This is a genomic window from Lacinutrix iliipiscaria (genome assembly GCF_042686125.1).
GTDB lineage: Bacteria > Bacteroidota > Bacteroidia > Flavobacteriales > Flavobacteriaceae > Oceanihabitans > Oceanihabitans iliipiscarium.
Window position 1 is genome coordinate 1 of the sequence record NZ_JBHUOV010000015.1, and the last position, 57671, is coordinate 57671.

Annotated in this window: 53 protein-coding genes, 1 tRNA gene and 1 other RNA gene (1 of these 55 running past the window's edge); 23 read left to right on the top strand and 32 right to left on the bottom strand. The window is 32.7% G+C overall.

Annotated elements, in window-relative coordinates; translation table 11 throughout:
• Both ACFS5M_RS12745 and ACFS5M_RS12750 read right to left on the bottom strand, forming a co-directional pair.
• A partial coding sequence (locus ACFS5M_RS12745) for a choice-of-anchor D domain-containing protein (RefSeq protein ID WP_379899028.1) occupies positions 1-2957 on the bottom strand: 2957 nt, incomplete at its 3' end.
• 303 nt (positions 2958-3260) lie between these two features.
• Positions 3261-3334, bottom strand: a tRNA-Met gene (locus ACFS5M_RS12750).
• 128 nt (positions 3335-3462) lie between these two features.
• Here ACFS5M_RS12750 and ACFS5M_RS12755 point away from each other — a divergent pair.
• The gene (locus ACFS5M_RS12755) at positions 3463-3849 is read left to right on the top strand and encodes an START-like domain-containing protein (protein WP_183488937.1); all 387 of its coding nucleotides are present in this window, start codon (positions 3463-3465) and stop codon (positions 3847-3849) included.
• Between the two features lie 56 nt (positions 3850-3905).
• Positions 3906-4751 carry an aminotransferase class IV gene (locus ACFS5M_RS12760; RefSeq protein ID WP_183488940.1) on the top strand — a complete coding sequence of 282 codons (846 nt, stop codon included), beginning with the start codon at positions 3906-3908 and terminating at the stop codon, positions 4749-4751.
• Here the strand turns inward: ACFS5M_RS12760 and ACFS5M_RS12765 are convergent.
• The 5 genes from ACFS5M_RS12765 to ACFS5M_RS12785 all read right to left on the bottom strand — a co-directional run bounded on the left by ACFS5M_RS12765 (position 4744) and on the right by ACFS5M_RS12785 (position 9281).
• Positions 4744-5304, bottom strand: a complete 561-nt coding sequence (locus ACFS5M_RS12765) for a YqgE/AlgH family protein (RefSeq protein ID WP_183488943.1) — start codon at positions 5302-5304, stop codon at positions 4744-4746. The genes ACFS5M_RS12760 and ACFS5M_RS12765 overlap by 8 nt on opposite strands.
• 122 nt (positions 5305-5426) lie before the next feature.
• A complete protein-coding gene (locus ACFS5M_RS12770) occupies positions 5427-5699 on the bottom strand; it encodes an HU family DNA-binding protein (RefSeq protein ID WP_183488947.1) in 273 nt (90 codons plus the stop codon).
• 191 nt (positions 5700-5890) lie between these two features.
• Positions 5891-6838, bottom strand: coding sequence for a methionyl-tRNA formyltransferase (fmt, locus tag ACFS5M_RS12775; RefSeq protein WP_183488950.1), 948 nt, complete (start codon positions 6836-6838; stop codon positions 5891-5893).
• A complete protein-coding gene (locus tag ACFS5M_RS12780) occupies positions 6835-8739 on the bottom strand; it encodes a RecQ family ATP-dependent DNA helicase (protein WP_183488953.1) in 1905 nt (634 codons plus the stop codon). The genes fmt and ACFS5M_RS12780 overlap by 4 nt, the downstream gene beginning before the upstream one ends.
• Entirely contained in the window at positions 8739-9281 is a 543-nt protein-coding gene (locus ACFS5M_RS12785) for an AAA family ATPase (protein ID WP_183488956.1), read from the bottom strand. The genes ACFS5M_RS12780 and ACFS5M_RS12785 overlap by 1 nt, the downstream gene beginning before the upstream one ends.
• Positions 9282-9372: 91 nt before the next feature.
• Here ACFS5M_RS12785 and ACFS5M_RS12790 point away from each other — a divergent pair, with 91 nt between their 5' ends.
• From ACFS5M_RS12790 to murA, 3 genes are all read left to right on the top strand, one after another.
• Positions 9373-9666 carry a DUF493 family protein gene (locus tag ACFS5M_RS12790; RefSeq protein WP_183488959.1) on the top strand — a complete coding sequence of 98 codons (294 nt, stop codon included), beginning with the start codon at positions 9373-9375 and terminating at the stop codon, positions 9664-9666.
• 68 nt (positions 9667-9734) lie between these two features.
• Positions 9735-10385: a DUF4290 domain-containing protein gene (locus ACFS5M_RS12795; protein ID WP_183488962.1), complete on the top strand. Its 651-nt coding sequence runs from the start codon at positions 9735-9737 to the stop codon at positions 10383-10385.
• 6 nt (positions 10386-10391) lie between these two features.
• Positions 10392-11708, top strand: a complete 1317-nt coding sequence (gene murA / locus ACFS5M_RS12800; RefSeq protein ID WP_183488965.1) for a UDP-N-acetylglucosamine 1-carboxyvinyltransferase — start codon at positions 10392-10394, stop codon at positions 11706-11708.
• On the opposite strand, the gene ACFS5M_RS12805 is transcribed toward murA, so the two are convergent.
• The 5 genes from ACFS5M_RS12805 to ACFS5M_RS12825 all read right to left on the bottom strand — a co-directional run bounded on the left by ACFS5M_RS12805 (position 11705) and on the right by ACFS5M_RS12825 (position 16314).
• On the bottom strand, positions 11705-12103 hold the full coding sequence (locus ACFS5M_RS12805) for a hypothetical protein (RefSeq protein WP_379899035.1): 399 nt from the start codon (positions 12101-12103) through the stop codon (positions 11705-11707). The two genes, murA and ACFS5M_RS12805, sit on opposite strands and share 4 nt — an antisense overlap.
• Positions 12104-12165: 62 nt before the next feature.
• Complete coding sequence (locus ACFS5M_RS12810) at positions 12166-12528, bottom strand: SnoaL-like domain-containing protein (RefSeq protein ID WP_183488968.1); 363 nt, start codon at positions 12526-12528, stop codon at positions 12166-12168.
• A gap of 148 nt (positions 12529-12676) precedes the next feature.
• The gene (locus ACFS5M_RS12815) at positions 12677-14425 is read right to left on the bottom strand and encodes an FG-GAP-like repeat-containing protein (protein WP_183488971.1); all 1749 of its coding nucleotides are present in this window, start codon (positions 14423-14425) and stop codon (positions 12677-12679) included.
• Between the two features lie 120 nt (positions 14426-14545).
• Entirely contained in the window at positions 14546-15850 is a 1305-nt protein-coding gene (locus ACFS5M_RS12820) for a cryptochrome/photolyase family protein (RefSeq protein WP_183488974.1), read from the bottom strand.
• Entirely contained in the window at positions 15847-16314 is a 468-nt protein-coding gene (locus ACFS5M_RS12825; protein WP_183488977.1) for an SRPBCC family protein, read from the bottom strand. The genes ACFS5M_RS12820 and ACFS5M_RS12825 overlap by 4 nt, the downstream gene beginning before the upstream one ends.
• A 523-nt stretch (positions 16315-16837) precedes the next feature.
• Here ACFS5M_RS12825 and ACFS5M_RS12830 point away from each other — a divergent pair.
• Positions 16838-17686, top strand: coding sequence for a DUF2911 domain-containing protein (locus ACFS5M_RS12830; RefSeq protein ID WP_183488980.1), 849 nt, complete (start codon positions 16838-16840; stop codon positions 17684-17686).
• A 68-nt stretch (positions 17687-17754) separates the two neighbouring features.
• On the opposite strand, the gene fahA is transcribed toward ACFS5M_RS12830, so the two are convergent.
• A complete protein-coding gene (fahA, locus tag ACFS5M_RS12835) occupies positions 17755-19047 on the bottom strand; it encodes a fumarylacetoacetase (RefSeq protein WP_183488983.1) in 1293 nt (430 codons plus the stop codon).
• Positions 19048-19158: 111 nt separating this feature from the next.
• Between fahA and ACFS5M_RS12840 the strand changes: the two genes are divergently transcribed.
• Positions 19159-20430 (top strand): serine hydroxymethyltransferase, encoded by a 1272-nt coding sequence (locus ACFS5M_RS12840; protein ID WP_183488986.1) that lies wholly within the window; start codon positions 19159-19161, stop codon positions 20428-20430.
• Position 20431: 1 nt separating this feature from the next.
• The gene (locus tag ACFS5M_RS12845; RefSeq protein WP_183488989.1) at positions 20432-20968 is read left to right on the top strand and encodes a DUF4833 domain-containing protein; all 537 of its coding nucleotides are present in this window, start codon (positions 20432-20434) and stop codon (positions 20966-20968) included.
• 9 nt (positions 20969-20977) lie between these two features.
• On the opposite strand, the gene ACFS5M_RS12850 is transcribed toward ACFS5M_RS12845, so the two are convergent.
• The 4 genes from ACFS5M_RS12850 to ACFS5M_RS12865 form a co-directional block, all read right to left on the bottom strand.
• Positions 20978-21418, bottom strand: a complete 441-nt coding sequence (locus ACFS5M_RS12850) for a nuclear transport factor 2 family protein (protein ID WP_183488992.1) — start codon at positions 21416-21418, stop codon at positions 20978-20980.
• Positions 21419-21498: 80 nt separating this feature from the next.
• Complete coding sequence (locus ACFS5M_RS12855) at positions 21499-23055, bottom strand: hypothetical protein (protein ID WP_183488995.1); 1557 nt, start codon at positions 23053-23055, stop codon at positions 21499-21501.
• Positions 23056-23130: 75 nt separating this feature from the next.
• Positions 23131-23529 carry an acyl-CoA thioesterase gene (locus ACFS5M_RS12860; RefSeq protein WP_183488998.1) on the bottom strand — a complete coding sequence of 133 codons (399 nt, stop codon included), beginning with the start codon at positions 23527-23529 and terminating at the stop codon, positions 23131-23133.
• Between the two features lie 156 nt (positions 23530-23685).
• The gene (locus tag ACFS5M_RS12865; protein ID WP_183489000.1) at positions 23686-24720 is read right to left on the bottom strand and encodes a glutaminyl-peptide cyclotransferase; all 1035 of its coding nucleotides are present in this window, start codon (positions 24718-24720) and stop codon (positions 23686-23688) included.
• Between the two features lie 88 nt (positions 24721-24808).
• Between ACFS5M_RS12865 and ffs the strand changes: the two genes are divergently transcribed.
• The 3 genes from ffs to fsa all read left to right on the top strand — a co-directional run bounded on the left by ffs (position 24809) and on the right by fsa (position 26531).
• Positions 24809-24907: signal recognition particle sRNA small type (ffs, locus tag ACFS5M_RS12870), an RNA gene on the top strand.
• Between the two features lie 56 nt (positions 24908-24963).
• Positions 24964-25767, top strand: coding sequence for an SDR family oxidoreductase (locus ACFS5M_RS12875; RefSeq protein ID WP_183489003.1), 804 nt, complete (start codon positions 24964-24966; stop codon positions 25765-25767).
• A 110-nt stretch (positions 25768-25877) separates the two neighbouring features.
• Positions 25878-26531 (top strand): fructose-6-phosphate aldolase, encoded by a 654-nt coding sequence (gene fsa / locus ACFS5M_RS12880; RefSeq protein ID WP_183489007.1) that lies wholly within the window; start codon positions 25878-25880, stop codon positions 26529-26531.
• 43 nt (positions 26532-26574) lie between these two features.
• Here the strand turns inward: fsa and ACFS5M_RS12885 are convergent, their stop codons facing one another.
• Complete coding sequence (locus tag ACFS5M_RS12885; protein ID WP_183489009.1) at positions 26575-28008, bottom strand: TlpA family protein disulfide reductase; 1434 nt, start codon at positions 28006-28008, stop codon at positions 26575-26577.
• 279 nt (positions 28009-28287) lie between these two features.
• On the opposite strand from ACFS5M_RS12885, the gene ACFS5M_RS12890 reads away from it, so the two are divergent.
• Positions 28288-29913, top strand: coding sequence for an ABC-F family ATP-binding cassette domain-containing protein (locus ACFS5M_RS12890; protein ID WP_183489011.1), 1626 nt, complete (start codon positions 28288-28290; stop codon positions 29911-29913).
• A 63-nt stretch (positions 29914-29976) separates the two neighbouring features.
• Here the strand turns inward: ACFS5M_RS12890 and ACFS5M_RS12895 are convergent, their stop codons facing one another.
• Complete coding sequence (locus tag ACFS5M_RS12895; RefSeq protein ID WP_183489013.1) at positions 29977-30213, bottom strand: putative signal transducing protein; 237 nt, start codon at positions 30211-30213, stop codon at positions 29977-29979.
• A gap of 212 nt (positions 30214-30425) precedes the next feature.
• On the opposite strand from ACFS5M_RS12895, the gene ACFS5M_RS12900 reads away from it, so the two are divergent.
• Positions 30426-30617: a cold-shock protein gene (locus ACFS5M_RS12900; RefSeq protein WP_183489015.1), complete on the top strand. Its 192-nt coding sequence runs from the start codon at positions 30426-30428 to the stop codon at positions 30615-30617.
• Positions 30618-30692: 75 nt separating this feature from the next.
• On the opposite strand, the gene pheT is transcribed toward ACFS5M_RS12900, so the two are convergent.
• On the bottom strand, positions 30693-33119 hold the full coding sequence (gene pheT, locus ACFS5M_RS12905) for a phenylalanine--tRNA ligase subunit beta (RefSeq protein WP_183489017.1): 2427 nt from the start codon (positions 33117-33119) through the stop codon (positions 30693-30695).
• A 131-nt stretch (positions 33120-33250) separates the two neighbouring features.
• Between pheT and ACFS5M_RS12910 the strand changes: the two genes are divergently transcribed.
• Positions 33251-33427 (top strand): hypothetical protein, encoded by a 177-nt coding sequence (locus ACFS5M_RS12910; RefSeq protein ID WP_183489019.1) that lies wholly within the window; start codon positions 33251-33253, stop codon positions 33425-33427.
• A gap of 4 nt (positions 33428-33431) precedes the next feature.
• On the top strand, positions 33432-34046 hold the full coding sequence (locus ACFS5M_RS12915; protein ID WP_183489021.1) for a hypothetical protein: 615 nt from the start codon (positions 33432-33434) through the stop codon (positions 34044-34046).
• 74 nt (positions 34047-34120) lie between these two features.
• Here ACFS5M_RS12915 and recG read toward each other — a convergent pair whose 3' ends face one another.
• Entirely contained in the window at positions 34121-36223 is a 2103-nt protein-coding gene (gene recG / locus ACFS5M_RS12920; RefSeq protein WP_183489024.1) for an ATP-dependent DNA helicase RecG, read from the bottom strand.
• A 119-nt stretch (positions 36224-36342) separates the two neighbouring features.
• On the opposite strand from recG, the gene ACFS5M_RS12925 reads away from it, so the two are divergent.
• From ACFS5M_RS12925 to ACFS5M_RS12935, 3 genes are all read left to right on the top strand, one after another.
• Positions 36343-38043 carry a peptide-N-glycosidase F-related protein gene (locus ACFS5M_RS12925; RefSeq protein ID WP_379899045.1) on the top strand — a complete coding sequence of 567 codons (1701 nt, stop codon included), beginning with the start codon at positions 36343-36345 and terminating at the stop codon, positions 38041-38043.
• 81 nt (positions 38044-38124) lie between these two features.
• Positions 38125-40110: a M1 family metallopeptidase gene (locus ACFS5M_RS12930; RefSeq protein ID WP_183489026.1), complete on the top strand. Its 1986-nt coding sequence runs from the start codon at positions 38125-38127 to the stop codon at positions 40108-40110.
• Positions 40110-41027, top strand: a complete 918-nt coding sequence (locus ACFS5M_RS12935) for a patatin-like phospholipase family protein (RefSeq protein WP_183489029.1) — start codon at positions 40110-40112, stop codon at positions 41025-41027. Before ACFS5M_RS12930 ends, ACFS5M_RS12935 begins: the two co-directional genes overlap by 1 nt.
• A gap of 1 nt (position 41028) precedes the next feature.
• Here the strand turns inward: ACFS5M_RS12935 and ACFS5M_RS12940 are convergent, their stop codons facing one another.
• Both ACFS5M_RS12940 and ACFS5M_RS12945 read right to left on the bottom strand, forming a co-directional pair.
• The gene (locus ACFS5M_RS12940) at positions 41029-41547 is read right to left on the bottom strand and encodes a DUF7935 family protein (RefSeq protein WP_183489031.1); all 519 of its coding nucleotides are present in this window, start codon (positions 41545-41547) and stop codon (positions 41029-41031) included.
• Between the two features lie 5 nt (positions 41548-41552).
• On the bottom strand, positions 41553-43115 hold the full coding sequence (locus ACFS5M_RS12945; RefSeq protein ID WP_183489528.1) for an FMN-binding glutamate synthase family protein: 1563 nt from the start codon (positions 43113-43115) through the stop codon (positions 41553-41555).
• A 147-nt stretch (positions 43116-43262) separates the two neighbouring features.
• Here ACFS5M_RS12945 and ACFS5M_RS12950 point away from each other — a divergent pair, with 147 nt between their 5' ends.
• The gene (locus ACFS5M_RS12950; protein WP_183489033.1) at positions 43263-45596 is read left to right on the top strand and encodes an ATP-dependent helicase; all 2334 of its coding nucleotides are present in this window, start codon (positions 43263-43265) and stop codon (positions 45594-45596) included.
• Between the two features lie 5 nt (positions 45597-45601).
• On the opposite strand, the gene ACFS5M_RS12955 is transcribed toward ACFS5M_RS12950, so the two are convergent.
• On the bottom strand, positions 45602-46519 hold the full coding sequence (locus tag ACFS5M_RS12955) for an alpha/beta hydrolase fold domain-containing protein (RefSeq protein ID WP_379899049.1): 918 nt from the start codon (positions 46517-46519) through the stop codon (positions 45602-45604).
• On the opposite strand from ACFS5M_RS12955, the gene ACFS5M_RS12960 reads away from it, so the two are divergent.
• A complete protein-coding gene (locus ACFS5M_RS12960) occupies positions 46513-47133 on the top strand; it encodes an L-threonylcarbamoyladenylate synthase (RefSeq protein ID WP_183489035.1) in 621 nt (206 codons plus the stop codon). The genes ACFS5M_RS12955 and ACFS5M_RS12960 overlap by 7 nt on opposite strands.
• Before the next feature lie 3 nt (positions 47134-47136).
• The gene (locus ACFS5M_RS12965; protein ID WP_379899052.1) at positions 47137-47487 is read left to right on the top strand and encodes a VOC family protein; all 351 of its coding nucleotides are present in this window, start codon (positions 47137-47139) and stop codon (positions 47485-47487) included.
• Positions 47488-47663: 176 nt separating this feature from the next.
• Here ACFS5M_RS12965 and ACFS5M_RS12970 read toward each other — a convergent pair whose 3' ends face one another.
• The 3 genes from ACFS5M_RS12970 to ACFS5M_RS12980 form a co-directional block, all read right to left on the bottom strand.
• Entirely contained in the window at positions 47664-48518 is an 855-nt protein-coding gene (locus tag ACFS5M_RS12970) for an OmpA/MotB family protein (RefSeq protein WP_183489038.1), read from the bottom strand.
• 105 nt (positions 48519-48623) lie between these two features.
• Positions 48624-49604: a glycosyltransferase family 2 protein gene (locus ACFS5M_RS12975; RefSeq protein WP_183489041.1), complete on the bottom strand. Its 981-nt coding sequence runs from the start codon at positions 49602-49604 to the stop codon at positions 48624-48626.
• Positions 49601-50047: a type I restriction enzyme HsdR N-terminal domain-containing protein gene (locus ACFS5M_RS12980; protein WP_183489043.1), complete on the bottom strand. Its 447-nt coding sequence runs from the start codon at positions 50045-50047 to the stop codon at positions 49601-49603. Before ACFS5M_RS12980 ends, ACFS5M_RS12975 begins: the two co-directional genes overlap by 4 nt.
• Before the next feature lie 26 nt (positions 50048-50073).
• Here ACFS5M_RS12980 and holA point away from each other — a divergent pair, with 26 nt between their 5' ends.
• Together holA and ACFS5M_RS12990 are read left to right on the top strand one after the other, a co-directional pair.
• Positions 50074-51078 (top strand): DNA polymerase III subunit delta, encoded by a 1005-nt coding sequence (holA, locus tag ACFS5M_RS12985; protein WP_183489046.1) that lies wholly within the window; start codon positions 50074-50076, stop codon positions 51076-51078.
• Complete coding sequence (locus ACFS5M_RS12990) at positions 51078-51440, top strand: cupin domain-containing protein (RefSeq protein ID WP_183489049.1); 363 nt, start codon at positions 51078-51080, stop codon at positions 51438-51440. Before holA ends, ACFS5M_RS12990 begins: the two co-directional genes overlap by 1 nt.
• Positions 51441-51442: 2 nt before the next feature.
• Here the strand turns inward: ACFS5M_RS12990 and ACFS5M_RS12995 are convergent, their stop codons facing one another.
• The 5 genes from ACFS5M_RS12995 to ACFS5M_RS13015 form a co-directional block, all read right to left on the bottom strand.
• Positions 51443-51916: a hypothetical protein gene (locus ACFS5M_RS12995; protein WP_183489052.1), complete on the bottom strand. Its 474-nt coding sequence runs from the start codon at positions 51914-51916 to the stop codon at positions 51443-51445.
• A 33-nt stretch (positions 51917-51949) separates the two neighbouring features.
• Complete coding sequence (locus ACFS5M_RS13000; RefSeq protein ID WP_183489056.1) at positions 51950-52216, bottom strand: DUF202 domain-containing protein; 267 nt, start codon at positions 52214-52216, stop codon at positions 51950-51952.
• Positions 52217-53812 (bottom strand): class I SAM-dependent methyltransferase, encoded by a 1596-nt coding sequence (locus ACFS5M_RS13005; RefSeq protein WP_183489059.1) that lies wholly within the window; start codon positions 53810-53812, stop codon positions 52217-52219.
• A gap of 85 nt (positions 53813-53897) precedes the next feature.
• Positions 53898-56309: an alpha-ketoacid dehydrogenase subunit alpha/beta gene (locus tag ACFS5M_RS13010; RefSeq protein ID WP_183489062.1), complete on the bottom strand. Its 2412-nt coding sequence runs from the start codon at positions 56307-56309 to the stop codon at positions 53898-53900.
• 300 nt (positions 56310-56609) lie between these two features.
• Positions 56610-57671, bottom strand: the 3' end of a protein-coding gene (locus ACFS5M_RS13015; protein ID WP_379899057.1) for a metalloprotease. The gene runs 1731 nt beyond the window's last position; the window shows 1062 of its 2793 coding nt (coding positions 1732-2793); its start codon lies off the right edge, out of view; its stop codon occupies positions 56610-56612.

A 57671-nucleotide genomic window follows, 5' to 3' on the forward strand; every position in this document is an offset into this window, starting at 1 on the left:
GTTCCATTAACACCAAGAGTAATACCATATTTAATGGCTAAATAAGACATAATTCTATTACGTTCAACAGTTAAATCGGTATCTGTTTTTCTAGACGAATAAGTGATTACTTCAGCAATTCTAGCATCGGTAGAGGCTTCCCAACCTTCAGAACGACCAATCCAATATCTTGCATCGTTAACATTTGCAAAATCCGGTACATCATTTTGTGTATTTTCTTTGTTTATAGCATTATAGTATAATTCTTGTTGTGTAGCGGCTAAATTATTTCTTACGTTAATAATTCCTACATTATCATAAGTTGCAGATGTGCTTGTTTGAGCCACACCATAACCATCACCTGAAGAGGTTGGACCATGGCAATATGATAAAACTTCATTAGTGAATCTAACGGTATATTTTCCTAAGCCAATACCCGTCGCATCAGTATTATCAGTTGCGATATCTTCATCACCACAAAAAATATCCATACTTCCAAAGGTATTATCAGCAGAAACATCAGGGATTACAACTGTAAAAATATCTTGAGAATAATAACCACTTGTTCCTTCTAAGAATTGAGTAGATGTGTTATCATAAGAAAAATCACCATCAAGAGGTATAGTTACATAGTCATTATCAAAATCTACAACAGGATTAAAGTTGACATTGTCATTAACATTATCTTTATAGGTTGGTTCTTGTCCAGGAGTATTTACTGTAGCATCAGCACCATTAGCTTGGTCAGCCCAAAGGCTTACCGATTGACCATCAGTATATCCTAAACCATCTGTTCCTTTTAACCACAACGCTAAGTCGGCAGTAACACCACCTGGAGCAGTAGCCCCATCGCCTTGAATGTTGAAGTTATAAGGGTTTTCATCGCCATCATTATTAGCAATAGAAACTGTGGCAGATCTAGTACCAAGGGCACTAGGGTCAAAAGTAATATTAAAAGTAGTGCTTCCACTTGCAGCAATTGTTGCGGCAGGTGTTGCAGTAACAGTAAAATCAGCTGCGTTAGGTCCACCTATAACAACATATGGTGAGGAGCCAGTTAAACTTAAATCTAGTGATCCACTATTTTGAATGGTAAAAGTATTTACTTGTGTTCCTCCGGTAACATTTACACTTCCAAAATCAGTATCATCAATAGGAGAAGGTGTTGTATCTCCATCAACAATAGTTGTTCCATTACCTACAAGGTTTATTTCAGGTAATAAAGAAAATCCATTTCCTTGAATATCAAAAGTATAAGGATTTTCATCGCTATCATCATTAGCAATTGTAATTGTAGCAGATCTTAAACCAGCAGAGCTAGGGTTAAAAGTAATGTCAAATGTAGTGCTTCCACTAGCCGAAATTGGAGTTGTAGGATTAGCAGTGACAGTAAAATCTCCTGCATGTAGTCCAGAAACAGTAACATAAGGTGACGTTCCTGTTAAGTTTAAATTGATTGATCCTGTGTTTTGGATAGTAAAAGTATTGACTTGTGTAGCTAACGTCACATTAACAGTTCCAAAATCGGTATCATCTGTAGCAGAAGGAGTAGTATCTCCATCAACAATAGTTGTTCCATTACCTACAACATTCATTTCTGGTTGTGGTATTGAAACATCAACATTAATAGTATAATCTTCTACCTCTCCATCAAATCCTGTTTCGCAATTAGTTGGTGCTCCACCGTATCTTGTAGAAACCCTCATTCTCGTGTTTCCTAAAGTAGCAGTTCCAGGAACAGTAATAGATAAAGGAGATAAACTTGTAGCTCCGTTAGCACTATTGTTGGTTGTTCCTAAGTTATAAGCTTCGCCTGCATCATCAAAATCAAAATCTTGGTTCCAATCAATCCAAACGTAAGTATAAGTTGTATAATTACCATCTGTATTTGCGTTAACAGTAAGGTTGTATGAATTACCTCGATTTACAGTTGTAGAAATTCCTGTAAAATCAGAATAATCGTTATCTTCTGCTGGAGTTGCATTATTTATGGTATTGAATTGAACTAATCTTGTTCCTGTATCATAACCATCTGAGTTATCTCCATCAGAATTACAGTAGCTTGGAGTTGTACCAGTTCCACGTATATTAAAATTATATGGATTTTCATTGCTATCACTATTCGCAATAGTTAATGTTGCTGTTCTAGTTCCTAAGGCACTTGGATCAAATGTTATAGTAAAAGTTGTAGAACTGCTTGATGCTATAGTGTTTGAAGGTGTTGACGTTACACTAAAATCTGCAGCATTTGTTCCAGAAATCACAACATATGGAGAACTACCAGTTAAGCTTAATGGTGTTGAACCAATATTTTGAATCGTAAAAGTATTTGCATTTGTTGCACCAGAAATATCAACTGAACCAAAATCTGTATCATCAGAAGCGGAAGGAGTAGTATCACCATCTGCAATATTGTTACCAAGACCAGTAATATTAATTTCTGGACCTACTGGTAGGTAACCTAAAATTTCAACATCATCTATATAGATAAAATCATAGTTATCAGAAGCATCATTTTGAAATCGAAATCTAGAATTTGTTGCAAAGGTATAAGATCCAGAATTTAAAGTTACAGTTATTGATGATTCAGTAGTTCCATTAGAAAAATCTGTACCACTTACATATGTAGCTATAGTCGTCCAGCTTGAACCATTATAATATCGTAACCAGAAATCTTCTCCAGTTTCCATACCTTCACCTTCATAATCAAAAGTAATACTAACAGATGTGTATGATGTAAAGTCTAAATCGTCCGTAGTGGCTATAGAACTAGCACTGTTGTCTCTTAATCTTAAAGCGGTTCCACCATTCATTGGGTTAGTGTTGTCTAACCAACAATCACTACCACCATCGTTCCATATACCCATTCCAGATTCAAAATCTTCGGAGTCTATAGTTACTTGAGCAAATCCACTCATTGATATTAATAAACCAAAAACGAGGGTACTAAATCTTAGTAATAAAGTAATTTTTTTCATAAGTAGGTAATTTAGTTTGGGACTAATTTGAGACAAACGTATATGTATTATCCATTAAATACAAATAAATTCGATGAAATGCATTTTAATGTAGCTTTTTTCTTTCAAAATAATAATAAAATATTAATAGAAAAACCTTGTTAGCTATAATGAATATTGGTAATAAGCTTTATTTCTTAGTAGAAATTGCTAATACATCTTTTAAACCAAAAAAATTAAAGGATTATGCTTTTTTGGTTTAAAAGATTGATAATAGGGAAGTTAAAATAAAAAAAACCCTTGAAGGAACAAGGGTTTTAATTGTAGCGAGAACGAGATTTGAACTCGTGACCTCTGGGTTATGAATCCAACGCTCTAACCAACTGAGCTACCTCGCCATAATTTAAGGCTGCAAATATAAAAACAAAATTGTTGGAAGCAAACATAGTAAACTAAAATTTTTTTAAAAATAAATTTTAAATCTTAATGATTAAATGTATATATTGAGCAAAATATTTTTATTTCTATGTCAGACAAAATTAAATACGAATTAGAGTTTCCTATACACGCGTCTCCTCAATTATTATATCAATATATATCAACGCCATCTGGCTTATCTGAATGGTATGCAGAAAATGTAAATTCTAGAGGTGAACTTTTCAAATTTATTTGGGATGGAAGTGAAGAGCAAGCTAAATTGGTTAGTAAGAAAAGCGGAGAACGCATTAAATTTAAATGGCTTGAAGATGAAGATAGTACAAGCTATTTTGAAATAAGGATACAAGTTGATGAGATTACCAAAGATGTTTCAATAATGATTACTGATTTTGCTGAAGAAGACGAAGTTGAAGAATCAAAAATGCTTTGGGAGAATCAAATTTCCGATTTAAAACAAGTATTAGGTTCTGCTTAATAAAGAACTAATTATAAAACTTATATTTGTCCCGAATTAATTTTCGGGATTTTTTTATGATAAATTTTAATGGAAATATAAGCAAAGAAGACCAGATCATTTCTTTTAAAAACAGAGGATTTAATTATGGAGATGCTCTTTTTGAAACGATAAAAGCTTCTTTTGGAAAACTCTTGTTTTGGGAAGATCATTATTTTAGGTTAATGGCTTCAATGCGGATTATGCGTATGGAAATTCCAATGTCATTTACGATGGAGTTCCTCGAAGAACAAATAAAGAACACTTTACAAGCTAATAGTTTATTAAATGCATCAGCTAGAGTAAAATTAATTGTCAATAGAGTAGAAGGAGGTTTGTATAATCCAACAGATAACGCTGTAGATTATTTAATTCAGGTCGAAGCTATCGCTACAGATTTCTATCTTATCCATAAAACGGATTATGAAGTAGATTTGTTTAAAGATTATTTTGTATCACCTAGTTTGCTTTCTACATTAAAAACTAATAATAGAGCCTTAAATGTTGTAGGAAGTGTATATGCTTCTGAAAATAACTTGCACAACTGTTTTATCTTAAATACAAATAAGCATGTTGTTGAAGCTTTAAATGGAAATCTTTTTTTGGTTAAAGGTAAATTGATTAAAACACCTCCACTTAGTGATGGTTGTTTAAAAGGTATTATGCGAAAGCAAATTATTGAGATTCTTAATCAGATGCCAGATTATGAAATAGAGGAAGCATCAATATCTCCTTTTGAATTGCAAAAAGCAGATGCTTTATTTATAACTAATGTGATTACAGGAATTCAGCCTATTACTAAATACAGAAAAAAAGAATACTCGAATACTTTAGCTGAAGATTTAATTAAAAAGCTAAATGTAAAGATTAGATTATCTAATTAAGACTTGGATTTTCAGGAGAATTAGACCAGATACTATATTCGCCACCAAATTCTAGCATTTTTTCTTTCCAAAAGGCTTCACAATCTTTTTCAATGATGGATTTCTTATAAATGTTTTCTGTAACAACCCATGAATTAGATTTTAATTCTTCTTCAAGTTGATTTGCATCCCAACCAGAATAGCCTAAAAAGAACCTGATATTTTTTTCACTTAATTGGTCGCTAGCAATGAGTTCAGCTACTTTATTAAAATCACCTCCCCAGAAAATACCTAAAGATATTTCTATACTATTTGGTATTAATTCGGGAACCTTATGTATAAAATACAAGTTATCCTGTTCTACAGGACCTCCATTGTAAACCTTAAAACTAGCTTCAATTTCAGGAATTAAATCATTAATAGAATATTCTAAGGGCTTGTTCAATATAAAACCAATAGAACCATCTTTAGTGTGATCTGCTAATAAAACGATAGAACGATTAAATGCCATATCGCCAATTATGGATGGCTCAGCAATTAATAAATTTCCTTTTTTTGGTTTGATTGAAATCATAAAGTTTATGTTTCTTTAATTAAATCTAATAATTTTTTATTTAATAAGCAATACTTATTAAATATAAGCTATAAAAAAAGCCTTCTTAATAGAAGGCTTTTTTAATAAATTCTAAAAAAGAATTAGTTTACAGCGTTAGATAAATCTGAACCTGCTTTAAACTTAACAACGTTTTTAGCTTTGATTTTTATTGTAGCTCCTGTTTGAGGATTTCTTCCATCTCTTGCAGCTCTTTTAGAAACTGACCAAGATCCAAATCCTACTAGAGAAACTCTATTACCTTTTTGTAAAGCTCCTTCAATTTCAATTAACGCACACTCTAAAGCTTTTTTTGAAGCTGCTTTAGTAATTCCTGCGTGTTCTGCCATAGCATCGATTAAATCTGTTTTGTTCATAATTTTAAATTTAATTATTAATAAATTGTTGGTTAAACATTATTGTTATATCCTCTACAAAATTATACGGAAATTCAAACCACGCAAGTAATAGCAAGGGAAAAACCCTAATTTGTTGATAACTTACAGCATTTGTTAATAAAGGTGATGCATTTTATCTATTTTTTAACAAATGCAACAAGGATAAGGGTTTAGAGCATTTTAGCTCTGTTATCAAAATTATAACCATTTAAAAGTGATTTTGCATCCATTTTTCGTTTACCTGGAAGCTTAATTTCGGTTATATTAATGTACCCTTTTTTAACTGCAACTTTTATTTCCTTCTTGGTTGTTATAATTGTACCAGTTTCTAGGTTATGAGCTTCTATTTCTTTTTCAGCAGCATAAATCTTAATATCTAAAGCGTCCTCATCATTTTGTAGAATAGACCATGCAGCTGGATAAGGACTCAAGCCTCTTATCTTATTGTATATAGAATCAATTTTGTCATTCCAATCTATTTTACAGTTGTCTTTATTTAACTTATAAGCAGTTTTTATTTCAACATTAGTAGGCTGTGGTGTCGTTTTTACATTGCCTTTAGCAATACGTGATACAGTGTTTATTACAAGTTCACTTCCTAAGCACATAAGTTTATCATGAAGACTGCCAGCATTTTCATTAGTGTCTATTTCTACTTCTTCTTGTAAAATCATTTCACCAGTGTCTATTTTTTCATCAATAAAAAAAGTAGAAACACCAGTTTTGGTTTCACCATTTATAATAGCCCAATTTATTGGTGCTGCTCCTCTATAATTTGGTAAAAGCGAAGCATGTAAATTAAATGTGCCATATTCTGGCATTTGCCAAACCACTTTAGGCAACATTCTAAATGCCACTACAATTTGAAGGTTTGCCTTTAAAGTAGTAAGCTCATCTATAAAAGATTGCGCTTTTAAATTTGTAGGTTGCATAATATATAACCCTTGTGCCTTTGCATATTGTTTTACAGCAGACTCATTTAGCTTTCTTCCGCGACCAGCAGGTTTATCTGGAGCTGTAATAACTCCAACTATATTATAGTTATTCTCTACTAGAGATTGTAAGGTGGTAACTGCAAAATCTGGAGTTCCCATAAAAACGATTCTTAATTCCTTCATTTTATATGTGCTAATTTGTAGGTGTTTGTTTTTGTAATGCAAATAATATGATGCTCTAATAATAATTGTATCATATGGTTTATTTCTTTTTCTGAATACTCTAATTGCTCGGAAAGTGCTCTAGATGATAAATCACCTTGTTCTAGTAAGTTTATTATAGCTGTTTTTAGTTGTTTTGTGTCTTTTTTTTCTGAATGATTCCTTTGGATACAAACCGAACATATACCACATGCTCCTATTTCTTTTTCTCCAAAATAGGAGAGGAGCTGTACACTTTTACAGAGCGCATCATTCTTTACATAATTTAAAACCGAAGCAACTTGATTTTGCTTGAGAGTGTTTTGTTGTTCTAAAATGGTTGCAATAACATTAATCGTCTTATCATCTTCTCTTGGCTGTATAAAGGTGACTTGTGCATCTGTCTTTGAAGCATTCAAGGTTATAATTTCATCTTTTTTTAATTGTTCTAATATGTTAAAAACTTGTTCTTCTTCTACAGAGGCTTTACTAGCGATTAAGGTTGTATTTATTTTTATTTCTTGATCAAATACACCTCCATAAGTTCTTAAAATAGATTTTACTACTAGGCTAAAGTTCTGATGCTTTTCTAAATATGCAAATAAACTATTATTCGTTACAATACATTGAACTAAGGTTTGTCTGTTAAATTGTTTTGACAAACTGATAACACTTGTTCGATCCAGAAATTGAAGCGCATTATATAATAGTATGGTGTTGAATTTATAAGTTTTACTAAAATGATTAAAATTAAATTGATGTGTCGTGTATTCTCCTTCACCATAAGATATCTGAAAATAATTACAGAGTTTTCTATACACTAGCTTAACGAACTCTACTGAAGGCAGACTATCTAAAAACTGATTTTTCACCAATTCTTCATCACTATTATTTTTTAAAATAACAGCAAATGCCTTTTCTCCATTTCGTCCAGCTCGTCCAGCTTCTTGAAAGTAACTTTCTAAGCTTTCGGGTAAATTTAAATGAATAACTGTTTTTACATCTGGTTTATCAATTCCCATACCAAAAGCACTAGTTGCAACCATAACTTGTGTCCTATTGTGTAGCCAATCATTAAAATTATTATCTTTTTCGGTATTTGAAAGTCCGCCATGATAGTAAGTTGCACGAATGCCTTTTTTCTCTAAATGATTGTGAATCTCAACAGTTGATTTTCTATTTCGGACATATATTATTGAAGACGCATTTTGTTTTTTAATAATAGTCTCCATCTTATAGTACTTATCATCTTCATGAAAGACCATATAAGCTAAATTGGGTCTAGCAAATGATTGTTGAAAGACTTTAGGTTGAATAAAATCAAGTTCAGTAATAATATCATCAACTACATTTGGTGTAGCTGAAGCTGTTAGCGCAATACAATTTACACTTGGTTTTAGTTGCCTTAATAATTGAATATTTTTATAAGAAGGTCTAAAGTCATTTCCCCATTGTGAAATACAATGCACTTCATCTACAGCAATAAGATTCACATTCATGAGTCTTATTCTATCTTGAACCAGTTCTTGTTGTAAGCGTTCTGGAGATAGATATAAAAATTTATAATTTCCATAAATACAATTATCTAAAAGGGCATCTAAGTGTTGGTAGCTTATTCCGCTTGTAAGTGCGATGGCTTTTATCCCTTTGTCTGATAAAGCTTGTACCTGATTTTTCATCAAAGCAATTAGCGGAGAAATAACGATACAAACCCCTTCTTTAGCTAACGCAGGAATTTGGAAGCATAACGATTTTCCTCCACCAGTTGGCATTAGTGCCATGACATCTTCACCAGAAATCACAGCATTTATAATGTCTTCTTGTAAAGGTCTAAAGCTGGTAAAACTCCAATAACGTTCAAGTATTTGTATAGGATGCTGCATCACATCGCTTTTATAATATCTAAAATAAAATCTGTTCTACTTTCAATAGAACCAAAAGGGACATCTAGCAAATTGTAGTTATAATGTTTATAGGTGTTTAATAAATGCTTGTGTATTTCTATGGCTTGTTCAAAATTTTCGTAGCGTTCATTATCACTACTAAAAATCTCTTGCCATGGCGCTAAAATAAAAACTTGGTCATAAATATTATCCTTACACGCATCAATAAAATGTTGCGGATAGTCATCATTAATAAAATCCATATAGGCTACGACGTCAGGGATTCCTCTATCTAGAAAAACAAATTTATCTTTTAATGTTCCAGCTTCTATAAACTGTTCTAGCCTTCCTTTTAAAAGCATTTCACTAAATAATAAAGGCTCAGTTAAAAATAACTGCTCAATACCATCTTCTCGTGCTTTTAAAATAATTTCACGTGAAATTTCTTCAAAACAATAAAAACCACGTTTAATAAGTTCATTTATAATAGATGATTTCCCAGTTCCTGGTCCTCCAGTAATAACAATTTTTTTTGTATTCAAATTTGGCAAGGTTTTAGGTGTAAAAATCGGAATTTAAATTTTAAATAAAAAATGTAAAGTAAACTGTATCTTTGCGACCTATTTTTTAATCATGAGCGAAAAACAAAACCCAAAAGAATTTTACGAAAAGTTAAGAACCCAATTGTATGAAACTGCAATTTGGCCATCAGAGTATTTATATAAATTTATAGTGAAATCTGACAATAAAAAAATTGCAGAAATTGAAGCTTTATTTAATAATATTGGTGCAGTAATTAATACTATAGAATCAAAGAACGGTAAATACACTAGTGTTTCTGTACATGTGCTAATGAAAGATCCTGACGCAGTTATTTCTAAATATAAAGAAGTCGCAGAAAATGTTGAAGGTGTTATTAGTCTTTAGTTTTTTTTTGTACTTTGCACGAGCATAATTACTACGTGCGTTATATTTAACTCTACACCATTTATATTTTGATAGATAACTTAGAATACAACACAGAACGTGAACATTTAATTATTCCTGAATATGGACGTCATATGCAGAAAATGATTAACCATGCAAAATCACGTGAAACCAAAGAAGAACGAAATAAATTAGCTAAAGCAATAATTTCAGTTATGGGAAATATGCAACCTCATTTACGTGATGTTCCAGATTTTCAACATAAGCTTTGGGACCAATTTTTTATAATGGCAGATTTTGATATTGATGTCGATTCTCCTTATGACAAACCTTCTCGTGAAGAATTGTATGCTCGACCAGATATTTTAGAATACCCTCAGAATTTCCCAAAATATCGTTTTTATGGAAATAATATAAAGACAATGATTGATGTCGCCAATACATGGGAAGATGGTGAATTAAAGGAAGCCCTGACATATACCATTGCGAATCACATGAAAAAGTGTTTCTTGAATTGGAATAAAGATACAGTTGAAGATGATGTAATCTATAATCATTTGTTTGAATTGTCCAATGGGAAAATTGATTTAAGAGCATCTGAAGAAGACTTGTCTGATGCTTCGAGTTTGATGAGAAGCAAGAAAAAGTACAGTTCGAATAATAAAAAATCGAATCACAAAAAAGGAAGCAACCAAAACCGAAATAGAAAACGCTACTAGTATTTCATGGGAACATTTAAAATTGATGGAGGTCACCAACTTAAAGGAAAAATTCAACCTCAAGGTGCAAAAAACGAAGCTTTACAAATTTTATGTGCAGTATTACTAACTCCCGAGTTGGTAACAATTAATAACATTCCAGATATTGTTGACGTTAATAAGCTTATTGAATTACTTAAAAAGCTTGGTGTTAAAGTTAATAAAATTGCAAAAGGATCTTATACGTTCAAAGCCGATGAGGTTAATTTAAAATATTTAGAGTCTGAAGCATTTAAAGAGGATGGACGAGGATTAAGAGGCTCTATAATGATAGTTGGCCCTTTATTAGCGCGTTTTGGTAAAGGCTATATTCCTAAGCCTGGAGGAGACAAAATAGGAAGACGCCGTTTAGATACTCATTTTGAAGGATTTATAAATCTAGGCGCTAAGTTTAGATATAATAAAGAAGAGTATTTTTATGGTGTAGAAGCCGATCAATTAAAAGGCGCATATATGTTGCTTGATGAGGCTTCTGTAACTGGAACAGCAAATATTGTTATGGCTGCTGTTTTAGCTAAAGGCACAACAACAATATATAATGCTGCATGTGAACCTTATTTACAACAACTTTGTAAGATGCTTAATCGTATGGGAGCAAAGATTAAAGGAATTGGTTCTAATATGCTTACCATTGATGGTGTTGATTCTTTAGGAGGTACAGAGCATAAGATGCTTCCTGATATGATAGAAATTGGAAGTTGGATTGGTCTTGCAGCAATGACTAAAAGTGAATTAACCATTACTAACGTAAGTTGGGATGATTTAGGGCAAATTCCTAATGTGTTTAGAAAATTAGGGATTACTGTAGAAAAGCAAGGTGACGACATTCATATTCCAGCACATGTAGATGGTTACGAAATTCAAAGCTATATTGATGGTTCAATTTTAACTATATCTGATGCACCTTGGCCAGGTTTTACTCCTGATTTGTTAAGTATAGTTTTGGTCACATTAACACAGGCAAGAGGAAGTGCTTTAGTTCATCAAAAAATGTTTGAAAGCCGTTTGTTCTTTGTCGATAAGTTAATAGATATGGGCGCAAAAATCATTTTATGTGATCCACATCGTGCAACTGTAATTGGTCATGATTTTAAATCACAATTAAAAGCAACGACAATGACTTCACCAGATATTAGAGCTGGAGTTTCATTATTAATTGCTGCTTTATCTGCTAAAGGCACTTCAACAATTCATAATATTGAACAAATAGATCGAGGCTATGAAAATATAGACGAGCGTCTTCGTGCTATTGGAGCTAAGATTGAACGTGTTGAAGGGAATTAATTTAAATGCTTAGCATCTGTACCAAACAGTACCTTTCTAAAGTCTGAAGGTTTTAAATCATTTAATAAATTTAACTCGCCAAGATTGTCAATTAGTTTTTGAAAATGGTCTTCTCTTTTTTCAAATTGTGATGCGTTTTTATAGGTAGTAATTAATATAAGATGAAAAGGTGCTTCTTCGCTATAATTAGATTTTAGAAGTTGATACGATTCTATATAGTTATTTTCTAAAGCTTTAATTCTAAGGGTTTCCCAGTTGTTTTGATAATAATGCATGGCTTCATCAAAATTTTCACCTTGAATTTGAACAAAATCAATACTAGAAATTTTAGCATTTTCTTGTGCAAAGAAAGGCGATGATATCAAAAAGATTAAAACAAGTAACTTGATTTTCATAATATATTGTTTAAAAAAATGCCTCGATGTTACTCGAAGCATTAAGTTATCTATAAAGATTTTTATTCCATACTGTAAAAAAACTGCTCATGAACAATTTTTCCATCCTTTACCTCAAAAACGGCAAGTTCTTCCATTTGTACTCTGCCTCTTTCTTTAAAAGTAACGTCAAAATTCATTTTAGTAGAAAAGTGATTGCCAGCTACTATCGGCTCACTAATTTCACCTCCATGATACTCTTCAACACTATCTAGCCATGCTTTGTTTTTATCCCATACATTTTGTTTGCCACTTGTTAGTTCTTGTGGCCAACCAGGAATTTCTCTACTAGTTACGTTTTCTGCATAAAGCTCATTCACACATTCTAGATTCTGTCCTTCTCGACACATTTTTGCCCATTTATTGGCTACTTCTTTTGTATCCATATTTTTTGGTGTTTAATTATTCTTTATAAAGTTAGATAAAATTCAATAAAAACTATCATAAAGAAATGTTAGGGTTGTATAGTCGTGTATAAAAAAAAGCCTCAGAATAAACTGAAGCTTTTTTATAATATAATATAATATAATGTGATTATTCTTTAATAAGTTTATGAACATATTTTTTACTTCCAGAACTTAAGTGCATAAAATATACGCCACTATTTAATGCTGAAATATCTAAATCTGTTTGGTTATTAAACGTGTTATTACTCGTTAGGATTAATTTACCAGTAATATCATACATTGCCAATGACATATCTTCAGAAAGGTCTGTTGTAATTGTAACCTTATTATGAGCTGGATTTGGGTACACATTAAAGTTAGAAGCAGTAAAAGAATCTGTAGTTAAAGGATTACTGCCTTCAATTATTAAATGTGACTGATTGATTGCTGGACCAGATAATTGGTCTACTAAACCAGAAGGCCATCTTACTACAATCTTAGTAATAGTAGTTTCAGAAGCAATACCAAAATGAGCAACTAATGAATTCATTGTTCCATAACTTTCACCAGAGCGTACTTCGCGAATTTGTTTTCCTAAGGCTGTGTATAATTCAACTCTAGCTCCAATTCCGTTAAGGTTACTGGTAACTCCTTGTAATCTAATTTTACTCCAGTTATTGGCGTTTCCATTATTTAAATATAATCGGTCTGCATTACCACTTGGACTATTATATCCTGTAGCAAAACCTGCTAAAACATCAATAAATCCATCGTTGTTTAAATCACCAACAGCAGCACTTTGAACGCTTAAACTTCCAGCAGAAATAGCACCAGAAACTTCAGAGAAAGTTTTATTCCCATTGTTTTTAAACATAATATGTTTATCACTAGTCCATCTTGAAGTAATAAATAAATCGATGTAAGAGTCATTGTCAAAATCTTCCATCATTACTTGAATTCCACCAGTACCTAAGTCATCAAGTTGTGTGGCAATTCCACTAGTAGATGTGATATCTGTAAAAGTACCATTGCCATTATTTTCATAAATTTGGTTCGTATTAGTGTGGTTAATAAGTACACAATCTAAATCACCATCATTGTCAATATCCTCAAATGCTGCAGACCATGATTGCTCTAAAGGTCTTAAGCCTGCACTTTCAGCAACATCTGTAAAGTTTCCATTTCCATCGTTTTGAAATAATAAATTAACACGTCTTCCATCTGTAGAATTACCAACACCTAATCTACATTTAGAAATGTATAAATCTTGATCACCATCGTTATCATAATCTATCCATATAGTACCATAGTTTCCAGAGTTATCTGAAGGAATTGTAGAAGCAGCTACAATTAAATTTGCATCATGTGTTAGTGTACCACTTCCATTATTCTTATATGGAGAAGAAATACCTTCATCGTGGCAAGCAAAAACATCTATGCTTCCATCATTGTCTATATCTGCAAAATTAACATTTTGAAGAAAAATATTTGGACCACCTTGAGTTGTTGATGAATAACTTGATCCATCTGAACTAGCAGTAATTAGTTTTAAACCATTGTAGGCTCCTCCAGTAAATATATCGTTATAACCGTTTTCATCTACATCTGCTATACATAAGCCCCATTGAGAGCCACCAACAGCACCAAAATCATACCTTGTGTAAAGATTTCCACTTCCATCTGTGCTTGCGTTTTGGTATTCAATTTCCAAATCTCTTGCATCATCAAGTCTAATAATGTCATCTCTGCCATCATTATTCATGTCTGCAACGCCAATGGCACAGCCACTAGTAACGTTCTCGTTTACCAGTAAAGAGCTTGAGTTTGTAAATGCAATTTGAGAACTCACCATTATAGGCGTTCCAATACATACTAGAAAAAGTAATTTTTTAATCATGATTTGAGTTTTTTGTATAATTAAGTTTTAAATATACTGCTTTTTGATAATTTTCATAAAATTATTAGATGTAATGCACTATTAATTAACAATTTGATAATTTATGAATGGCTTCTATTATTAAACTAGCGCTTTTTTGTAAGTTTCAAGACAACGTTTTCTTGCCACTTTATGATCTACAATAGGTTTTGGGTAGGTAAGTTCTTCAAAATCAGGAACCCACTTTTTTATATATTTTAGGTTTTTATCAAATTTTTCTATTTGTGTTGTTGGATTAAATATGCGAAAATATGGAGCAGCATCAACTCCACAGCCAGCAACCCATTGCCAATTGCCAATATTACTTGCCATTTCATAATCGTGTAATTTTTCTGCAAAATAAGCTTCTCCCCAACGCCAATCAATTAATAAGTGTTTACATAAAAAACTCCCGACAACCATACGTACACGATTGTGCATAAATCCAGTCTGATTTAATTGATTCATTCCAGCATCTACGAGAGGATAACCCGTTTTGCCTTGGCACCAGAGTTCAAACTCTTTTTCATTATTTCGCCATTGAATACGATCGTATTTTGGTTTAAAACTATGAGTAATAGTTTTAGGAAAATGCCATAAATTTTGAATAAAAAATTCTCTCCAAATAAGTTCTTGCCAAAATATTTCATTTGATTCAGCAATTGCTTTTTGAACAATTTTTCTAATGCTTACAGTTCCAAACCTTAAATGTGGACCTAACCTTGAAGTGCTTTCTTTTGCTGGAAAATCTCGAGTGCTTTCATAGTTTTGAACTAAGAAACGATCTAAGTGATAGTCTTCAATATTTTGCTTAGAAAACTGAAAACCAATGTCCTCTAGCCTTAAAATTGGAAAGACTATATTTTTTATTGAATTATTAAGATATTCATAACTCTTATAAAAGGTTAGAGGCTTTTTCTTAAATAGAGTCTTCCATGATTTCATATAAGGTGTATAAACCAAATAAGGTGTGCCATCACTTTTAACAACTTCATTTTTTTCAAAAATAACATGGTCTTTATACGTTTTAAAAGAAATATTATTGTCCGCTAAAAATTTTTCAATTTCTGTATCTCGCTGTTCTGCATAGGGCTCATAATCATGGTTTGTAAAAACAGTGTCTATGTGGTAATTGGTGATTAGTTCCTTATAAATATCTAGAGGGTAGCCATATTGTATTAAAAGGTCACTATTAAAATTAACTTGTAAGTTGAGTTTTATCGAACTTAGAGTTTTGTAAATAAAGCTAACTCGAGCATCATTTTTAGGAAGTTTTTCTAAAATGTCTTTATCAAAAATAAAGATAAGTAATACAGGTTTTCCCGACTTAAGAGCGTGAAATAACCCTGTATTATCTTCAAGTCTTAAATCACGTCTAAACCAAAAAATATTTATAGCATCTTTCATGGTTTATAACTTCCGAATAACGTTTCTAGTTTATGTTTTCTATATTCAAAAATCTCATTCAGTTTAGGTTTGACTAATAGAGGTTGCACGAGTTGTCCAATAACTCCGAATGGTAACTTATAATCGATAATGTCTTCCATTTCAATACCACCATCAATTTCTTTTAAGAAATGTTTATGGTGCCATAAAGCATAAGGTCCAAAGCGTTGTTCATCTACAAAGTAGTGTTGTTCTACTAAATGGGTGATTTCTGTAACCCATTTGGTCTTAATGCCTAAAACAGGTGTGACTATATACTGAATGATTTGCCCAGCATACATTGGTTTATCTGCTCCAGAAATAATATTGAAACTCATATAGTCAGGCGTGATTACTTTCAGGTTTTTTGGATCTGACAAAAAAAGCCATGCAGTTTCTTTAGAGATAGGTAGTTTTTGTTTTTTATGAAGCCTATATAGTTTCATCAGCTATTTTTTTCTTATGCAAATATACAAAATGTCTAAGATATTAATAAAAAAATTAGACAAAATAAAATAAGCTAAGCTGCTTTATTTATTTAAAATGAAAAAAAACTTATGAATTGGCGTAAAAAAATTAGTATTTAACAGCAGTTATCACCTTTAATAAGTTTACAACTTATTACGGCTAAGATTACACCAATAAAAGGAGCGCTAAGATACAGCTATAAATGCTGAAGATTTCCAGAAATTATAAAGGTGCTAATGAACGTACAGGATTCATTGAGGTTTTTGTTATTGGACCAGCAAGCAGCTTCCAACATGTGTTATGCTGCCATTGGTAATTTCATTTATAGTTATTGTTCCAGAGCCACAAAAAACCATAGCAAGAGGGCCAATTATTTCAGCGTATTTTTTTTATTTGTTACAAATATAGAATCTCTTATTTTATAGTTTTGTTAACAATGTTAACTTTTAGTAATGCTTAAATTTATGCAATTAATTTTTTAACCATAAATATTTATTTAAAATGAAAAAACTTTTATTAATTGCTTTAGTATTTACTTTTTCTTATCAGGTAAACGCTCAAGTAGAGACTCCGCAAGCGAGTCCATTAAGTAAGCTTGAACAGAAAGTTGGGCTAACAGATATTACAGTAGAATATAGTAGACCAGGAGTAAAAGGTAGAACTATCTTTGGAGGTTTAGAGTCTTTTGGAACAACATGGCGTACTGGAGCGAATAAAAACACTATGATTACTTTTAGTACAGAAACTACGGTTTCTGGAACTCCTTTAAAAGCTGGGTCTTATGCCATTTTTACAAAACTAAATTCTGCAAAACAGTGGGATGTTATTTTTTATACTGATACTAATAATTGGGGCGTGCCAAAAGAATGGGACGAAAGTAAAGTTGCTGCTACCGTTAGTGTTGATGTTATGGAAATACCTTTCAATGTAGAAACATTTACAATAGATATTAATGGTATAACAGATAATGGTGCACGAATTGAAATGATTTGGGAGAAATCTTATGTAGCGATTCCTTTTTCTGTACCAACAGATAAATATGTAACAGCTAGTATTGATAAGATTATGAATGGTCCAGGAGCAGCGGATTATTATTCATCAGCTGCTTACTATTTACAAGCAGACAAGGATATTAGTAAAGCTAAGATGTGGATAGATAAAGCTATAGAAATGACAAAAGATGAGCCTCGTTATTGGTACTTAAGACAGCAGTCTTTAATTTATGCAAAATCAGGAGATACTAAAGGTGCTATTGCAATAGCTAAAGAATCTCTTAGATTAGCGAAAGAAAACAATAATACAAATTATGTAAAAATGAATGAAGCTTCGATTGCAGAATGGTCGAATTAGTACTTCTAAATTTTAATAAAAAAGGCAACCAATTGGTTGCCTTTTTTTATGATGTATCATTCAAGATTTTATTTTTTCTTCTTCGGATTAAAAACGGGAAGTAATTTATTTGAAACTTCTCCAAAACCAATTCGAGTATCGTCTTTTTTACAATAGCCACGCATAATAACTGTATCATTATCATTAATGAACTTTCGTTCAGTACCATCTTTCATTTTGATTGGTTTTTCACCTCGCCAAGTTAATTCAAGCATTGAGCCAAAACTATCTGGCGTAGGACCAGAAATAGTACCACTTCCCATCATGTCACCAGAGTTTATCGGACAACCATTTACAGTATGATGAGCAAGTTGTTGGGCCATATTCCAATACATATATTTAAAATTTGACTTACTAACAACCGTTTCTTTTGCCTTTTGCGGTTGAATAGCAACCTCTAGATTAATATCAAAGCTTTTCTTCCCTTTATATTGTAAATATTCTAATTGTTTTTTTAGGGGCTTAGGGCTTTCTACTCTAAAAGGTTCTAAGGCATCTAAAGTCACTATCCATGGTGAAATAGAAGACGCAAAACTTTTAGCTAAAAATGGACCCAGAGGCACATATTCCCATTTTTGAATATCACGAGCAGACCAATCATTAAATAAGACTAGTCCAAAAATATATTCCTCAGCTTCATCAACTGGGATAGGTTCTCCCAAATCATTAGCATCAGTAGTAATAAAGGCCATTTCTAATTCAAAATCCACTAATTTACTTGGACCAAATACTGGCTCTGAAGCTCCAGCGGGTAAGGTTTGTCCTTGTGGTCTATGTATTGGTATTCCAGAAGGTATGATTGAAGAACTTCTACCATGATAACCAACAGGAATATGAAGCCAATTTGGTAATAGTGCATTGTCTGGATCTCTAAACATGGTTCCTACATTTGTAGCATGTTCAATGCTTGAGTAAAAATCAGTATAATCACCAATTTGTACAGGTAATTGCATTTCTATTTCATCTAAACGAAATAATACAATTTCTTTATGTTTTACATTATTTTTTAAACTCTTGTTTTCGGCATCAAAAATTGCTGCAATTCTGTTTCTTACTAAACGCCAAGTTTTTCTACCATCAGCAATAAAATCATTTAAAGTATCTTGAAGAAAAATATCATCAGTTAAAGGAATGCCTTCAAAATACCCTAATTGATGTAAAGCACCTAAATCTATAGCTGTATCTCCAATTCGTGTTCCAATGGTTATAATATCATCTCTGGTTAAAAATACTCCAAATGGAATGTTTTGAATAGGGAAATCGGAGTTCTTATCGACGTGCAACCAGGACGTTCTATCTGGATTGTTGGCTGAAAGTGGCATAGTAAAATGTTAATTAATTGTTTATTAAATCTTATGTAAATATATGTTTTTTGATGTATTAAACTAATCTAATTACTATTTTTGATGAATATTTAACTATAACAAAAATTTATGCAACGCGACGAACAAATCTTTGAACTTATTGAGGCTGAAAAAGAAAGACAGCTTGAAGGTATAGAACTTATTGCTTCAGAAAATTTTGTAAGCGACCAAGTTATGGAAGCTGCAGGTTCTGTTTTAACTAATAAATATGCTGAAGGTTATCCTGGGAAGCGCTATTATGGTGGTTGCGAAGTTGTTGATGAAGTCGAGCAATTAGCTATCGATAGAGCTAAAGCATTATTTGGTGCTGCTTATGTAAATGTACAGCCACATTCTGGAAGTCAAGCGAATACTGCTGTTTTTGCTGCCTGCTTAAAACCTGGTGATACGATTCTTGGATTTGATTTATCGCATGGAGGACATTTAACTCATGGATCTCCTGTAAATTTTTCAGGGAAATTATATAACCCTGTATTTTATGGTGTTGAAAAAGAGACTGGTCGCATCGATTATAACCATGTTGCTGAAGTGGCTCAACGTGAAAAACCTAAATTAATTATTGCTGGAGCTTCTGCCTATTCTCGTGATATGGATTTTAAACGCTTTCGTGAAATTGCAGATTCTGTAAACGCACTATTACTTGCAGATATTTCTCATCCAGCCGGCTTGATTGCTAAAGGTATTTTAAATGATCCGTTACAGCATTGTCATATTGTAACGACTACGACACATAAGACATTACGTGGACCACGTGGAGGAATGATTATGATGGGACAAGATTTTGATAATCCTTTCGGAATTACTTTAAAAAATGGCAACTTGCGTAAAATGTCTTCATTATTAGATTCTGGAGTTTTTCCTGGAAATCAAGGTGGACCATTAGAACATATTATTGCAGCAAAGGCAATCGCTTTTGGCGAAGCATTAACGGACGAATTTTTGCATTATATGCTACAAGTAAAGAAAAATGCACAAGCTATGGCTGAAGCTTTTGTCGCTAGAGGTTATCATATTATCTCTGGAGGAACAGACAACCACATGATGCTTATTGATTTAAGAAATAAAAATGTTACTGGTAAAGATGCTGAGCAAGCTTTAGTAAAGGCAGATATTACAGTGAATAAAAACATGGTACCTTTTGATGATAAGAGTCCGTTTGTAACTTCTGGTATTCGTGTTGGAACTCCAGCGATTACAACCAGAGGTTTAAAAGAAGGCGACATGGAAGGTATTGTATCTTTAATTGATGAAGTTATTATGAATTATGAAGATGAAGCCATTTTAGAAACTATTGCTGGTAAAGTCAATGCAATGATGAAAGATTTACCTTTGTTCTGTTAAGATGAAAGCGGTGCTTTTATTTCTTCTGATTAATAATTTTACCTTTTTTTTAGGGTATTCTCAAGAGGATTATCCAGTACCTAAAAAAACGGATTCTCGCTTGTTTTATATTCAGCATAGTAATAATCATAATACTTATGTGTACGATGCTAATATAAAAGATGGCGCTATTGATTTAATTGAACCTATAGAAGAATATAGAATTGTTTACAATGAAGATGGCGAAAAGAAACCTTTAACCCTGTTACAAAAAAGATTAGCATATGGAGTCGTTTTATTATCATCTGATGCTAAAAGGGTTAAATTTCGCCTGGCTGTTTCAGAAGATTTGTTTTTTTATCTGACTTATAATGACAATGAAGGTGCTAGAATTTATGTGACTGTTAATGACCAAAAAATGTATTTAGAAAAAATGTTTCTAAAACTTAAAAATAAGAATACAGGTATTAACCTTAAAGCCGAGTATATCCTTTTTTATGGTAAAGATTTTTATTCTAATCAATCCATTACTGAAAAACTAATCCTAAAGCAAGACTAAATGCACGTTCTAATTTTCTAAAGGGCCTTCCCAAAGAACTTGTTCAATCATCCATTTGTCACCTCGTTTAGAAAGTAGGATATAGTCTATTCCCCACCATGCAGTTACTTTAGCTGATGCAATATTTTTGCTAATATCAAGAACTAAAACATCTCTTGGAGCATCTGGTTTTGGAAACTCTTTTTTTTCTAAGACATTTTTAGCGTAGGCCATAGCTTGATCATAAGACATGTGCGGAACTTGCCTATAAGTATTAGTGTCTTTGTCTTTCCAAAATCCAAACTTATTGAGTGTAGGCTGAAGGCTAGCTTCAAGCTTGCTAACATTACCTTCATAGAAACCTTCAATGTAGTTCATGCATGCTTGTTCAACACCTGATTTGTCTGAAGTCTGTGCTTGGGTCAACTGCAATGCAATGACGCATAAAGTAAGAATGAGTATTTTTTTCATCTGTCACATTTTTTGATTGATTAATAGTGACTATGAAATTAAAAAAATGTTTAATACAATTGCGTTAACAAGACGTTAATCTATTCAAAAATAATGTGTTGGAAAGCACCTATATCTGGTGATGCTGTTCTATTAATTCCAAGAATATCATTAGGAACTTGAGTTGCAAACGTACTGTTTCCTTGGTTGTTTCCTGCAGAATCTTCACCAATAATTAAATCATTTTCATTAGCATCTCTAAAGTCTGGACTCTGATTGAAAATATTGTTATCGTAATGTGGTCCACTTATATTGTAGTTTTCTCCACTAAAGCTTGGGTCGTCTATAGGAAAACGTATCAAGCAATTTGTAAATTTAAAATCAAAAAGTGTTGGAGTAGTAGGCTCTTCTATTTCATCGATTAAAAATTCGACTCTATCATTTCCAAAGATGATACAATTATTAAAATTAGCTTCAACTAAATCTGCTAGGAGTATAGCGTCTTCGGTTTCTTGAAAATTATTTACTAATAGTGAAGGAAATTGTCTAAAACTGTTATTCCAATAGTTGGCAATGGTACAATGGGTTAAGTTGTATTTTCCTCCTAAAGTCGCAGCAAAACTCGCTTGTCCTGAATTATTAACGATTAAATTTTCACCAGAGATAGAAGTGTTTCTACCGAGAATCCCAAAATTACTTGAGTTATAAACTTGAGAGTTAGTTATGGTAAGCTTGTCTGTAGCTTCATTAGGATTGCCTTCACTTAAAATACCAACAGCTGCGTTTTTTATTGTCGCATAATTGATAATATTATCAACACTTCCATCAAATAGCCATATTGTTCCCCATTGACCAGGAACATCTTCAAAAGCTGGCTCTAATCTGTCGCCTTCAAAAATAACTTCGTTTTCTAGTAATTCTTCATCTGTACTTAAATCGCCATTAACATGTAATGAAGCACCTTCACTGACTAATAATCCAGAATTTGCATGAAAATGTATTCTCGCTCCAGCATCAATAGTCAAAGTTTCATTATTAGGAACAGCAGCATAACCATACACCACATAAGGCCTTTCATTAGTAAAATTTAATTCTTCAGGTAAAAGGTAACGCCCTTGAATTTCGGTTTCAATTATTTCACCTCCAACATTAAGAGAGAGGGTTTCAATAATTCCAGTAGTATCATCTCGATTTGGATAGATAAAGATGGCGTCTTTTACAAGCGTAACAAGATCTACAACTTGTTGGTTACTTCCAGAATCAAATTCAATTTTATCAGTATATAAAAACTCGCCATTAAGATCGGGAAGGTTATCAATATCTATAGTAGTTTCAACAAAAATAAACATACTGTCTTTTGCAAGAATTTCTACATTTTCAAATGATTTTCCAGCAATACCATCAACATTTAGGCGATATTCTGAATCTTCACCTAAGGCAAGTTTGACAGAAGGTATATTAATATCTTCATCACTTCTATTATAAACTTTTAAATTATAAGTGCTTGAGCCAATATTTGTAAAAACAGTATCTAGATATACAGTGTCTTTCGAAAATCTAAGATCTCCACTACTAGGTGTAAAATCAAAGTCTTTTCGGCAAGAACTCCAAAGTAAAAGAAATGAAATACATATTAAAAAGTAAAGCGTACGTTTCATAAAATATAGTTATAACCTTTAAAGTGATAAAAATATAACTTTTGAAATTATGAATTAGTATCTATTTCAGATATTTTAGACTAAAATTTTATCAATTTCTTCAGTAACACGTGTAGGACGCTTTGTTTGAACTGCCATAAGACACCAAACAGTTTCGGCTTGAAGTAATAATTTACCTGTACTATTGTTGTGCATTTCAATTATACTTTTTGCTCTAGCGCCATTACAATTTAAGAATTTAGTCGTGATTATGACTTCGTCATGTAAATGGGCAGATGCTTTATAATCAACAAGGTGTTGGCGTACAATCCAGTAGTAAGAATTATAAATTTCTTCTGAAGCAATTTGTTTCCAATGCGCTCTAGCGATATCTTCAATCCATTTTAAATAGCGAATATTATTAACATGGTTGAGATCATCTAGGTCATCATGACTAACTATAACTGTGTGTTGGAAAGGTTTTTTATAGTCCATTTAATAGCGTATTAAATTGATAATGTGTTAATTAAAAAAAAATGTTGCTATTAATAAATGACCTACATAGGTAAGGTATTATTTTTTAAATGTAGTAAAGAGTAAGTCTTCTGAAAATTAAATCAGTTATAAAACCGTTTTTTTAGATATTGTGTATTATTCGGTAATTATTTGGACTTCAAATAGTTTATTCCAGCGTTTTCCAGTCACAAAAAGTGTTTCAGTATCTGGATTATAAGCAATGCCGTTAAGGACATCTAAACCTTGATGTTGTGTGACCTTGTTTTTTAATGGTGAAAAATCGATGACACCTTCTATAGCACCATTGATGGGATTAATAATCGCGACGCCATTTTTTTGATAACGATTGGCATAAATTTTTCCGTTTACCCATTCTAATTCATTTAAACCTATAACTTTCCCCTTGTTGTGATACGCTTGAATATAGCCTTCTTCAGTTAAAGTTTCTGGGTTGATTGTCCATATTTTTTCGGTACCATCACTTTTATACAATTTGTTATTGTCGTTACAAATTCCCCAGCCTTCTTTACTACTACCATATCTAAAACTTCCAGTTTTTTCAAACGTATTAACATCATAAACAAACCCAGTACTGCTCGTCCAAGTTAATTGATAGATCTTATCTTTTAAAATGCTTAAGCCTTCACCAAAATATTCTTGAGCTAAATCAATATTTTTTAGAACCTCACCAGTTTTATAGTTGACTTTCCTTAATTTAGATTCACCGCGTTGACCAGTACTTTCATAAAGTTCACCATTATAAAATTCTAGACCTTGAGTATAAGAAGTGATATCGTGAGGATATTCATTAACGATTTTATACGAGTACACTTTAGGAGACGTGTTATTTAGTACAGTTATTTGTTGCGTGATATTAATTGTGTCGCCATTAGAAATGATTTTTGCTTCTATGGTTTGTTCTCCTAATTTAGAATTCGATACTACTATGCTTTCAGAGACAGGATCCCCATTTAAGGTATAACTTACAGATTCAATATCATGATTTTTAGGGTTGTTTAAAGATAGGTTTAAGGTTTCACCTAGCGTTATCGCATTATTTTTTGCATCAGTAGTTATAGAAAAATCATTTTTTTTCTGTTCAGGATTACTTCCGCATGATAAAATAAAACCAGCTAAAAATATGATTGTAAGTGTTTTGAGAGTTCTCATTTTTTGTTTAAAATTTTCAGCAAGATATTTATTAAAATTCAGTTTAAAAAAACATTGTGAAAATTTTAAAAGGTTGTATCTTTGCACTCGGCAAGTCCTACACAACCAGCTCCTGTTGAATCCTCCAGGTCGGGAACGAAGCAAAGGTAAATGGTCGTAGCGGTGTGATGTAGGTAGCTTGCCTTTTTTTGTGCCCTAAACTTTCCTTTTAATATTGTATTTTTACACTATAAAAACTCTTCTATGTCTAAAGTTGTTTTAATTACTGGAGGTTCTTCAGGAATTGGTAAATCTATTGGTGAATTTTTAATCGAAAAGGGATATACTGTTTATGGTACAAGTCGAAACCCTAAAAATTATTCGGATAGCAAATTTCCTATCATTGCTTTAGATGTCACTAAAAATGAAACGATTGTTTCGGCGATTCAACATGTTGTTAATACTGAAGAGCGCGTTGATGTTCTAATAAATAATGCAGGAGTTGGTGTTACAGGAGCTATTGAAGAAATCCCTGAATCTGAAATAAAAGCTAATTTTGAAACTAATTTTTTCGGACCTATAAATGTGATTAAGGCCGTTTTGCCTCAAATGAGAAAACAACAATCGGGTTTAATTATTAATATTACATCTATAGCTGGATATATGGGATTGCCTTACCGAGGAGTTTATAGTGCAAGTAAAGGGGCTTTAGAAATTCTTACAGAAGCTTTTAGTATGGAGCTAAAGCGTTTTAACATTAATATCACTTCGATAGCTCCAGGTGATTTTGCGACCAATATTGCTTCGGGACGTTATCACGCTCCAGTTTTAAAGGATTCTCCTTACAAGGCGCCTTACGAGAATACATTAAAAATGATGGATGCGCATGTTGATGAAGGTCAAGATCCTTTACTTATGGCTAAAGCTGTTTATAGGATAATAAATAAAAGAAAGCCTAAAGTGCATTATAAAATTGGCGAGTTCATGCAAAAATTTTCAATCGTTCTTAAACGGATATTACCAGATAGAATCTATGAAAAAATGCTCATGAATCATTATAAACTTTAATACATAACGCTTTATAAGTTGTTAATATGTTTTACTTCAAAAACAACTTTAAAGTTTCTTATTAATTGTAAATTCGCAGCATCATAAACACAACTAAAATTTAATTGAACATGAAATTTTTTATAGATACTGCTAACCTAGATCAGATTAAAGATGCTCAAGATATGGGCATACTAGATGGTGTAACTACAAATCCATCATTAATGGCTAAAGAAGGCATTACAGGACATGATAATATTATGAAGCATTATGTAGATATTTGTAACATCGTAGATGGTGATGTAAGTGCAGAAGTTATTGCCACCGATTTTGAAGGGATGGTGAAAGAAGGTGAAGCTTTAGCTGAATTACATGAACAAATTGTGGTTAAACTACCTATGATTAAAGATGGTGTTAAAGCGTGTAAGTATTTTAGTGATCGCGGAATTAAAACAAATGTGACTTTAGTTTTTTCTCCTGGACAAGCTTTATTAGCTGCTAAGGCAGGAGCAACATATGTATCACCTTTTATTGGTCGCTTAGATGATATTTCTACAGATGGATTAAATCTTATTGCTGAAATAAGACACATATATGATAATTATGCTTTTGAAACCGAAATTCTTGCCGCTTCTGTAAGACACACAATGCATGTTATAGATTGTGCTAAACTTGGTGCAGATGTAATGACAGGCCCATTAAGTTCTATAGAAGGGTTATTAAGACATCCACTAACAGATAGTGGTTTAGCTAAGTTTTTAGCCGATTTTCAAAAAGGAAACTAATTTTCACACCATAAAAAAAGAAAGCGCATTTAGCGCTTTTTTTTTACTTGTTAAGTAAGCCTAATAGCTGTTCTTCAAAATGAACAGAAAACATATTTGTATGCGCTTCTGCGATTTTCCCTTTTTTATCAATAATCATCACTTTAATGATTGGGTTAATAGCTAAATCTTGTTTTGCTTTTTTAGGATATTTTAATTGATATTCGCCTTCAGTAGTATAATTATACTGCAATAAAACTTTATGATTAGACTTCGTTTTTGGTTCGTCAACATTAATAGAGATAAAATTGACTTCTGGATATTTACCCTTTAGTTCTTTTATTTTATTATGACTTTCTTTAAAATGTGATTTATAGTCACGAGACCAAAAATGAATAACTGTAGGTTTATTGATTATTGAGCGTAAGGATACATCTTCACTTTTATAGTTTAATAAATCTATATTAGGGATATCGTTTCCAATTTTAAGTTGCTTTAATGAGCTAACCAGTTTTTTAATATGATTCTTGTCAAATTCATCTGTACTTTTAGCATAATAGAAATCGGTAATTTTATCTAAACTATCAATGTCTTTAGTGTTATTCAAATAACTCATTGTAGACATGCTCAATAAAGGGTTTTTAATCTTTTCATTACTAATAAGGCTATCAATAAGTTCTAACCTTTTAAGGTTATATGGTAAAGAACCTCTATTAAACGTTTTGTCATTTGAATGCTTTAAATGCTCAGAAAGGGCAAGGTTTCTAAAATGGTATCTTAAGAATGTATCATAAGAAAAATAATCTTTTAGAATTTCGTTGTTATAATCGATATCTTTTCTGTAGCTATAAAAATTTTCTGGTAAAGACTTTAAATTTTTAATTTCATTGTCACCATAATAAGCAAACGGATAAATTTCTTTACTTAAGTAATAATTATAATCTATATTTCCTTGAGCAATTATTTTAAATAAATCTGAAGTATTATACTTTGCGTTAAAGGTTTGTAAATTGTTTTGGTTGATTCGGCGTAATGAGTCTAAACGGTTTTCAAAAACTTCTGGTTGAAGTTGGCAGAACTTTAAAATTTTCTCGTTCTCTTCTTCGTTTTTAAGAAACATATTAATTAAATAATTGTTCTTTTTTGCACCTATTCCAGTATACACCAAAGATTCATCAAAATCTATAGTGTTAAGTCTTAGCATGATGCTGTCCTTAGGCTCTAATAAAGCCAGTTGAAATTCAACACCATAATACGCTTGTAATTTAAAAGCATACAAGCCAGGCTCTAAGTTGTTAATCTTATATAAAAATCTATTCTGCTTATCTAGAAGAATCGTATCAATAATAGTATTAGATTTAGAAAGAATGATTTTATTGTCACTTGGATTAATGATTTCTCCACCAATAAACGCATAGTCGCCTTCCTTTACTGTAATATCTTTTTTACAGGAATTAAATGTTAAAGCAATTAATAGTATTGAAATTAGTAATCTCATAAATGGGTTCTAAAATATAAATATCTTCTATCAAACAAAAATATGCCTTGCAAAGACAATCTGCTGTTAATTCACTGTTAAAAGTTAATAAATACCTATTCGGTTCATGCTTTGTAGGTATTATTTCATGTGTATTAAAGTGAAGACTTTATTTCGTCTTATGCTTTGAATTTTCTACTTTTGCAAAAACTTACAAGGGCTTTTTAAATAAAGCCGTAAAATGTAAAAAAATATAAGTTCTTCAGGAACCAAATTAATAAGAAAAATTAAAATATAATTATGTTATCAGTTTCAAATCTTTCAGTCCAATTTGGAAAGCGTATTCTTTTTGATGAAGTCAATACCACTTTTAATAATGGAAATTGTTACGGAATTATTGGTGCTAATGGTGCAGGAAAATCAACGTTTTTAAAAATTATTGCAGGTAAGCAAGATCCTACATCAGGACATGTACATTTAGAAGCAGGAAAACGTATGTCTGTTTTAGAGCAAGACCATAATAAACATGATGAAGATACGGTTCTTGAAACAGTTTTAATGGGCAATAAACCATTGTATAAAATCAAAACTGAAATAGATGCTTTATATGCAGATTATTCAGATGAAAATGCTGAAAAAATTGGCGAGTTACAAGTTACATTTGAAGAAATGAATGGTTGGAATGCCGACAGTGATGCTGCTGCAATGCTTTCTAATCTAGGTATAAAAGAGGATCTTCATTATACTTTAATGAAAGATTTAGATGGTAAACAAAAAGTACGTGTTTTACTCGCTCAAGCTTTATTCGGGAATCCTGATGTACTGATAATGGATGAGCCTACTAACGATTTAGATTACGAAACAATTTCTTGGTTAGAAAATTTCTTAGCTAATTACGATAATTGTGTTATTGTGGTTTCTCACGACAGGCACTTTTTAGATGCTGTTTGTACACATATTTCTGATATTGATTTTGGAAAAATTAATCATTTCTCTGGAAATTATACATTTTGGTATGAATCTTCTCAACTTGCTGCCAGACAACGTTCACAACAAAACAAAAAAGCAGAAGAGAAGAAAAAAGAATTAGAAGAGTTTATTCGTCGTTTCTCTGCAAATGTTGCAAAGTCAAAGCAAGCAACAAGTAGAAAAAAGATGATTGATAAATTAAATATTGAAGATATACGCCCTACATCTCGTCGTTATCCAGCGATTATTTTTGAGCGTGATCGAGAAGCAGGAGACCAAATTTTAAATGTAGAAGGGTTAACAGCATCGCTTGAAGGTGAGGTGCTTTTTAAAGACATCGATTTAAATTTAAATAAAGGAGATAAAGTAGTTTTATTTTCAAGAGACTCTAGGGCAACAACTGCTTTTTATCAAATATTGAATGGAAATGAAAAAGCAGATTCTGGAAAATTTGCTTGGGGCGTAACAACAACTCAGTCTTATTTACCATTAGATAATAGTGAATTCTTCAATAACGATTTAACTTTAATCGATTGGTTGCGCCAATGGGCTCAAACTGAAGAAGAACGTGAAGAAGTGAACATTCGTGGTTTTCTTGGTAAAATGATTTTTAGTGGTGAAGAAGCCTTTAAAAAATCGTCGGTTTTATCAGGAGGAGAAAAAGTTCGTTGTATGTTGTCTAGAATGATGATGACTAGAGCTAATGTCTTGCAGCTTGACGAACCAACTAACCATTTAGATTTAGAGAGTATCACAGCATTTAATAACTCACTTAAAAGCTTTAAAGGTACAGTTTTATTCTCTACACACGATCATGAGTTTGCTCAAACAGTTGCAAATAGAGTTGTAGAGTTAACTCCAAATGGTGTTATTGATAGGTACACCACTTTTGATGAATATATGCAAGACTCAAAAATTAAAGCCTTGCGAGATAAAATGTACGCTGTTACTGCTTAATAGACTTTATTCACAAAAAAACCTGAAATTAATTTCAGGTTTTTTTGTGACCATTGGTCAACGTTAAGCTTGCATTTCTGCAGTCACACTTTCTACTATAGGAACAGCAGCGTCAAGTTCATCATTGTTAACATAAATTTCTTGAGTCCCTTGGTTAAACGTTCCAAAGCCTCCAAGTCTAGCTGATTCTGTTTCGTCTTTAATTACAGGATTAATACCAATAGCTTGTAGTTTATCAACTATTAATTGAGTAATAATAAAATTGCCTGTGTATATCTTTATATAATTTGATTCTTCCATAATATTTTAATTTTGCATTTACTTAAAGATACAAAAAGGCATTCATATGACCTTCCTTTTTAAGCTAAAAAAATCAATAATAGGCATGTTTTTGATTGTTTAACAATTAGTTATCAAATTAATCTTCTTTCAGAAAATAATTATAAAATAATAAATTACTGATTATATGTGTTATATTTGGTCATAACTATAATCAATAATTAATTTTTACAATGGGTAAAGGAACAGTAAAATTCTTCAATGATTCAAAAGGTTTTGGATTTATAACTGAAGAAGAATCAGGCAAAGAGCATTTTGTACACATCTCTGGATTAATCGATGAAATTCGTGAAGGTGATGTTGTTGAATTCGAATTAACCGAAGGAAAAAAAGGAATGAACGCCGTAAACGTTAAAGTAGTATAATTAATACTACTAGTCTTTGAAACAAAAAAGCCTTTCCAGTTAGAAAGGCTTTTTTTTATTAAGGAAATTTGAATTTTATCTTAGTTCTGCGCCAAGTTGTTTTTCAAAATTAGCTTGCAGCTTATTCATTATTTTGTCAATTTGCTTGTCAGTAAGTGTTTTATTTTCATCTTGAATAGTAAAACTAACTGCGTAACTCTTTTTACCTTTAGGTAAGTTCTTACCTTGATAGACATCAAAAAGATTCACCGATTTTAATAATTGTTTTTCGGTTTGTTTCGCAATAGTATGAATAGATTCAAAAGTCACATGATCATCTAATAATAAAGCAAAATCACGTCTGACTTCAGGGTACTTTGGTATTGCCGAAAATTTAATCTTATTATGTTTAGCAACTTCAAGAATAGTATCCCAATTAAAATCCGCAAACAAGACTTCTTGATTAATATTAAAGTGTTTTAGCACTTGAGATCTAACTAAACCAAAACTAACTAGTTTATTTTTTCCTAAGCTTAGCGTAAGGCCTTCATTAAATATGTCTTCTTTTGCAGACGATTCTTGTATGCGTGTTATTCCTAATCGCTCTAAAGCCGATTTAATAACACCTTTAAAATAAAAGAAATCGGAAGGTTTGTTTAAACCATTCCAAGCTTCATTAGTTCTGTTTCCAGTAACTAAAAGTGTAAGATGTTTATGTTCTTCTCTTTGATTATTATAATTGTGGTAAGTCTTACCAAATTCAAAAAACTTTAAATCACTACGCTTTCTGTTGATATTATATGAAAGCGCTTCTAATCCAGAAAACAAAAGTGATTGTCGCATTACAGACAAATCATTACTTAAAGGATTAAGCATAACGATATTATGCTCATCTTTTAATTGCTCACTTAGATTGATATAATCAGGAGAGGTTAAAGAATTGGCTAACATCTCATAAAAGCCTTGTGATACTAATTGATTTCCAATAATATTTTGAAGCTTATGATCTTCAAACTTTGATGCATTAGAAATGGATGCATTTAACTTTTTAGTTGTCGCAATATTGTTGTAGCCATAAACACGCAAGATTTCTTCAATAATATCAGCCTCGCGCTGTACATCATTTCTGTAGGCAGGAACAGTTAAACCTAAGCCAGTTTCTGTAACATTATTAACTTTAATATCTAATGACGATAATATGCTTTTTATAGTTTCTTTCGGGATTTCTTCACCAATTAACGCCTTTGCATTTTCAAAACTTAAACGTACCTGAAAATCTTCAATTTTATTTGGATAAGCATCAATGATATCACTTGTAATTTCGCCTCCTGCAAGTTCTATAATTAATAGAGCAGCGCGTTTAAGTGCATATTCAGTAATATTAGGATCGATACCTCTTTCAAATCTAAAAGATGCATCAGTATTTAAGGCATGACGTTTTGCTGTTTTACGAATACTAACAGGGTTAAAATATGCACTTTCTAAAAAAATACTAGTTGTAGTTGTTGTAACTCCAGAGGAAATTCCGCCAAAAACGCCAGCAATACACATTGGTTTTTCAGCATCGCAAATCATTAAATCATCCTCATGTAATTCACGCTCTATTTCATCAAGAGTGGTAAATTTAGTGCCAGCTTTAACGGTTTTGACTTCAATTTTTTGTCCAGTAATTTTAGCTGCATCAAAAGCATGAAGTGGTTGTCCAAGCTCATGTAACACATAATTGGTTACATCTACAACATTGTTCTTCGGAGTTAATCCAATAGATTTAAGTCTGTTTTGTAGCCATGCAGGAGATTCTGTCACTTTTAGTCCAGAAATGGTAACACCACAATATCTAGGTGCTAATTCTTTGTTCTTAACATCAACATCAATTTTAAGTGTTCTGTTGTCAACATGAAAAGCACTTACAGATGGGGTAATAAGTTCTATGTTTATTTCTTTTTGTAGCAAACCAGCTTTTAAATCACGAGCAGTTCCTAAATGACTCATTGCATCAGCTCTGTTTGGTGTTAGACCAATCTCAAAAATTTGATCATTTTCAATATCAAATAATTCTGCAGCAGAACGGCCAACTTCAGTTGCTTTATCTAAGATTAAAATACCATCATGCGATTTTCCCAAGCCTAATTCATCTTCAGCGCAAATCATTCCATGACTTTCTTCTCCACGAATCTTACCTTTTTTTATAGTCCAAGCTTCTCCTTTTTCTGTATATAAAGTACAGCCAATAGTAGCAACTAGAACTTTTTGACCTTGGTCAACATTAGGCGCACCACAAACGATTTGCAAAGGTGTTTCTGAACCAATATTAACGGTTGTTACTTTTAACCTATCTGCATTAGGGTGTTGAATACAAGTAAGAACTTCGCCAACAACAATGCCCTTCAAGCCACCTTTAATAGATTCATAAGTGCTAATACCTTCAACTTCTAAGCCTAAATCTGTAAGGAGTTCACTTGTTTGTTCTGCGGTCCAATTTGTTTTTATAAACTGTTTAATCCAGTTGTAAGATATTTTCATTTAAAACATAATAATTTCTGTTGCAAAGATAAAATAATGCGGTTAGCATTCAAGCATTGTTATTAATTTTGTAAATTGTAGCCAATAATGTTTAAATTTGTTAAATGAAAAATATAGTAAACCTATTTTTTTTGATTTTTATTATCGGATTTACATCTTGTAGAGAAACAAAAAAAGATGTTGAAAATACTGAAGCTAATATTGAAAAGATTGAAACTATTGAAGCTGAAGTAGAAGAAATAACAGAAGAAATTGAAAACGAATCAAAAGAAATAGAAAACGAATTAGACGAATTAGAAAAACTATAAAACAATGAAAAACTTAAAATTAATGATGTTATTATTTGGGTTGTGCACAATAATAACTACCCAAACGACTTTTGCTCAAGATGATTCTAAATCTGCAGCAGAAAAAACAGAACTTAAGAGGCAGATGAATAATGAAGCAGGTGAAGTTGCAAATACGATGCTTCAAGAGTTAAAGGTTTTAAGAAAGAAGCATGAAGATGCAACTCCTGAGCAACGAGTTGCAATCAATGAAGAAATTGAAGCGATAAAAGCGGCTTATGATAAGGAAATAAAAGGCGTGCATGGCGATAATGCTGACATGGCAGAGATTCAAGCTGAGAAAATAAGAAATGAAGCTGTTGCTAATGAATTAGCTGCTGAAGCTGTGCTTAATGATAAAAAGTATAGCTTAGAAGATAAAGAAGAATTTATTGGTGAAGCAAAAGCACGACTTGCTGTAGTAAAGAAAAGAGTACTAGAAGCAGAAGCAAACGGAGAAATTACAGATGTTGAAGCAAAGCAAAGAAAAATTAAAATTTCTGCAATTGAAGAAAAACTAGCGCAACATGCAGTTTCTGTTAGTAATGCTAAAGTGAAAATTGCTCAACGTGTACAAGAATTAAATGCTCTTCAGCAATAGAATAAATAATTATAGTTTTGACTATAAAAGGTGTTGCGTTTCGTAGCACCTTTTTTTAGTTGTCGTTGTTAGCTTTAGCTAATATAATTCCAAATATTTTTGTACTTACTCATTTGTCTATAGGTGTGTAAAACGCTTTTGTTTTCTAAAGCGGCCAAAGTTGGGTCGGCTTTTAATAGTTGTTTCGCATGATGGCGAGCAAGTTGTAGGATATCATTATCTTTTATAATATCTGCAATTTTAAGATTTAAAACACCACTTTGCTGCGTGCCCATAATATCTCCAGGACCACGTAAACGTAAGTCAACCTCAGCAATTTCAAAGCCATCGCTAGTTCTTACCATGGTTTCTAATCGTGTTCTACTATCGTTTGAAAGCTTGTGGCTCGTCATAAGAATACAATAACTTTGTTCAGCACCACGACCTACACGACCTCTTAGTTGGTGCAGCTGCGATAAGCCAAAGCGCTCTGCGCTTTCAATAATCATTACAGATGCATTTGGGACGTTAACACCAACTTCAATGACTGTGGTTGCTACCATAATTTGAGTTTCTCCTTTAATAAAACGTTGCATTTCAAAATCTTTATCTGCTGCTTTCATTTTGCCATGCACAATAGAGATTTGGTATTCTGGTTTAGGAAAGTCACGTTCAATACTAGCGTAACCATCCATTAAATCTTTATAATCCATTTTTTCACTTTCCTGAATTAAAGGATAAACGATGTAAATTTGCCTTCCTTTAGAAATTTCATCACGTATAAATCTAAAGACTTTTAATCGATTACTGTCGTATCGATGTACCGTTTTAATGGTCTTTCTTCCAGCAGGTAATTCGTCTATTATAGAGATATCTAAATCCCCATAAACAGACATTGCTAAGGTCCTTGGAATTGGAGTTGCCGTCATGACTAAAATGTGTGGAGGAGAGGTGTTTTTTTTCCATAACTTACTACGTTGAGCAACTCCAAATCTATGTTGCTCATCAATAATTGCAAGCCCTAAATTTTTGAATTTTACCTTATCTTCAAGTAGCGCATGTGTGCCAATTAGGATCTGTAATTCTCCGTTTTCTAAAGTTTTATGAATCTCTCTTCTTTCTGAAGTATTACTTGAGCCGGTTAATAGTTTTATGCTGATTTTCAATTCTTTACATAGTTCATATAATCCATTATAGTGTTGGACTGACAAAATTTCAGTCGGAGCCATTAAACAGGCTTGAAAACCGTTGTCAAGCGCTATTAACATTGACATTAAGGCAACTATAGTTTTTCCTGAGCCTACATCGCCTTGTAAAAGACGATTCATCTGTGCATTGCTTCCTAAATCGTGACGAATTTCTTTTAGAACACGTTTTTGAGCATTGGTTAATTTGAAGGGTAAATGCTCTTTGAAAAATGAATTAAAATAATTTCCAACGATTAAAAACGGAAAGCCTTTTATTTTAGATTTATGGATTAAATTTTTTAAAATAAGTTGCAGTTGAATGTAAAATAATTCTTCAAATTTAAGACGGAATTGAGCCTTAGAAAGGAGCTCTTGATGTTTTGGAAAATGTATGTTAAAAGTCGCTTCAGATTTTGAGATAAGTTTTAATTCTGAACGTAAATATTCTGGAAGTGTTTCTGTGAATTTTCCTTTAGTTTCTATAAAGAGTTGTTGCATGATTTTTGTCATCACGCGATTGGTAATGCCTTTGTTAGTTAGCTTTTCTGTAGAAGGGTATATCGCTTGCATGGCTGAGCGTAAATGTTGCTCATGCTCTTCTTTTAATTCAATTTCAGGATGCGCCATGCTAAATTTCCCGTTGTACCAATTTGTTTTTCCGAAAATCACATATGGTGTGTTGAGTTTTAGACTTTCTCTAATCCATTTTTGGCCACGAAACCAAACAAGTTCCATAGTGCCTGTTTCGTCTTGAAAACTTGCTACTAAGCGTTTTCCGCGTTTCTGCGCTATTTCTTCAAACTTTATGAGTTTTCCAATAACTTGTATATCGACATTGTTGCGCTGTAGTTGGTTTATTTTATAGTATTGTGTTCTGTCAATGTATCTGTTTGGGAATAGATTGACGAGGTCTTGATAGGTGTGAATACCAAGCTCCTTTCGTAATAAATCTGCTCGATTTGGTCCGACGCCTTTTAAATAATCTATAGGAGTTTGTAAGTTTACACTCATAAAAGCGAATTTATCAATTTTTGGGCTTTATTAATACTACTGAATTCCATTTTCTTAAAAACTTTATTTCTAAACATTATATTTTAAGAGTATATTTGGTAAACTTTCACCTAAAAACTATGAAAACCATTTATTTTAAAAAGAGTCTTCCTGGGCTTTTTATTCTTATTAGCGCATTATTTATTATTAACTGTAGTAGTGATGACTCTTCTGGAGGTGATTTAACCGATTCTAGTATTGTTGTGACTGGCTCTGTGACTTCGTTTGGAGAAGTTAATGTGTTAAGTTTTTCTGCATCACAAAGTATTCAGATTAAAGGAAATGATCTGGTTTCTAATATTTCAGTCTCAGTTTCAAATAATTTTCAAGTCTCTTTAGATGATAATAATTTCACTAATAATTTAACAATTGATAAAGACGCAGCGAATTCGGCTAATATTTTGCTTTATGTGCGATTTGCTCCTTCAGAGAGTGCTATTGGTAATACAAGTGGCTTAGTAACGTTGGAAAGTGATTCTGCAACAGATAAAACAGTGAGTTTAAACGGAGTTGGGTTAAGTATATCGCCAATAATAAATGTAAGTAGTACGAGTTTAAATTTTGAAGATACTTTGGTTTCGGAGCAGTCTAGTGCTATTGCATTAGTAATAAATGGAGATAATTTAGTTTCAGATATAGAAATTAATGCGAGTGAAGGGTTTGAGATTTCATTTGATGATAGTGTTTATAGTGCCATGCTGCAAATTCCATCAGGATCTGCAAATAATGACACTACTGTATTTGTAAGGTTTTCTCCTACAACGCCAGGTGATGCTTCTGGAATGTTAACATTAACTAATGATGATGCAGATAATGTTGAGGTTGTCTTAACTGGACTTGGCTTAGCAGTTGTACATAATTATACCACATTTAATGACCAAGCTTTAGGCTTTGGTGGAGGTTTTAGTCAATCTGCGACTCAGGTATTTAATTTGCATCCAGATTTAAGCAATATCGCTCAGATTAAGATGTATTTACAAATTGATTGTCCAAGTACTGGATGTGATGATTGGGATCGGTTTGCAAATATTAAAGTTAAGGATCCGAGTACTGGTAATTGGTTTGAAATAGGTAGATATATAACACCTTATTGGGTTGGAACACAGCAGTTAGAGCGTGGTTTAGAGTTTGATGTTACAGATTTCAAAGCTTTACTTGTTGGTGCAACTGAATTAAGAATATATATTGAAAATTGGACGGCAAAAGCCGATTTAATCACTCTAGATTTTGATTATATTGAAGGTGTGCCAGACTATCCTTATTATGCTGTTTCTGAGGTGCTGGGTTATCATGTTAATTCTATTGATGGCGTGCCTTATGGTGTAAGTCATAGTTTTGATTTAGATAAATCTGTTGAAATTCCTGCTAATTCTGAAAGTACGCACTTGAGAACTATTATCTCTGGTTGGGGGCATGCTACGCCTAATGATGCTGACGGAAGAGGTTGTGCTGAGTGGTGTTATAGAACGCATGATGTGTTGATTAATGGTTCAAATATGTTTCAGCATGATTTAGGTCCGCTTGGTTGTGCAGCTAATCCTATTAGTGATCAAGATCCAGGAAATTGGCAACCTAATAGGGCTGGTTGGTGTCCAGGAATGGCTGTGCCAACTCGAATAGATGATTTTAGTACGTCTATGGCTGGAAGTACGTTTAATTTTGAATATGATTATGAAGATTGGACTAATAATGGAGCTAATGGAGATGCGTATTATGCGACTTCTACTTATGTGGTAGTTAAAAGTAATACAGTCATTTCAGCGCCTATTGTAACAGATTAACTGCTAGAATTATAATTTGTAAGCACGTTAAATTTTTAGCGTGCTTTTGTATTTTGGTACTATCGTTGTTGTAAAATAGATATGAAACACTTTTTTGTAATATTATTTATACTGTCTAGTGCTGTTTCTGTAGCGCAACAAACCAAGTATGTGGATTTTAAAAAAATTGAAGCGGAACTGTTTTTTAATAAGATTCAAGTCGATAGTACGCTTTTTAATGCTTTTGAAATAGAATTTGATATTTTAAAAAGAGTAGATTCGGTTTTTCTGGATGCGATAAATATGAGGTTTGAAAATATTTCGCTTAATGGAAAACCAGTGAAGTTTAATAATGATGGTAAGAAGCTTATCATTTATGACAAGTTTAAACCTTCAAAAAACAACAGGCTTAGTTTTATCTTTTTTGCTTCTCCTAAACAAGCGATGTACTTTATTGGATGGAATAATGAAGCTAGAAATCAAATTTGGACACAAGGTCAAGGGAAATATACAAGTCATTGGTTGCCTAGTTTAGATGACATGAATGATAAGATAGAGTTTGATTTAACTTTTTCTGTTCCGAGAGGTTATGAGGTGATTTCTAATGGAAAATTAATTTCAAAATCTAAAAGTTCTAATTATGATTTATGGAAATATGACATGCAACAACCTATGTCAAGCTATTTAGTAGCTTTGGTTATTGGAAAGTATAATAAAGTCATTAAAATTTCACAGAGTGGAATTCCTTTAGAGATGTATTATTATCCTGAAGACTCTCTTAAAGTTGAACCAACCTACCGTTATACAAAGCAAATGTTTGATTTTCTTGAAAAAGAAATTGGTGTTGCTTATCCTTGGCAGAATTACAAACAAGTCCCTGTTCATGATTTTCTATATGCTGGAATGGAAAATACGAGCTGTACAATTTTTTCTGATGCATTTATGATTGATGATATTGCTTTTGTTGATAAAAATTATGTCAATGTCAATGCTCATGAATTAGCGCATCAGTGGTTTGGTGATTTGGTTACAGAAACATCTGGAACGCATCATTGGTTGCAAGAAGGCTTTGCGACTTATTATGCTTTATTAGCAGAAAGGGATGTTTTTGGAGATAATTATTTTTATTGGAGGCTTTTAGAGTATGCTGAAGAATTGGCTAATCAGGATCGAGTTGGTCAAAGTACAGCATTATTGGATCCTAAAGCGAGCAGCACTACGTTTTATAAAAAAGGAGCATTGGTTTTGTATATGCTAAGGGAGAAAGTGGGTGATTCCGTGTTTAGATTGGCTGTAAGGAGTTATTTAAATAAACATGCATTTAAAAATGTAGAAACATTAGATTTTATTAAGGAAGTTGAGCGATTCAGCGAACAGGATTTAAGTGCTTTTGTAGATAAATGGTTGAAAGATAAAGCCTTTTATTACGAGGATATTGAGTTGTCTTTGCAAAAACAATCGCCATTTATTTCAGAATACCTTATGGTGGATTGTGAAGCGCCAAATTCTAAGTGTGATTACTATTTGAATTCTTGGGTTTCAGATGAAGCTAAAAGAAAGATTATCTCACAAGTCCCAGAACGCGTTACTTCCGAGGTCTTTAAAAACAGTGTAAAAGTCAGACAGGCTATTGCTCAAAACGTCACAAAAATTCCAATAGAATTAAAAGAGAGTTATGAGACGCTTTTGGAAGATAAATCATATATTACTGTAGAGTCTGCATTATATAATCTGTGGGCTAATTTTCCTGAAGATAGAGTTAAGTATTTGAATAAAACTAAAGATATAATTGGACTTAGTAATAAAAATGTTAGACTTTTATGGTTGGCGTTATCTGTTAGTACGCCTGATTATGGTAAACAAGAACATTTAAGTGAATTGATTCAATATGCTTCGCCTGTATATAATTTTGAAATAAGAATGCAAGCTTTTAGCTTTTTAGAAATGCTTAATGTTATTACTAAAGATGTTATAAAGTACTATGAAGATGCCGAAACACACCATAATTGGCGGCTAAAAAAGTTTGCTAAAGCTTTTCGTGAAAAGTACAAAGATCATGCGGATTATAAAAAACTTAAAACACATTAATGCGAGCATTAGTTATATCAGGAGGAGGAAGTAAAGGGGCTTTTGCGGGAGGTGTTGCTCAGTATTTAATTGAGCAAGAAAAAAGAGCGTACGATATGTTTTTAGGGACTTCCACGGGAAGTTTGTTGGTGTCTCATTTGGCGGTAAATAATATAGGGAAACTGTATGACATCTTCACGAATGTGAATCAGAGTGATATTTTTAGTGTTAACCCTTTTGTGCAACGAAAAAAGGGAGATAGGGAATATGTCTCTATTAATTTTATAAACTCTTTGTGGCAATTCATTAAAATGAAAAGAACATTTGGTGAAAGTAAAAATTTGCGTAGGCATATTAAAAGAAATTTCACTAAAGAGGAATTTGAAGCTATTTTAAATCTTGAAAAAGATGTGATTGTTACAGTTTCTAATTTGTCAAAAAATAGAGTAGAGTACAAGTCTATCAAAGACTTCTCTTATGAAGAGTTTTGTAATTGGATTTGGATTTCCTGTAATTACATTCCGTTTATGTCTTTGACAAAAGTCGATGGTTTTGAATATGCAGATGGTGCTTTAGGTTGTGTAATTCCTATACGTGAAGCTGTTTTGCGAGGCGCTACCGAAATTGATGCAATTGTTTTAGAGAGTGAAAACCTAGAGTATAATAAAGTGCTAGGTAAAAATCCATTTTCATTAATGCTGAACTTGTTTAGTCATCTTTTAGATCAAGTCGAAAAAAGTGATATTGCAATTGGTAAATTAGCAGCTAAGCATAAAAATGTTAAGCTAAATATTTATTATACGCCAACAAAGCTTACTGAGAATTCATTGATTTTTAGCAAGCGTTTAATGGAAAAATGGTGGTTAGAGGGGTTTCTGCATGCGCAAGCTAAACATGATGATAATTTTCCAATGGGATCGACAGTGAAAGTGAGATGATTTACCACATCTTACTAACTTCCTCTTTTATGAATGATAATCCAGCGTGACTAGGTGGATGACCTTCCATCATTTCGCCTAAGATAACCTCTCTGAGTTTGTTTGCTGAATCTGTTTTTTCTGATAAAGTAGCTTTTCGAATTAATTGTATGGTAGCGTTTTTTGAAGCGTTAATCACGTTCCAGCATTCGCTAGAAACATATATTTGTTGTGATAAATTATGCTCAAACTCTTGTTCAATATTTTGTATAAGTAATGATTCGTAATCTTCTTTATTTGAGGAGTTTGGAGTAATTCTTAAAAGTAATTTAGAAGGTGCGATGCGCTCTAAAAATAAAGACATGCGCTCATAGGCTTGAAGGCGAATAGGAAATGCTTCTTTTTGTAATTCTTTATGCATTAAAAATGTTCTTCGTTGGTTTTCATTTTCAATATGTTCTCTAAAAAAAAGAAAGGCAATAGCTCCAGTGATTAAAGCTGGAATAATATACATAAGAAGATTTACTAGTTGTTGTTCCATAGGAATTATGTCGTTTTTGTTTTCTGTTTTGAACCACCCAAATATATACAATCTTTTAATTCTTGCATAGTGTTAAAAGGGACAGGTGTTTTACTGTAATTATATGTTCTATTCATTTTCTTCGACAAATTGTGATCATCTACATTTACTTCAATATCTTTCATTTTAAATTGACAAGGATGTTCGTAGCCAGCAGCATGAGTGATTTCAATAAATTCTTTTCTAAACGTCTTAAAATACTGAGCTAATCGCACCGATTTTAAAGTAGTGTCAATCCCATTTTGCAACCATTTACTTTGCGTAGCAACACCACTAGGGCATTTGTTGGTATGACAAACTTGAGCTTGAATACACCCAATACTCATCATAGCTTCGCGAGCTACATTAATGCAATCTGCTCCCATAGCAAATGCCATTGCTGCCTTAGCTGGGAACCCAAGTTTTCCACTGCCAATAAATACAATATGTTCTGTTAACCCTTTTTTAAGAAATAATTTATATAAATCTCCAAAGCCATAAACCCATGGTAGTGAAACATGGTCTGCAAAACTTGGAGGTGCTGCACCTGTACCGCCTTCGCCACCATCAACGGTTATAAAATCTGGCCCTTTACCTGTAGCTTTCATAATATCTGCCAACTCAGCCCATTCGTCTAATTTACCAATTGCTGCTTTAATACCGACTGGAAGTCCAGTGGCTTCAGCAATAGATTCAATAAAATCAACCAATTCTGAGACGTTAGAAAAGGCTTTATGGTTTGGAGGTGATAGTACATCTTTGCCAACTTCTACGCCTCTAATTTTAGCGATTTCTGGTGTAATCTTGGCGCCTGGTAATACACCACCTTTTCCTGGTTTAGCGCCTTGGGATAATTTGATTTCAATGGCGCGAATAAACGGATTGTCTTCTACTAACTTTACCATTTTTTCCATTGAGAATCCACCATCCTTCGAACGAACACCAAAATAACCTGTTCCAAAATGAAAGACAACATCTCCACCATTACTATGATAAGGAGATAAGCCGCCTTCTCCTGTGTTGTGGTAAGCATCAGCCATTTGCACACCTTTATTCATGGATTCTACAGCTTTTGCTGAGAGCGAACCAAAACTCATTGCCGATACGTTAATAACAGAAGCTGGTCTGTAAGGCTTCTTACGGTTATGATATAAGCCTATAACTTTTGCACAAGGAAGAAACGTTTTGTCTATGCTGTTGGGATGGTTTTTATCTATTTGATAGGGCATCATCGCATTATTAATAAAAATATGTTGATGTGCATAAATATCTCTATCTGTTCCGAAGCCTTCGTAGTTATTTTCTTTCTTGGCAGAAGCATAAATCCAACCACGTTCAATACGATTGAAAGGTAACTCTTCTCTATTATTAGCAACAAAATATTGACGGATTTCTGGGCCAATACTTTCAAATAAGTAGCGAATATGTCCAATGATTGGAAAATTATGGCTGAGTGTGTGTTTTCTTTGAATGATATCTCTGAGGGCTATAATTACTAAAACGATAATAATCCAAAGCCACCAGCTAATATTTCCTAAAAACTCTAACATATGAATGAATTTTGATATAATTGAGCTGTAAAGATATTCAAAAATTGAAAACATAAAGAATTCATTTAATTGTTTATAATTATTCATAATTCTAATGTATAAAAAGCATTGTATTGGTTATTTTCACACTTTAAAAATGATAATGAATTGGAGAAGTATTTAAGCCAGTTAAACGAAGCACAATTAGCACCAACTTTGCAAAAAGATGGACCAATGATTGTGATTGCAGGTGCTGGATCTGGGAAGACAAGAGTGCTTACTTATAGGATTGCTTATCTTATGAGTCAAGGTGTAGATGCGTTTAATATATTAGCCTTAACCTTTACAAACAAAGCAGCTAGAGAAATGAAAAGCCGTATCGCAACTATTGTTGGCGATAGTGAAGCTAAAAATTTATGGATGGGAACGTTTCATTCTGTATTTGCAAAAATATTACGTTTTGAAGCAGACCGACTAGGCTATCCTAGTAATTTTACTATCTATGATACTCAAGATTCTGATCGCTTGATTGCTTCGATTATTAAAGAAATGGATCTGGATAAAGACGTATATAAATACAAGCAGATTCGCTCTCGAATATCTTCTTATAAAAACAGTCTGATTACAGTTAAAGCGTATTTTAATAATCCAGAGCTCATGGAAGCTGATGCCATGGCGAGAAGGCCTCAAATGGGAAATATTTATAAACAGTATGTTGATAGATGTTTTAAAGCTGGTGCTATGGATTTTGATGATTTGTTACTAAAAACAAACGAGCTTTTAACACGTTTCCCAGAAGTACTTGCTAAATATCAAGATAAGTTTAGATATATTTTGGTGGATGAGTATCAAGATACGAATCATTCACAATATCTCATTGTACGTGCTTTAAGTGACCGATTTCAGAATATTTGCGTAGTTGGCGATGATGCACAAAGTATTTATGCCTTTCGTGGAGCGAATATTAATAATATTTTAAACTTTCAGAAAGATTATGATGATGTGAAATTGTTCCGATTAGAACAAAATTACCGCTCCACAAAAAATATTGTCAATGCAGCAAACTCTATTATTGATAAGAATCAAACGAAACTCGATAAAGTAGTCTGGACTGCCAATGACGAAGGTGCTAAGATAAAAGTGAATCGATCCCTTACTGATGGAGATGAAGGGCGCTTTGTGGCAAGCACCATTTTTGAAACCAAAATGCAAGAGCAGCAAAAAAACAGCGATTTTGCAGTCTTATATAGAACCAATGCACAATCTCGTGCTATTGAAGATGCCCTTCGTAAACGCGGCATAGAGTATAGAATTTATGGTGGTTTGTCTTTCTATCAACGAAAAGAAATTAAAGATGTTCTTTCTTATTTGCGGTTAATTATCAATCCTTCTGATGAAGAAGCGTTAAAGCGAATTATTAATTTTCCAGCTCGTGGGATTGGGCAAACTACTGTAGATCGATTAGTCGTTGCTGCAAATCGTTATGATAAATCTATTTTTGAAGTGCTTAAAAATCTAAGTACTATCGATATTAGTATCAATTCTGGAACACGAAATAAGTTACAAGATTTTGTGACAATGGTTGAAAGTTTTCAAGTCATGAACCAAACAGCAACAGTATTTGAACTTGCTGAGCATGTTGTAAAAGTTAGTGGATTGATTCGTGAGTTTAATAAGGATGGCACACCTGAAGGTGTGGCTAGAATGGAAAACTTAGAGGAACTCTTAAATGGGATGAAAGATTTTGTTGAAGGCCAAAAAGAATTGGCTGATACCACAGGTTCTTTAGCAGAATTTTTAGAAGATGTCGCTCTAGCAACAGATTTAGATGCTGATAAAGGCAATAGCGATCACGTGGCTTTAATGACTATACATTTAGCAAAAGGACTTGAATTTCCTTATGTGTTTATTGTAGGCCTTGAAGAGGATTTATTTCCTAGTGCAATGAGTATGAACACCAGAAGTGAGCTTGAAGAAGAAAGACGTTTGTTTTATGTTGCATTGACCAGAGCCGAAAAACAAGCGTATTTAACTTATGCTTTATCTCGCTATCGTTGGGGAAAACTAATAGATGCTGACCCTAGTCGTTTTATTGAAGAAATTGATGACGAATATCTGGACGTTATAACGCCTATTGAAGAACAACGTTTTAACCCAATGCTTTCAGCAGATATTTTTGGAGATGTTGAGCCTAATAAAATACGTTTTAAGAAACCAAAACAACCCACTTTTAAAAAGAAAGGTACTACAAAATCGGCACCTGAAAAATTTAAAATATCGACGCCTAAAAATTTAAAACCAGTAGCAAAAACAGGAGCTAGCACAAATTTGTTTGATAACAACCTGGTCGTAGGAAACATCGTGAAACATTTACGATTTGGAAAAGGTGAAGTCCTTAAAATTGAAGGTGTTGGTTCAGATGTTAAAGCAGAAATTAAATTTGAAGTTGGAGGTGTAAAGAAGTTGTTACTTCGTTTTGCAAAACTAGAAGTTATAGGATAGAAAAATCATTCTAAGTGCGTATCAATAAACGTATGTAATTTTATAGTCGTATCTAATAAATTTAATCCAATCCAGCCATGACCTTCATCTGGATACAATGTGAATTGATGAACAACGCCTAACTCAACGAGTTTATCTCTAAGAAAAATGCCTTGCGAGGTTGGGATTAATGGATCTTCACCACCATAAAAAAGAATCGTAGGTGGTGCATTTACGGTTAATTGATGATATGGACTGACTTCTTCTAGAAATTCTATTGAAGCATCTACACCATAAGTATCAAGAATCTCTTGTAAAACAGGATCTGTTGTATCTAAGTAAGCAGGATCTGTGAAGTTTGTTGGACCAACAATACTGCAAACCATTTTGGTTTGCTCATATGTGTCAAAAGCGTAACTCCATAATAATGATAAATGTGCTCCAGCACTCGCGCCAATAAAACCTATTTCATCAGAAATGACGTAGTCGTCTTGTTTGTTTTTTAAATAATCCACAACGGTCGTAATATCATTTATTTGCATAGGATAAGGTTGTGTTATATCGTCTGCAAGCCTATAATTCATATTAACCACAGCGATATCTGGTAGATTTTGTAGAATATAATCTTTAAAATCGTTCATGTCTGATTTATCGCCAGAAGTCCAACCACCTCCATGGATTAAAATCATAATTTTTGTTTCAACACTTCGATTAGCAGGAAGGTAGAGGTCAAACTTTTGATCACTGTCGCTACCATAAGACACATTTAATGCTTCATAATACTCTAGTGGATCTATATTTACGGTATCATCATTTGTATCTGAATTATGACATGAAAAATAACTTATAGTTATAATAAGAATGAATAAAATTTTAATGCTATTTTTCATGATAAAATAATTAACTACTTTGTAAACGTTTTTATGAGTTAAATAGTATGGCACAGTTTTTAAAAATTTATGAAGAAAACCCTAATCCTAAGGAGATTAGGAAAGTTGTTGAGGTCTTAAAAAAGGGAGGGTTAATTATTTATCCAACAGATACCGTTTATGGTTTAGGTTGCGACATAACTAATTCTAGGGCTTTAGAGCGTATTGCCAAAATTAAAGGCGTCAAGCTGGAAAAAGCTAATTTTTCTTTTGTGTGTCATGATTTAAGTAATTTAAGTGACTATGTAAAGCAAATCGACACATCTACGTTTAAGATTTTAAAACGTGCGCTTCCTGGACCTTACACCTTTATTTTGCCAGGAGCTAAAAGTTTGCCAGTTGCTTTTAAAAAGAAGCGTACAGTAGGTATTCGTGTGCCTGATAATAATATTGCTTTAGAGATTGTAAGAGAACTTGGTAATCCTATAGTTTCTACATCTATACATGATGATGATGCTATTTTAGAATATACCACAGATCCAGAATTGATTCTTGAGAAATGGGATAAATTAGTAGATTTAGTGATTGATGGTGGTTATGGCGATAATGAAGCATCTACTATTATTGATTTTTCTGAAGGTGAACCTTTAATTATTCGTGAAGGTAAAGGAAGTTTAGAAATATTTTAATTTATGATGAAACCAAAAAACAATCATATTAATTACGTAGAATTTAAGGCTCATAATTTGGAGGCCATTAAGGCGTTTTATACCAAAGCTTTTGGATGGAAATTTACAGATTATGGCGATACTTATGTGGCTTTTGAATCTAGTGGATTAGCTGGTGGTTTTGAAAAAACGGAACAACCCATTATAAATGGTGCTTTGATTGTTTTGTATCATGAGGATTTAGAAACCATTAAAACAAATGTTTTAGAGTTAGGAGCTAAGCTGACTATCGATACTTTTTCTTTTCCAGGTGGAAAGCGTTTTCATTTTATGGATCCATCTGGTAATGAGCTTGCTATTTGGTGTTATGATTAATTTTTATTGTGAATTGCGTTAAGGATTGAAGTGGCATCCTTTTTTGTAAAAAAAAGATATAGCGGAAAGCCTGACACTACGTAGCTTAAGCGGAGTAGTGTAACGCCCAAAAGAGTATAAAAATAAAAAAGCCCAACCTTAAGTTGAGCTTTAATTTTTTTAGAAAAACCTTAGATTTATTCTTCTGATAAATTTTTCATTTCAGACTCTATCATTTCATAAAACTGATCAATCTTAGGTAAGATTAAAATCTTAGTACGTCTGTTTGTTGCTCTATTTTCAGCAGTAGAGTTGTCTACTAAAGGAATATAATCTGCTCTTCCTGCTGCTATAAGTTGTGCAGGATTTACACCTAAACCTTGTAGCGCTCTAACGATAGCTGTACTACGTTTTACACTTAAATCCCAGTTGTCGATAAGCACACCTTTGCTATATGGTACATTGTCTGTGTGACCTTCTACCATGGCTTCAAAGTCAGGTTTGCTATTAATAACGGTTGCGACTTTAGATAAAATTTGATTGGCTTTTGGAGTAATGATATAGCTTCCACTTTTAAACAATAGTTTGTCGCTAAGCGAAATAAAGACCACACTTTTTTCTACATTTATTTCAATATCTGGGTCGTTAAGTCCAACTTCTTTTTTTAAGCTGGTTACCAATGCTAATGTTACACTGTCTTTTTTAGTTAACGCATCTTGTAATCTTGAAATTTTAAGATCTTTTTCTTTTAAACTTTCTAAAGATTTTTCTAAATTTTCTGCACCTTTAGTCGTTAAGACTGTCATGTCTTTAGTGCTTTCCATTAAATCTTTATTGGTGTCTTTTAAATTTGCTAATTGCTCTTGTAATGCTACTACACGAGCATTTGCTGCAGACTTGTCTTCTAAGCAAGAGTTAAGTTTAACAGTTGCTGTATTTAGTAAATCTTGAGTTTCTTTTTGTTTAGCTTCTAATGCTGTGAATTCCTTTTTAGAAACACAAGAGCTTAAAAGCAATACTGCTGAAACACTTAATAAAATGATTTTTTTCATAGGTAATGAATAGATTAAATAGGTTTAATTTAACGACACAAAATTATACAAAAGATAGATGCATAAATCAATCATTAACAAAAACTTTAACATATTTATAAACAATTAAAAGACTTTGCGTCCTTTAATGTAGTAAGACCAAACAATAGATGTTTTGTTGTAGTAATTGTTTTTCTTTGGATTAGATTTTCGTGTGTTTAATAGTTTGGGTAGGTTGGAGTAGAAGCTAAAATGCGCCTTGAAAATAGCTAGAAAATGACCAAATTTTAATTCAAGCAAAAATTTTATTCCAGCGAGGCCATCTAATGCTAATCTGGATAGTAATAAAAAGAAAATTGGTCCTGGAGCATTTTTAGTTAATGTAAACAAGCTATTTCTAAAATTGAGATAGGTTTTTTTAGGATTCGTACTTTTTAATGTGGCACCACCAACATGGTAAACGCTAGATTGGCTAACATAACGAACTTGGTAATCTCGATTGAAAGCTCGCCAGCATAAATCTATCTCTTCCATGTGTGCAAAAAAGGAAGTGTCAAAGCCTTCTAAATTTTGAAAGACGTCTTTTCTTATGAAAAAGCATGCACCTGAAGCCCAGAAAATAGAAGAGGAGTCGTTATACTGACCTTCGTCTTTTTCGATCGTATTAAATATGCGACCTCTACAATAAGGATAAGCATACTTGTCTATAAATCCTCCAGCTGCTCCAGCGTATTCAAAGTGATCTTTACTTTTATAATCTAGAATTTTTGGTTGAATGATTGCTGTATCTTTATGAGTAGTAAATTCTGCATATATTGGCTTAAGCCAGTTTGGAGTGACTTCTATATCGCTATTAAGCAAGCAGAAAACATCTTCTTTTAAATGCTTTAAGGCTTCATTATAGCCTTGAGCATAACCACCATTTTGGGTGTTCTGAATGATTTTAATTTGCGGAAAATTTGTTTTTACAAATGCAACAGACGCGTCTGTTGATGCATTGTCTGCAACATAAATGTTTGCTTCTTCAGAATAAGAAATCACAGAAGGTAAGAACTTTTGAAGAAGTTCTTTTCCGTTCCAATTCAATATGACAACAGCTATTTTCATGTTGTATAATCAGGAATGTCTTTTAAAAACTGATAGCGTTCAGCATGTAAATCCATAGAACAATAATAGTGATTAATTCCGTTAGTGACCATTAAATAGGTAGCATTTAAGGCTAAATTGTAACGCGCAATTTGATCAAAAGTACTTTGATCTATATTTATTTTAGCCGATTTGCATTCAACAATCACATGAATACTTCCATCTGGATTATATATGACTATGTCGTAACGTTTACTCAAATTATTAACCTTTAATTCTTTTTCAACATTAATTAAAGACTTAGGATAGCCTTTTTGCTGAATTAAAAATTGGACACAATGTTGTCTTACCCATTCTTCAGGTTGTAAGACCACAAATTTTTTGCGTATTTCATCATAAATAAGCGTTTTATTTTCGCTATTTTTGAATCGAAATGAATATGTAGGAAAGTTTAACTTTTGCACCTTACAAATTTGGTGATTTTTTTTCAATGGACGAAGTCAAACAGCTAGTTACTGACATAAAAAACGGCAACATTAAACCCATTTACTTTTTAATGGGAGAAGAAGCCTATTATATAGATAAGGTTTCCGATTTTATTGAAGAACATGTCCTTGCTGAAGAAGAAAAAGGTTTTAATCAAATGGTGCTTTATGGTCGTGATATTAGTATTGACGATATTGTTGAAAATGCTAAGCGCTATCCCATGATGGCAGAACGCCAAGTGGTTATTGTTAAAGAAGCTCAAGATTTATCAAGAACCATTGAAAAGTTGGTGAGCTATGTTGATAATCTTCAACCAACAACAGTTTTAGTTCTTAACTATAAATACAAGAAAATCGATAAGCGAAAAGCACTGTATAAATCCATTAAAAAAGTTGGTGTGGTTTATGAGAGTAAAAAGATGTACGAAAACCAGGTTTCAGATTGGATTCGTCGCGTACTTTCTGGTCAGAATTACACGATTTCTCCTAAAGCAGCTCAAATGTTAGTGGAGTTTCTTGGAACTGATTTAAGTAAAATTAGTAATGAACTTGATAAACTAAAAATCGTTTTACCTGAAGGAACTCAAATTTCACCAGAACATATCGAAGAAAACATTGGGATAAGCAAGGATTATAATAATTTTGAATTACGAAAAGCTGTCGGCGAACGTAACATGCAAAAAGCCTATAAGATTGTACATTATTTTGCTGATAACCCAAAGGATAACCCAATGGTTGTGACTGTTTCTTTATTGTTTAATTTCTTTTCTCAATTGTTGCATTTACATGGTTTGAAAGATAAAAACCCAAGACATGTGGCTTCGGCTTTAAAAGTGAATCCTTATTTTGTAAGTGAATATATTACTGCTGCTAGAAACTATCCAATGAAAAAAGTGAGTAGTGTTATTGCGATTTTACGAGAATTTGATGTAAAAAGCAAAGGTGTTGGTTCTAATGCTGTTCCTCAAGGTGATTTACTTAAAGAATTGTTAGTAAGAATTATGAGTTAATGAAAAGCGTCCTCTTTATAGTTGCTGTAATTTTTGTTGGCTGTAAGCCAACTTCGAAGCTTCCAGATCCTTTGGAAGCAGGTTGGAAAGGTGAAAAAGTTTGTGAAGTTTTAAAGGATAACGATGAACTACGAGTTTTAAAATGCACTTTTGCTCCTGGTGTTGGACATGAAAAGCACCAACATCAACCACATTTTGGATATACTTTAAAAGGCAGTACGTTTAAAATTACAGACGCTAAAGGCACTCGAACTGTAGATGTAAAAACAGGAATTCATTTTAGTAATGATGAAGTTACTGAACATGAAGTCCTAAATGTAGGAGATAGTACTGCAGTGTTTTTAATTATTGAGTACAAGTAGTTTTAGTGTAAAGCTTCTAAGGCTAAAGTATAATCGTATTGTAAATCTTCATGTAATCCATTTATAATCTTTTTAATTGAAGCAATTTGCCTGTTGTAAATATTAGTAAGTGTTACATTATGTTTTATAGAAGGTGTAAAGCTTTTTAACTTTTGACAAAAATAGAGAAGGAGTTCTACTTCCGTTTCTTTTTTAAGAGAGTAACGACTGTACTTTTTTATAAGCCTTAAAATTTTCCGAACGCTTTTTTTGATATAGAAATAGCTTGCTCGATTTATCGTTTCAAACTGAGCGTCAATTTCAAGTTTGATATTTTCAATATAGCTGTCTTCATCATGGGCTTCAAATAGCAAATAGGTAAGAAGCTCTTTATTTTCCTTTTTAAAACGCGATAAACGTAAACATAGATTGACTAAATCTTCAGAAGAAAGATGTTTAAGTTCGTCTTTGAGTTGTTTTACTGTCGCTGTTTTCATATGTATTTCTCGTAAAAACGAAAATCTTAAATATTAGATTTTATAATGTTTTTTTATGGTACGCTTGACGCGGAATAATCTAATAATTCCAATAATTAGAAGGATTGGTGCAACTAAGATTAATACAATTCCAAAGGATTTAAGCTCACTAAATAGTTCTAATTTTAGAATGGTAATTCCTGTGCCTAGAATAACAATAAACGTTCTGAAATACGCTAAAAAAGTACGTTCGTTAGCCAGTTTAGTTCTTTCAATGGCTAACCAATCTCTCGTTACTAAAGGGTTGTCTTTTGCTTCCATTTATCCTTTTAATAAATTCACACTTACTGTTGCTAAATCGCTATCTGGAAATCTGGAAAAATGATTTGGATCTGGTTTTAGTCCAGCTTCAGTTGCTATTTTATGAAAGACGTCAACTTCTAAAATATATTGATCACTAAATCCATGTGTTGCATCATAGGCTGTTGCTGCAGTTTTTCCAAGGTTGGCAGCTGTTAATTTTGAATCAATAGTATGTAGCTCAATAATAAGAAGTCCAAATTGCTCTACATAAGGTTTCCATTTTTGCAGATGTTCTCTAAGCGAATCTTCTACAGCATTATTATTAATGCGTTTGCCTTGGCTCGCATAAGCTCCAGATGACGAGCTTATATTCTCAGTCTTTTGTTTAGGAACTTCCCAAATGCGGTTATGGTCTAAAAAAGTACGAACATTTAGTAAATCTTTTAAATCTATATTATAATCATCTTTTAAATCCTTAGCCAATAAATCTGGTCTTCCAATATCGCCCCAAATGACTTTAGCCCAAATGTCGGCCTTAATTAAATTAGCTCTGGTGACTTTTAAAGCGGCTTGATTAAAGTCTGCTCCAACAAGTAATAATGGATGTTCTTCTAGCATTTTGCCTCGAAGGGTTTGGTGTTCTATAACATCAAAAATATGCTGAATAAACGCGCCATTACCACAACCCATATCTAGAATGCCTTTTGGCTGCTCGTCGATAGGTTTGTTGAAAAGTTTGATGATGACTTGATCTATGACTTTAAAATAAGTAGAATGTGCGCCACCACTTCCCCAAACATTCATTTCTCTATGCACATGTTTCTCAGTATCTTCTGGAGCATCAGTTTTTAAAACTGAAGGATTTCCAAAAAGTAACTCATCGAGTTGTAAAAAAGTTGGTAAGTAAGACACAGTCACACCATAAGCACTTGCGCGTTTAGCAAAAAACAAGCCTTGATCTGTAAACTGATAGGTGTTTTTCTTTTTAATGAACCATCCTAAATAAGAAAAGAAATCGAGTATTTTTTTAAAACTTTCTGGGTCTTTGTGATATTCTTCAGCAGTAAAAGAAGCTTCCATAAAATATTTATGAAATAATCCGTTTACGCCTAATAATACTATAATTGGACCAACAATGCAGCCTTCAATGTGTTTTAAAACCTGTTGCTCAATATCGCTTTTTCCATCTAATCCGAAGCGAGATTCATAATTTTTAAAAATACGTTCTAAGGCAATAAAAGCATCTGAACCAATGCGTTCATCTGGAAATTTCACCGAATAGGAGAGTAGCTTAACTGCATCTTCATAAATAGAAGCGCATTGAAAAGCTTCTTGACTGTTTTTATTAATTTCATAAAAAATAGTATCTGAAGCATTGTCTATATGTTGAGTGAGCCAGCCTTGCGAACACAAAACACGTAATGCAATATTTAGGTAACCTTCATTTGCATTAAATTGATTTGTAAGTGTTTCGATTGAAACTTTAGAATTTTGAAGAAGAAAATCAAGAACGCCTTTTTTATGTAATGCAAAAGTAGTTGGAGCTGTTGCTATACCATCTAAGTGTTTAAAAATTGTGCCTCTGAGTTCTTCTTTAATTTGCTTGGTGAGCATGTTTTTTGATTGATTTTCTATAAATATAAAAAAAACCTTTCAAGTAGATATTGAAAGGCTTTATTAATTCTTTAAGATGATTTAATTATCTCAATTTTGGAAAATCATTGGGATTTGTTTCATGCATCACATGATATACTTTTTCAAAAACATCTTCAACAGAGGGTTTTGAAAAATAATCACCATCTGTACCATAGGCTGGACGATGTTGTTGCGCTGTTAATGTTTGTGGCTGACTATCTAAATGCTGATATGCATTTTGAGTATTTAATATTTCGTTTAAAATATAAGCAGAAGCACCACCAGGCACATCTTCGTCAATAACCATGAGACGGTTTGTTTTTGCAACACTTTTTACAATATCGTGATTCAAGTCAAAAGGTAATAAGGATTGAATGTCTATCACTTCAGCATCAATACCAACTTCAGTTAATTCTTTTGCGGCTTGTTCAACGATGCGAAGAGTAGAACCATAAGACACTAAGGTTATATCTTGGCCTTCTTTAACAGTTTCTACAACACCTAAAGGCGTTTTAAATTCACCAATGTTTGTCGGCATTTTTTCTTTAAGTCTGTAGCCATTTAAACATTCTACAATTAATGCAGGCTCGTCACTTTCTAATAAGGTATTATAAAATCCAGCAGCTTTTGTCATATTTCTTGGCACTAAAACATGAATTCCTCTGATGAGATTGATAACTCCTCCCATTTGTGAGCCAGAATGCCAAATACCTTCTAATCGATGTCCACGAGTACGTATTATTAAAGGTGCTTTTTGGCGACCTTGTGTTCTGTAATGTAAGGTTGCCAAATCATCACTCATAATTTGTAAAGCATATAAGATGTAATCTAAATATTGAATTTCTGCAATAGGTCTTAATCCACGCATAGCCATTCCAATACCTTGGCCAAGAATAGATGCTTCACGAATGCCGACATCAGCCACACGTAGTTCACCATATTTTTCTTGCATGCCTTCAAGACCTTGATTTACATCGCCAATATGACCTGCATCTTCTCCAAAAACTAAAGCTTCAGGATATTTGCTGAAAATTGCATCAAAATTATCGCGAATCACTAAACGACCATCAACGTCTTCAGCATTCGTATCGTAAGTCGGTTTTACTTCTTTAACGTTTAAGGCTGAATGTTTTGAATGACTGTATAAGTGAGAGCTATATTTTGGTTGAATTTTTTCGATATACGCATTAATCCAGTTCGTTAATTGTGTTTTTTCTGAAGATGTTTCGCTTACCACATAGCGTAAAGTTTTACGAGCAGTAGATAAAATATCTTTTCTGATAGGTTCTACAATAGATGCTAAATCATTTTTAAGCTTATTGATAAAAACTTTATTTGTACTCGAATTTGCTACACTTTCAATTAATGCCACTAACTCATCGCGTTCTTGCACTAACGGATTGTTAAAAGCAGACCAAGCTGCTTTTTTTCCATCACGTACTTGCTTCTTGATGTCTTTTTCAATGGCTGATAATTCTTCGTCTGTTGCGATGCTATTAGAAATTAACCATTCTCGCATTTTTACATTACAATCAAACTCGGCTTCCCAAGCTAAGCGTTCAGCATTTTTATAGCGTTCATGCGACCCAGACGTTGAATGTCCTTGAGGTTGTGTTAATTCGTTGATATGAATTAAAACGGGCACATGTTCTTCTCTTGCCACTTGTGATGCTTTTTGATAAGTATCTACTAAAGCAGGGTAATCCCAACCGTTTACACGAAAAATTTCGTAACCATTATGATCTTCATCGCGTTGAAATCCTTTTAAGATTTCAGAGATGTTTTCTTTTGTTGTTTGGTGTTTCGCGTGTACAGAAATACCATATTCATCATCCCAAACACTCATGACCATTGGGACTTGTAAAACACCTGCAGCATTTATGGTTTCAAAAAACAGTCCTTCACTGGTGCTCGCGTTACCAATCGTTCCCCAAGCGACTTCATTCCCTTGGTTAGAAAAATTGGTGGTATCAATACCTTTAACGTTTCTAAATATTTTTGAAGCCTGTGCGAGGCCTAACAAACGTGGCATTTGTCCAGCAGTAGGCGAGATGTCTGCGCTCGAGTTTTTTTGTTTGGTTAAGTCGTTCCAATTGCCATGTGCATCTAAACTGTGTGTAGCGAAATGTCCGCCCATTTGGCGACCAGCAGACATTGGATCGTGATTAATATCTGTATGTCCATATAAACCAGCAAAAAACTGTTGAATTGTCATTTCTCCTATGGCCATCATAAAGGTTTGATCACGATAGTATCCTGAGCGAAAATCACCATTTTTAAAGGCTTTAGCCCAAGCGAGTTGTGGTATTTCTTTACCATCACCAAATATTCCAAACTTTGCTTTTCCAGTAAGCACTTCTCGACGACCTAATAAACTGCACTCTCTTGAGGTTACTGCAATGGTATAATCATTAAGCACTTCTGCTTTAAAGTCTTCAAACGATAAGTCTTTTTTTAAGTTTGGATTTGTTTGCATATACAATGTGTTAGATGGTTACAAATTTAAGGATAATTACCCATTTTTACAATGCTGATAAGTCTTAAAAAAATGAAGAATTATCATTTTATTTGCCATTTTAGTAAATAATAATGAATATAATATAATTTTCTGTGTTTTTGCTAAAGATTATTTAATCTAAAATTCGTGTTAGCGATAGCAGCGACATCCTTTTTTTATGCTGAATTGGTTCTGCTAAAAAAAGATACAGCGTATAGCGCGTTGCAAATTTTTAATTTGCAAACACCCAAAAAAAGAAAGATAGAAAACAGGGTTTGATTAGTACCAACGTCTTCTGAACAAGCCTAAAAGGGATTGGATATCTGCGGTAAATTTAAAGCGTATTTTTTGGCTGTATTGTGGTTGTGAAATTTCCCATCCTAAATTGGAATATACTGGAAAATAGATTTCAAAATAGTCCTCAACAAGATTGACTCTGAGTCCAGAATCATAGACGAATTTTGCGCTGTGGTGTTTGTTTTTAAGCGTTCCAATGTCGCCATACGCGTGAATGTAATTCCAAATTGATGTGCTTACGTTTGCTGTTGCCATCCATTGATTAGCGAATGGAGTTTCTAATTTTGATTTAAAACCTCCTTCAGCAATAATGATTTGCTGACTGAAAAGTCCTGTGCTTTCTGAGCGTCCTAAATACTGGTAATCAAATAAATAGTCTGTAGGTCTGTCTAAAGCAAAACTAAAATAGTCATTGGTTGCTTCGTTTTTGTTATTTAGGAAAACACCTGCAAAGACTCTGACATTCAGTTGCCTGTTATTTTGAAACAGTTGTCTGTATTCATAATTAAACGACACTTTGCTAAAAGTTTCTGCAGCTTGAAAGTCGGCAAACCAACTAGTATAATTAATTAAGCCTGGGTTATTATTTATGAACCTAATGCTAAAAACTTTGTAGTTGGGTTTTGCTTCACTTTGAAGGATATTATTAACATCCTTATCACGTTTAATACTTACGTATCTAAAATTTAAGTACTGTCTTTTATTGGAGCGTAAGTTTCCTGTATCTCTAAAATTAAATGTAATATTTGGCTTGAAAACGGTTACAAATAAATCTTCTGCATAGCTAGAGTAGCTACCAGTTAAGACATATTGTATTTTATATAAATTATCGACATTATTTATAAATTGATGATATACAATATTTGCAGAACCTGAAAGCGATTTTGATTTTAAGCCATATTGAGGAGCAAGTTTGTAGGTGAAAGGCTTTTTTAGTACAGACTTATTATACGGTTTTACACCTAAGACTAAACCATCATAAATATTATTATATTCTACAATTGGCATGATAAAAACTTGATTGTATCTAGGATCTTCTACATC

Excerpts from the sequence above, each read along its gene's own strand:
- fahA (WP_183488983.1), bottom strand. The coding sequence starts at position 19,047 with ATGCCACTTTCAGCCAACAATCCAGATAGAACGTCCTGGTTGCACGTC.
- ACFS5M_RS12895 (WP_183489013.1), bottom strand. The coding sequence starts at position 30,213 with ATGGAAGAATCAAATTATATAAAGATATACACAGGCAATTTTATTATT.
- ACFS5M_RS12845 (WP_183488989.1), top strand. The coding sequence starts at position 20,432 with ATGAAAGCGGTGCTTTTATTTCTTCTGATTAATAATTTTACCTTTTTT.
- ACFS5M_RS12930 (WP_183489026.1), top strand. The coding sequence starts at position 38,125 with ATGAAACACTTTTTTGTAATATTATTTATACTGTCTAGTGCTGTTTCT.
- ACFS5M_RS12840 (WP_183488986.1), top strand. The coding sequence starts at position 19,159 with ATGCAACGCGACGAACAAATCTTTGAACTTATTGAGGCTGAAAAAGAA.
- ACFS5M_RS12995 (WP_183489052.1), bottom strand. The coding sequence starts at position 51,916 with ATGAAAACAGCGACAGTAAAACAACTCAAAGACGAACTTAAACATCTT.
- ACFS5M_RS12820 (WP_183488974.1), bottom strand. The coding sequence starts at position 15,850 with ATGAAAGATGCTATAAATATTTTTTGGTTTAGACGTGATTTAAGACTT.
- ACFS5M_RS12990 (WP_183489049.1), top strand. The coding sequence starts at position 51,078 with ATGAAAAGCGTCCTCTTTATAGTTGCTGTAATTTTTGTTGGCTGTAAG.
- ACFS5M_RS12770 (WP_183488947.1), bottom strand. The coding sequence starts at position 5,699 with ATGAACAAAACAGATTTAATCGATGCTATGGCAGAACACGCAGGAATT.
- ACFS5M_RS12940 (WP_183489031.1), bottom strand. The coding sequence starts at position 41,547 with ATGGAACAACAACTAGTAAATCTTCTTATGTATATTATTCCAGCTTTA.
- ACFS5M_RS12965 (WP_379899052.1), top strand. The coding sequence starts at position 47,137 with ATGATGAAACCAAAAAACAATCATATTAATTACGTAGAATTTAAGGCT.
- ACFS5M_RS12885 (WP_183489009.1), bottom strand. The coding sequence starts at position 28,008 with ATGAGATTACTAATTTCAATACTATTAATTGCTTTAACATTTAATTCC.
- ACFS5M_RS13010 (WP_183489062.1), bottom strand. The coding sequence starts at position 56,309 with ATGCAAACAAATCCAAACTTAAAAAAAGACTTATCGTTTGAAGACTTT.
- ACFS5M_RS12975 (WP_183489041.1), bottom strand. The coding sequence starts at position 49,604 with ATGAAAATAGCTGTTGTCATATTGAATTGGAACGGAAAAGAACTTCTT.
- ACFS5M_RS12805 (WP_379899035.1), bottom strand. The coding sequence starts at position 12,103 with ATGAAAATCAAGTTACTTGTTTTAATCTTTTTGATATCATCGCCTTTC.
- ACFS5M_RS12935 (WP_183489029.1), top strand. The coding sequence starts at position 40,110 with ATGCGAGCATTAGTTATATCAGGAGGAGGAAGTAAAGGGGCTTTTGCG.
- ACFS5M_RS12860 (WP_183488998.1), bottom strand. The coding sequence starts at position 23,529 with ATGGACTATAAAAAACCTTTCCAACACACAGTTATAGTTAGTCATGAT.
- ACFS5M_RS12850 (WP_183488992.1), bottom strand. The coding sequence starts at position 21,418 with ATGAAAAAAATACTCATTCTTACTTTATGCGTCATTGCATTGCAGTTG.
- holA (WP_183489046.1), top strand. The coding sequence starts at position 50,074 with ATGGACGAAGTCAAACAGCTAGTTACTGACATAAAAAACGGCAACATT.
- ACFS5M_RS12790 (WP_183488959.1), top strand. The coding sequence starts at position 9,373 with ATGAGCGAAAAACAAAACCCAAAAGAATTTTACGAAAAGTTAAGAACC.
- fsa (WP_183489007.1), top strand. The coding sequence starts at position 25,878 with ATGAAATTTTTTATAGATACTGCTAACCTAGATCAGATTAAAGATGCT.
- ACFS5M_RS12755 (WP_183488937.1), top strand. The coding sequence starts at position 3,463 with ATGTCAGACAAAATTAAATACGAATTAGAGTTTCCTATACACGCGTCT.
- ACFS5M_RS13005 (WP_183489059.1), bottom strand. The coding sequence starts at position 53,812 with ATGCTCACCAAGCAAATTAAAGAAGAACTCAGAGGCACAATTTTTAAA.
- ACFS5M_RS12900 (WP_183489015.1), top strand. The coding sequence starts at position 30,426 with ATGGGTAAAGGAACAGTAAAATTCTTCAATGATTCAAAAGGTTTTGGA.
- fmt (WP_183488950.1), bottom strand. The coding sequence starts at position 6,838 with ATGAAGGAATTAAGAATCGTTTTTATGGGAACTCCAGATTTTGCAGTT.
- ACFS5M_RS12915 (WP_183489021.1), top strand. The coding sequence starts at position 33,432 with ATGAAAAACTTAAAATTAATGATGTTATTATTTGGGTTGTGCACAATA.
- ACFS5M_RS12945 (WP_183489528.1), bottom strand. The coding sequence starts at position 43,115 with ATGTTAGAGTTTTTAGGAAATATTAGCTGGTGGCTTTGGATTATTATC.
- ACFS5M_RS12825 (WP_183488977.1), bottom strand. The coding sequence starts at position 16,314 with ATGAAACTATATAGGCTTCATAAAAAACAAAAACTACCTATCTCTAAA.
- ACFS5M_RS12765 (WP_183488943.1), bottom strand. The coding sequence starts at position 5,304 with ATGATTTCAATCAAACCAAAAAAAGGAAATTTATTAATTGCTGAGCCA.
- ACFS5M_RS13000 (WP_183489056.1), bottom strand. The coding sequence starts at position 52,216 with ATGGAAGCAAAAGACAACCCTTTAGTAACGAGAGATTGGTTAGCCATT.
- murA (WP_183488965.1), top strand. The coding sequence starts at position 10,392 with ATGGGAACATTTAAAATTGATGGAGGTCACCAACTTAAAGGAAAAATT.
- ACFS5M_RS12810 (WP_183488968.1), bottom strand. The coding sequence starts at position 12,528 with ATGGATACAAAAGAAGTAGCCAATAAATGGGCAAAAATGTGTCGAGAA.
- ACFS5M_RS12760 (WP_183488940.1), top strand. The coding sequence starts at position 3,906 with ATGATAAATTTTAATGGAAATATAAGCAAAGAAGACCAGATCATTTCT.
- pheT (WP_183489017.1), bottom strand. The coding sequence starts at position 33,119 with ATGAAAATATCTTACAACTGGATTAAACAGTTTATAAAAACAAATTGG.
- ACFS5M_RS12830 (WP_183488980.1), top strand. The coding sequence starts at position 16,838 with ATGAAAAAACTTTTATTAATTGCTTTAGTATTTACTTTTTCTTATCAG.
- ACFS5M_RS12970 (WP_183489038.1), bottom strand. The coding sequence starts at position 48,518 with ATGAAAAAAATCATTTTATTAAGTGTTTCAGCAGTATTGCTTTTAAGC.
- ACFS5M_RS12815 (WP_183488971.1), bottom strand. The coding sequence starts at position 14,425 with ATGATTAAAAAATTACTTTTTCTAGTATGTATTGGAACGCCTATAATG.
- ACFS5M_RS12855 (WP_183488995.1), bottom strand. The coding sequence starts at position 23,055 with ATGAAACGTACGCTTTACTTTTTAATATGTATTTCATTTCTTTTACTT.
- ACFS5M_RS12865 (WP_183489000.1), bottom strand. The coding sequence starts at position 24,720 with ATGAGAACTCTCAAAACACTTACAATCATATTTTTAGCTGGTTTTATT.
- ACFS5M_RS12780 (WP_183488953.1), bottom strand. The coding sequence starts at position 8,739 with ATGCAGCATCCTATACAAATACTTGAACGTTATTGGAGTTTTACCAGC.
- ACFS5M_RS12960 (WP_183489035.1), top strand. The coding sequence starts at position 46,513 with ATGGCACAGTTTTTAAAAATTTATGAAGAAAACCCTAATCCTAAGGAG.
- ACFS5M_RS12875 (WP_183489003.1), top strand. The coding sequence starts at position 24,964 with ATGTCTAAAGTTGTTTTAATTACTGGAGGTTCTTCAGGAATTGGTAAA.
- ACFS5M_RS12925 (WP_379899045.1), top strand. The coding sequence starts at position 36,343 with ATGAAAACCATTTATTTTAAAAAGAGTCTTCCTGGGCTTTTTATTCTT.
- ACFS5M_RS12890 (WP_183489011.1), top strand. The coding sequence starts at position 28,288 with ATGTTATCAGTTTCAAATCTTTCAGTCCAATTTGGAAAGCGTATTCTT.
- recG (WP_183489024.1), bottom strand. The coding sequence starts at position 36,223 with ATGAGTGTAAACTTACAAACTCCTATAGATTATTTAAAAGGCGTCGGA.